The organism is Acidovorax sp. FG48 (assembly GCF_057809085.1).
Window position 1 is genome coordinate 282,256 of the sequence record NZ_JBMDJH010000003.1, and the last position, 55,814, is coordinate 338,069.

Annotated in this window: 51 protein-coding genes and 3 pseudogenes (2 of these 54 only partly in view); 11 read left to right on the forward strand and 43 right to left on the reverse strand. The window is 66.1% G+C overall.

What is annotated here, in order from left to right; translation table 11 throughout:
- On the reverse strand, positions 1-387 hold the start of the coding sequence (locus ACODSU_RS06210; protein ID WP_488840877.1) for a phosphatase PAP2 family protein. Its footprint begins 474 nt before the window's first position; the window shows 387 of its 861 coding nt (coding positions 1-387); its start codon is at positions 385-387; the stop codon falls past the left edge of the window.
- Between the two features lie 327 nt (positions 388-714).
- On the opposite strand from ACODSU_RS06210, the pseudogene ACODSU_RS06215 reads away from it, so the two are divergent.
- Positions 715-1,089: pseudogene (locus ACODSU_RS06215) on the forward strand (diacylglycerol/lipid kinase family protein); the annotation flags it as partial.
- Here ACODSU_RS06215 and ACODSU_RS06220 read toward each other — a convergent pair.
- Complete coding sequence (locus ACODSU_RS06220) at positions 1,035-1,652, reverse strand: hypothetical protein (protein WP_488841019.1); 618 nt, start codon at positions 1,650-1,652, stop codon at positions 1,035-1,037. The pseudogene ACODSU_RS06215 and the gene ACODSU_RS06220 sit on opposite strands and share 55 nt — an antisense overlap.
- A 194-nt stretch (positions 1,653-1,846) precedes the next feature.
- Between ACODSU_RS06220 and ACODSU_RS06225 the strand changes: the two genes are divergently transcribed.
- Both ACODSU_RS06225 and ACODSU_RS06230 read left to right on the forward strand, forming a co-directional pair.
- Positions 1,847-2,635 (forward strand): metallophosphoesterase family protein, encoded by a 789-nt coding sequence (locus tag ACODSU_RS06225; protein WP_488840879.1) that lies wholly within the window; start codon positions 1,847-1,849, stop codon positions 2,633-2,635.
- Positions 2,636-2,945: 310 nt separating this feature from the next.
- Positions 2,946-4,028 carry an adenylate/guanylate cyclase domain-containing protein gene (locus ACODSU_RS06230; protein ID WP_060984123.1) on the forward strand — a complete coding sequence of 361 codons (1,083 nt, stop codon included), beginning with the start codon at positions 2,946-2,948 and terminating at the stop codon, positions 4,026-4,028.
- Between the two features lie 48 nt (positions 4,029-4,076).
- Here ACODSU_RS06230 and ACODSU_RS06235 read toward each other — a convergent pair whose 3' ends face one another.
- The gene (locus ACODSU_RS06235; protein WP_488840881.1) at positions 4,077-4,823 is read right to left on the reverse strand and encodes a haloacid dehalogenase type II; all 747 of its coding nucleotides are present in this window, start codon (positions 4,821-4,823) and stop codon (positions 4,077-4,079) included.
- Between the two features lie 174 nt (positions 4,824-4,997).
- On the opposite strand from ACODSU_RS06235, the gene alaC reads away from it, so the two are divergent.
- Complete coding sequence (gene alaC / locus ACODSU_RS06240) at positions 4,998-6,224, forward strand: alanine transaminase (RefSeq protein WP_488840883.1); 1,227 nt, start codon at positions 4,998-5,000, stop codon at positions 6,222-6,224.
- A gap of 150 nt (positions 6,225-6,374) precedes the next feature.
- On the forward strand, positions 6,375-6,842 hold the full coding sequence (locus ACODSU_RS06245) for a GNAT family N-acetyltransferase (protein WP_488840885.1): 468 nt from the start codon (positions 6,375-6,377) through the stop codon (positions 6,840-6,842).
- 24 nt (positions 6,843-6,866) lie between these two features.
- Here the strand turns inward: ACODSU_RS06245 and ACODSU_RS06250 are convergent, their stop codons facing one another.
- From ACODSU_RS06250 to ACODSU_RS06305, 12 genes are all read right to left on the reverse strand, one after another.
- Positions 6,867-7,703: an urease accessory protein UreD gene (locus tag ACODSU_RS06250; RefSeq protein ID WP_488840886.1), complete on the reverse strand. Its 837-nt coding sequence runs from the start codon at positions 7,701-7,703 to the stop codon at positions 6,867-6,869.
- Positions 7,704-7,795: 92 nt separating this feature from the next.
- The gene (locus tag ACODSU_RS06255) at positions 7,796-9,181 is read right to left on the reverse strand and encodes an FAD-binding oxidoreductase (RefSeq protein WP_488840888.1); all 1,386 of its coding nucleotides are present in this window, start codon (positions 9,179-9,181) and stop codon (positions 7,796-7,798) included.
- Positions 9,182-9,448: 267 nt separating this feature from the next.
- Positions 9,449-10,369 carry an ABC transporter permease gene (locus tag ACODSU_RS06260; RefSeq protein ID WP_488806382.1) on the reverse strand — a complete coding sequence of 307 codons (921 nt, stop codon included), beginning with the start codon at positions 10,367-10,369 and terminating at the stop codon, positions 9,449-9,451.
- Positions 10,366-11,208 carry an ABC transporter ATP-binding protein gene (locus ACODSU_RS06265; protein ID WP_488806381.1) on the reverse strand — a complete coding sequence of 281 codons (843 nt, stop codon included), beginning with the start codon at positions 11,206-11,208 and terminating at the stop codon, positions 10,366-10,368. Before ACODSU_RS06265 ends, ACODSU_RS06260 begins: the two co-directional genes overlap by 4 nt.
- Positions 11,209-11,279: 71 nt before the next feature.
- Entirely contained in the window at positions 11,280-12,284 is a 1,005-nt protein-coding gene (locus tag ACODSU_RS06270) for an ABC transporter substrate-binding protein (RefSeq protein WP_298449972.1), read from the reverse strand.
- Between the two features lie 85 nt (positions 12,285-12,369).
- Complete coding sequence (locus ACODSU_RS06275) at positions 12,370-13,233, reverse strand: creatininase family protein (RefSeq protein WP_488806380.1); 864 nt, start codon at positions 13,231-13,233, stop codon at positions 12,370-12,372.
- Between the two features lie 31 nt (positions 13,234-13,264).
- On the reverse strand, positions 13,265-13,741 hold the full coding sequence (locus ACODSU_RS06280) for a RidA family protein (RefSeq protein WP_488806379.1): 477 nt from the start codon (positions 13,739-13,741) through the stop codon (positions 13,265-13,267).
- Positions 13,738-15,066, reverse strand: a complete 1,329-nt coding sequence (locus tag ACODSU_RS06285) for an amidohydrolase family protein (RefSeq protein WP_488840890.1) — start codon at positions 15,064-15,066, stop codon at positions 13,738-13,740. The genes ACODSU_RS06280 and ACODSU_RS06285 overlap by 4 nt, the downstream gene beginning before the upstream one ends.
- 23 nt (positions 15,067-15,089) lie before the next feature.
- A complete protein-coding gene (locus ACODSU_RS06290) occupies positions 15,090-15,677 on the reverse strand; it encodes an NAD(P)H-dependent oxidoreductase (RefSeq protein WP_488840892.1) in 588 nt (195 codons plus the stop codon).
- A 31-nt stretch (positions 15,678-15,708) separates the two neighbouring features.
- Positions 15,709-16,011 carry a 2Fe-2S iron-sulfur cluster-binding protein gene (locus tag ACODSU_RS06295; RefSeq protein ID WP_298449963.1) on the reverse strand — a complete coding sequence of 101 codons (303 nt, stop codon included), beginning with the start codon at positions 16,009-16,011 and terminating at the stop codon, positions 15,709-15,711.
- Positions 16,012-16,201: 190 nt separating this feature from the next.
- Positions 16,202-16,858, reverse strand: coding sequence for a TetR/AcrR family transcriptional regulator (locus tag ACODSU_RS06300; RefSeq protein WP_291445158.1), 657 nt, complete (start codon positions 16,856-16,858; stop codon positions 16,202-16,204).
- A gap of 73 nt (positions 16,859-16,931) precedes the next feature.
- Positions 16,932-17,447 carry a nucleoside deaminase gene (locus tag ACODSU_RS06305; RefSeq protein ID WP_369750496.1) on the reverse strand — a complete coding sequence of 172 codons (516 nt, stop codon included), beginning with the start codon at positions 17,445-17,447 and terminating at the stop codon, positions 16,932-16,934.
- A gap of 451 nt (positions 17,448-17,898) precedes the next feature.
- Between ACODSU_RS06305 and ACODSU_RS06310 the strand changes: the two genes are divergently transcribed.
- Positions 17,899-18,894, forward strand: a complete 996-nt coding sequence (locus ACODSU_RS06310) for an isopenicillin N synthase family dioxygenase (protein ID WP_488840895.1) — start codon at positions 17,899-17,901, stop codon at positions 18,892-18,894.
- Positions 18,895-18,986: 92 nt separating this feature from the next.
- Here ACODSU_RS06310 and ACODSU_RS06315 read toward each other — a convergent pair whose 3' ends face one another.
- From ACODSU_RS06315 to ACODSU_RS06435, 25 genes and pseudogenes are all read right to left on the reverse strand, one after another.
- Complete coding sequence (locus tag ACODSU_RS06315) at positions 18,987-19,403, reverse strand: VOC family protein (RefSeq protein ID WP_488840897.1); 417 nt, start codon at positions 19,401-19,403, stop codon at positions 18,987-18,989.
- A complete protein-coding gene (locus ACODSU_RS06320) occupies positions 19,400-20,407 on the reverse strand; it encodes an isopenicillin N synthase family dioxygenase (RefSeq protein WP_488840899.1) in 1,008 nt (335 codons plus the stop codon). Before ACODSU_RS06320 ends, ACODSU_RS06315 begins: the two co-directional genes overlap by 4 nt.
- A 13-nt stretch (positions 20,408-20,420) precedes the next feature.
- Complete coding sequence (locus tag ACODSU_RS06325) at positions 20,421-21,449, reverse strand: ABC transporter substrate-binding protein (protein ID WP_488840901.1); 1,029 nt, start codon at positions 21,447-21,449, stop codon at positions 20,421-20,423.
- Between the two features lie 364 nt (positions 21,450-21,813).
- A complete protein-coding gene (gene otnI / locus ACODSU_RS06330; protein WP_488840903.1) occupies positions 21,814-22,611 on the reverse strand; it encodes a 2-oxo-tetronate isomerase in 798 nt (265 codons plus the stop codon).
- Between the two features lie 23 nt (positions 22,612-22,634).
- Complete coding sequence (locus ACODSU_RS06335) at positions 22,635-23,702, reverse strand: alpha/beta fold hydrolase (protein WP_488840905.1); 1,068 nt, start codon at positions 23,700-23,702, stop codon at positions 22,635-22,637.
- A 63-nt stretch (positions 23,703-23,765) separates the two neighbouring features.
- Entirely contained in the window at positions 23,766-24,455 is a 690-nt protein-coding gene (locus tag ACODSU_RS06340; protein ID WP_488841022.1) for a class II aldolase/adducin family protein, read from the reverse strand.
- Between the two features lie 17 nt (positions 24,456-24,472).
- The gene (gene otnK / locus ACODSU_RS06345) at positions 24,473-25,744 is read right to left on the reverse strand and encodes a 3-oxo-tetronate kinase (RefSeq protein WP_488840907.1); all 1,272 of its coding nucleotides are present in this window, start codon (positions 25,742-25,744) and stop codon (positions 24,473-24,475) included.
- Positions 25,741-26,655 (reverse strand): L-threonate dehydrogenase, encoded by a 915-nt coding sequence (gene ltnD, locus ACODSU_RS06350; protein WP_488840909.1) that lies wholly within the window; start codon positions 26,653-26,655, stop codon positions 25,741-25,743. Before ltnD ends, otnK begins: the two co-directional genes overlap by 4 nt.
- A gap of 195 nt (positions 26,656-26,850) precedes the next feature.
- The gene (locus ACODSU_RS06355; RefSeq protein ID WP_488840911.1) at positions 26,851-28,218 is read right to left on the reverse strand and encodes a GntP family transporter; all 1,368 of its coding nucleotides are present in this window, start codon (positions 28,216-28,218) and stop codon (positions 26,851-26,853) included.
- Between the two features lie 373 nt (positions 28,219-28,591).
- Positions 28,592-29,371, reverse strand: coding sequence for a FadR/GntR family transcriptional regulator (locus tag ACODSU_RS06360; RefSeq protein WP_209817372.1), 780 nt, complete (start codon positions 29,369-29,371; stop codon positions 28,592-28,594).
- A gap of 109 nt (positions 29,372-29,480) precedes the next feature.
- Entirely contained in the window at positions 29,481-30,524 is a 1,044-nt protein-coding gene (locus ACODSU_RS06365) for a patatin-like phospholipase family protein (RefSeq protein WP_488840913.1), read from the reverse strand.
- Positions 30,525-30,654: 130 nt separating this feature from the next.
- Positions 30,655-30,891, reverse strand: a pseudogene (locus ACODSU_RS06370) (tRNA-specific adenosine deaminase); the annotation flags it as partial.
- 269 nt (positions 30,892-31,160) lie between these two features.
- Positions 31,161-31,394: pseudogene (locus ACODSU_RS06375) on the reverse strand (cytidine/deoxycytidylate deaminase family protein); the annotation flags it as partial.
- A gap of 10 nt (positions 31,395-31,404) precedes the next feature.
- Positions 31,405-32,172 carry an ABC transporter permease gene (locus ACODSU_RS06380; protein WP_060986854.1) on the reverse strand — a complete coding sequence of 256 codons (768 nt, stop codon included), beginning with the start codon at positions 32,170-32,172 and terminating at the stop codon, positions 31,405-31,407.
- 24 nt (positions 32,173-32,196) lie between these two features.
- Positions 32,197-33,021, reverse strand: a complete 825-nt coding sequence (locus tag ACODSU_RS06385) for an ABC transporter ATP-binding protein (protein WP_043566088.1) — start codon at positions 33,019-33,021, stop codon at positions 32,197-32,199.
- A 72-nt stretch (positions 33,022-33,093) separates the two neighbouring features.
- Positions 33,094-34,125, reverse strand: a complete 1,032-nt coding sequence (locus tag ACODSU_RS06390; RefSeq protein WP_488840916.1) for an ABC transporter substrate-binding protein — start codon at positions 34,123-34,125, stop codon at positions 33,094-33,096.
- Between the two features lie 282 nt (positions 34,126-34,407).
- Positions 34,408-36,714: an NADP-dependent malic enzyme gene (locus tag ACODSU_RS06395; RefSeq protein ID WP_488840918.1), complete on the reverse strand. Its 2,307-nt coding sequence runs from the start codon at positions 36,712-36,714 to the stop codon at positions 34,408-34,410.
- A gap of 177 nt (positions 36,715-36,891) precedes the next feature.
- A complete protein-coding gene (locus ACODSU_RS06400) occupies positions 36,892-38,379 on the reverse strand; it encodes a nucleobase:cation symporter-2 family protein (RefSeq protein ID WP_015012862.1) in 1,488 nt (495 codons plus the stop codon).
- Positions 38,380-38,575: 196 nt separating this feature from the next.
- Positions 38,576-39,280 carry a GntR family transcriptional regulator gene (locus ACODSU_RS06405; RefSeq protein WP_108626735.1) on the reverse strand — a complete coding sequence of 235 codons (705 nt, stop codon included), beginning with the start codon at positions 39,278-39,280 and terminating at the stop codon, positions 38,576-38,578.
- Positions 39,281-39,318: 38 nt separating this feature from the next.
- A complete protein-coding gene (locus tag ACODSU_RS06410) occupies positions 39,319-40,599 on the reverse strand; it encodes a C4-dicarboxylate transporter DctA (protein ID WP_488840920.1) in 1,281 nt (426 codons plus the stop codon).
- 195 nt (positions 40,600-40,794) lie between these two features.
- Complete coding sequence (gene ggt / locus ACODSU_RS06415) at positions 40,795-42,582, reverse strand: gamma-glutamyltransferase (protein ID WP_488840921.1); 1,788 nt, start codon at positions 42,580-42,582, stop codon at positions 40,795-40,797.
- A 173-nt stretch (positions 42,583-42,755) separates the two neighbouring features.
- Positions 42,756-43,991: a M20 family metallopeptidase gene (locus ACODSU_RS06420; protein ID WP_488840923.1), complete on the reverse strand. Its 1,236-nt coding sequence runs from the start codon at positions 43,989-43,991 to the stop codon at positions 42,756-42,758.
- Positions 43,988-45,766: a 2-oxo-4-hydroxy-4-carboxy-5-ureidoimidazoline decarboxylase gene (uraD, locus tag ACODSU_RS06425; protein WP_488840925.1), complete on the reverse strand. Its 1,779-nt coding sequence runs from the start codon at positions 45,764-45,766 to the stop codon at positions 43,988-43,990. The genes ACODSU_RS06420 and uraD overlap by 4 nt, the downstream gene beginning before the upstream one ends.
- Positions 45,767-45,771: 5 nt before the next feature.
- Complete coding sequence (puuE, locus tag ACODSU_RS06430) at positions 45,772-46,752, reverse strand: allantoinase PuuE (protein ID WP_488840927.1); 981 nt, start codon at positions 46,750-46,752, stop codon at positions 45,772-45,774.
- Positions 46,753-46,765: 13 nt separating this feature from the next.
- Positions 46,766-47,434 carry a GntR family transcriptional regulator gene (locus ACODSU_RS06435; RefSeq protein WP_488840929.1) on the reverse strand — a complete coding sequence of 223 codons (669 nt, stop codon included), beginning with the start codon at positions 47,432-47,434 and terminating at the stop codon, positions 46,766-46,768.
- A 108-nt stretch (positions 47,435-47,542) separates the two neighbouring features.
- Here ACODSU_RS06435 and uraH point away from each other — a divergent pair, with 108 nt between their 5' ends.
- Positions 47,543-47,893 (forward strand): hydroxyisourate hydrolase, encoded by a 351-nt coding sequence (uraH, locus tag ACODSU_RS06440; protein ID WP_015012870.1) that lies wholly within the window; start codon positions 47,543-47,545, stop codon positions 47,891-47,893.
- Positions 47,894-47,942: 49 nt separating this feature from the next.
- Here the strand turns inward: uraH and ACODSU_RS06445 are convergent, their stop codons facing one another.
- Positions 47,943-48,491 (reverse strand): hypothetical protein, encoded by a 549-nt coding sequence (locus ACODSU_RS06445; RefSeq protein WP_082522390.1) that lies wholly within the window; start codon positions 48,489-48,491, stop codon positions 47,943-47,945.
- A 158-nt stretch (positions 48,492-48,649) separates the two neighbouring features.
- Between ACODSU_RS06445 and xdhC the strand changes: the two genes are divergently transcribed.
- Both xdhC and ACODSU_RS06455 read left to right on the forward strand, forming a co-directional pair.
- Positions 48,650-49,477, forward strand: coding sequence for a xanthine dehydrogenase accessory protein XdhC (xdhC, locus tag ACODSU_RS06450; protein WP_488840931.1), 828 nt, complete (start codon positions 48,650-48,652; stop codon positions 49,475-49,477).
- 199 nt (positions 49,478-49,676) lie between these two features.
- Positions 49,677-50,921, forward strand: a complete 1,245-nt coding sequence (locus ACODSU_RS06455) for a urate hydroxylase PuuD (protein WP_488840933.1) — start codon at positions 49,677-49,679, stop codon at positions 50,919-50,921.
- Between the two features lie 131 nt (positions 50,922-51,052).
- Here the strand turns inward: ACODSU_RS06455 and ACODSU_RS06460 are convergent, their stop codons facing one another.
- Positions 51,053-52,930: an EAL domain-containing protein gene (locus ACODSU_RS06460; RefSeq protein WP_488840935.1), complete on the reverse strand. Its 1,878-nt coding sequence runs from the start codon at positions 52,928-52,930 to the stop codon at positions 51,053-51,055.
- A 101-nt stretch (positions 52,931-53,031) separates the two neighbouring features.
- Between ACODSU_RS06460 and ACODSU_RS06465 the strand changes: the two genes are divergently transcribed.
- A complete protein-coding gene (locus tag ACODSU_RS06465) occupies positions 53,032-54,387 on the forward strand; it encodes a glycerate kinase type-2 family protein (RefSeq protein ID WP_488840937.1) in 1,356 nt (451 codons plus the stop codon).
- A gap of 72 nt (positions 54,388-54,459) precedes the next feature.
- Here ACODSU_RS06465 and ACODSU_RS06470 read toward each other — a convergent pair whose 3' ends face one another.
- Complete coding sequence (locus tag ACODSU_RS06470; protein WP_488840939.1) at positions 54,460-55,500, reverse strand: porin; 1,041 nt, start codon at positions 55,498-55,500, stop codon at positions 54,460-54,462.
- Positions 55,501-55,793: 293 nt separating this feature from the next.
- On the opposite strand from ACODSU_RS06470, the gene ACODSU_RS06475 reads away from it, so the two are divergent.
- Positions 55,794-55,814, forward strand: the 5' portion of a protein-coding gene (locus ACODSU_RS06475; RefSeq protein WP_488840941.1) for a Crp/Fnr family transcriptional regulator. The gene runs 603 nt beyond the window's last position; 21 of the gene's 624 nt are visible here — the first part of the coding sequence; it begins with the start codon at positions 55,794-55,796; the stop codon falls past the right edge of the window.

Consider the following 55,814-nt stretch of genomic DNA (forward strand, 5'->3'; position numbering starts at 1 on the left):
GGTGTCGCCCAGGTGGGTGAGGGTGGCAAACCATTGCAGTACGGCGGCCGATGCCTGCGCTTGCAGGCTGGCGGCCAGTGCGTCGTCCAACGCGCCCCAGTACCCTTGGGCGCTACCGCTTTCGGCCAGCTCTGCCAGGGTGGCACCCGCCAGCACCAGCGTGCAGGCCGAGGCCGCCATGGCCGCCACCAATACCCAGCGGGCCTGGGGTGGAAACACGCGGCCCAGCGGCGCGCCCACATGCTGCCGCAGGCTGCGCAAGCCGGTCAACGCGGCGATGCCCAGCAGGGTAAACGCCACTGCGCCAGCCATCCACCAGCCCAGGGGGTGCTGCGCCAGCAGGGCACCCAGGTCGGTGGCAGCCAGGGCGCTGGAGGTCGTGGTCATGGAGATCGCAGGTCCTTTCTCTTTTGGGGCACCCGCAACGTGCAGGGGCTCAGTGACAGAAGCCGGGGTTGTACTGAAGTTCCCAGCATCCCGCCGTGCGGTGGGTGTATTGGGGCCTGCGAATCTGTCCACGGCGCGGTTGTCGGCGTTGGCTGACAGGCGCATGGCGTGGCTACCGGCTGCGCCGCGCGTGATGGTTTGTCACCATGGAGTGCCCTGCAGTCCGTAAGGGCTTGCCGGTAGTGGGGTGGGCATGTGGGCCTGCCCGGCCGCTGCGATTTGTTCTGCGCGCTGTGGGGTTGCTCTTGTTTGTTGCAGAGTTTTTGCATGACACCTTCGGAACACAACCTTCCCCCCCAGCCCCGTGGCACCATCCACCTGGTGGTGCCTCAGCGGCCCGGTGCCGACCTGGACCTGCTGCGCGCCAAGCTGGAGGGCGTGCCCGCCTTGCAGACGCACGATGTGGTCTGGCATGTGCCCGACCGCCGTGCAGACATCGTGCAGCTGGCCGAGCGTGCTGCCCAGGCCGCACAGGATGACGGCGGGCTGTTGGTAGCCGCCGGGGGCGACGGCACCATCAACGCCGTGGCGTCGGCCGCGCTGCGCGCCGGGGTACCGCTGGGGGTGGTGCCCATGGGCACCTTCAACTATTTCAGCCGCGAGCACGGTCTGGCGCTGGACCCGGAAACCGCCGTGCAGGACCTGCTGCAGGCCCTGCATGCGGGCGACCTGCGGCCGGTGCAGGTGGGGTTTGTGAACCGGCGCATGTTTGTGGTCAACGCCAGCGTGGGCCTGTACCCCAAGATGCTGGCCGACCGCGAGATGGCATCGCGCCGCTTTGGCCGCAAGCGCTGGGTGGCCGTGGCAGCGGCGGTGTGGAGCCTGTTCCGCCCCGCGTCGGGCCGCCGCTGGCGCGTGGTGATGAAGACGCACCAGGGCGCCGAGGCGCAGCAGGAAGAGCACCTGGTCACCACCCTGTTTGTGGGCAACAACCCCTTGCAGCTGGACCGCATGGGCTTGCCGCAGGCGCAGAAGGTGGCCGATGGTGGGCACCTGGCCGTGGTCATGCTCAAGCCGCAAGGGCGCTGGGCCATCGCCCGCACGGTGTGGAATGCCGCCACCGGCCAGCTCGACAAGGACAACGCGGTGGTCAGCATGGCTTGTTCGGAGCTGTCGGTGGCTCCCGCCAGCTGGCGCCCACCGCAGGTCAAGGTGGCATTTGACGGCGAGCGGGAATGGATGGCGCCTCCCCTGCATTTCCGCATCAGTGTGCGGCCACTGTGGCTGGTGGCGCCGAGTCAACTTGCGCGTGACGGTGCATCGCAGACCCCACCGCCTGAAGAAGCCACGGCTTTTGTCCCTGCCGACACGCCCGCGCCGGGCGCCACCCCCGCACCCGGCCTGCTGCCTGCTTGATGGAGTGACCCTTGCGCCCGCCCACCCCGCGCCGCCCCCTGCCATGACGGTTCTGATGCACCTGTCCGACCTGCACTTCGGTGCGCACGACCCGGTGGTGTGCGCAGCTGTGCAGCGGCTGGCACAACGCCTGGGCGTGGCGATGGTGGTGGTGTCGGGCGACCTCACGCAGCGCGCCACGGCCGAGCAGTTTGAACAGGCCGCGCGGTTTGTGCAGGGCCTGCATGCGCGCAGCAATCTGGTGCTGGCGGGCAACCACGACCTGCCCCTGTTCGCGTGGTGGATGCGCTGGGGCCGGTCGTACGAACGATTCTCGGAGCAGTTCGGCATGGACCAGGAGCCCGTGCGGCAGATGGGGGCGTTCTACGTGGTGGGCGTGAACACCACACGCGCCTGGCGGCACGAGCGCGGCAGCCTGTCGTCCGCCCAGATCGAGCATGTGGCGCTGCTGCTGGCGCGGGCGCCCCCTGGCGCATGGCGCATCGTGGCCAGCCACCATCCCCTGGTGGCCCGCGATGCCGAGGATCGCGACCACCGCCCCCACCGCGCAGACGAAGCCGTCGAGCGCTGGCGCATTGCCGGCGCGCAAATGCTGCTGTCCGGCCACGTGCACCAGCCGCGCCTGCTGCAGCCCTTGCCCGGGCTGTGGGCCAGCAGCGCAGGCACGGCGGTGTCGCACCGCCTGCGGCACGGCAGCCCCAACAGCCTGGTGGTGCTCAGCACCGAGGCATCGGGCGCCGCACTGCACGGTCAGGCAAGGGTGGCGGCCCGGTGGGACTATGACGGCGCGGTGGGCGAGTTTGTGTGTGTGGACCGGGTGAGCGCCGGGTGAAGGTGGGGAATCTGTCGATTGCTACATAAATAATAGCTATTGGCGCATGTGGTTCTAGCGCTTGAAGCCAAAAACACTCCAAATCACCCTCTGACAGCACTGGGACGCTGCTCGCGTTCTCCGCACATCAGTTTTTTGATGGTGAGTAGTTGCCATGGCGCTCGCTGTTGCTGCTTTGCCCGGAGTGTTTTCACCGGTTGACCAGCCGTGAGGCGGCGCCTATTCTGGGTGGCGAAGGGCAGGCATTGCCTCTTGAACAGGTTCTTACCCCCACCCACAAAAGCCCGGCCGCTCCACGCCCCAGACCTCCATGCACAAAGAATTCCACCACGACGCCGTGCGCCGCCTGCAGGCGCTGATCGAACGCGAAACCGGCAAGCCCCTGGGCGAGGCGGCGCAGGCAGAGATGGCAGACATCCTGCACGGCATGGAGAACCCCGAGGGCGCTGCCGCCAACGGCCTGGAGGTGGCGCCGCGCGAGGTGACCATCCTGCTGGCCGACCTGCGCGGGTTCACGGCGCTGTCGGGCTCGCAGCCTGCGTCCGTAGTTATTGCGGCGCTCAACCGCTGCCTGGCACGGCTGTCGGAGGTGGTGTTCAAGTACCAGGGCACCATCGACAAGTTCATGGGCGATTCGATCATGGTGCTGTTTGGCGCGCCGGTGGCCCGCGACGACGACGTGGACCGCGCGCTGCTGTGTGCGGTGGAGATGCAGATTGCCATGCGCGAGCTGAACCTTGCCCACCTGACCGAGCGCCTGCCCGAGGTGTTTCTGGGCATCGGCGTGAACACAGGCACCGTGATGGCCGGGCGCTTTGGGTCGGATGTGTATTCCGAATACACGGTGATTGGCGAGGCGGTGAACTTGGCCTCCCGCATCGAGGCGCTGAGCCTGCGCGGCCAGGTGCTCATCAGCGACTCCACCTACCAGCGCTGCTGGGGGCTGGTGTCGGCGTCTGCGCCCATGCAGGTGTTCGTCAAGGGGCGCACGCAGCCCGTCAGCCTGCGCGAGCTGATCGCCATCCCGTCGCACAAGCTCAAGGTGCCCCGCCAGGAGTTCCGCCGCAGCCACCGCGTGGACGCGCGCCTGCCCTGCCTGTGCCAGCGCATGCAGGACAAGATCGTGGTGCCCCACATCGTGCACGGCGCCATCCGCGACATCGGCTACCACGGCCTGCTGGTGGAGCTGATCGAGCCGCTGGAACCCCACAGCGAGATCAAGCTGGAGTTTGAGCTGCCGCTGGTGGACTACCGTGTGGCCGATGTGTACGCCCGCGTCGTCACCCTCAAGCAGGAGGGCGACGAATGGGTGGCGGGGCTGGAGTTCACCTCCATCAGCGCTGAGTGCCGCGCCAAGGTGCAGATGTTTGTGCAACTGCTGGTGGCGCACTGAGGGGCGCGTACACAGGCGCACGCCGGCGCATGCCGAACCGCAGGCCGTTCAGCACCCCAGCATGCTGGCGAGATCGTTCAGGTCTTGGGCGTGCAGGTTATTGCCTGGCTGCGGCGATACATCCTTGGGCTGAGCCACGCCAAACTCGTGCGGCCGTTCGATGTATGCCGTGCGCAGGCCGCAGCCCCGCGCAGCAGCCAGGTCGTCGTGGTGCGCGGCCACCAGCGCCACCTGCTGCGGCGGCAGGTCAAACACCCGCGCCACGCCCAGGTAGGTGTCGGGGTGGGGCTTGTAGGCCTTGAACACCTCGGCGCTCAGCACACAGTCCCAGGGCAGCCCGGCGCGCTTGGCCATGGCGGTCAACAGGCCGATGTTGCCGTTCGATAGCGTGGTGATGGTGTAGCGCTGCTTGAGCCGCGTCAGGCCCTGCACGCTGTCGGGCCAGGCATGGAGCCGGTGCCACACGCGGTTGAGGTGCTGGCGCTCGGCCTCGCCCAGGTGGCTCAGGCCAAAGCGCGGCAGGATCTCGTCCAGGATCTGCCGGTGCAAGGCATCGATCAGCGTCCAGCCCTGTTCGCCGCGCATCACCCGCGCCATCGCAGGCTGGTAGCCCGCGCGCCAGGCCAGCGCGAACGCATCGGCATCCACCTGGGGGTAGAGCGCACGCACCTCGCGCGAAATGCTGCCGTGCCAGTCCACCACGGTGCCAAAGATATCGAAGGCCAGCACCTGCACCTGGGCAAATGGGTGGTCGGCAGGCAGGGCGGTGGGGCTGGTGGGCGGGCTGGTGTTCATCCGCCCATCGTAGAGGGGGCAGCGATCCCTCGCCCTGACTGCGGCATTGCCGCCACACTGCGCACAAAGGGCTGGAGCGCTGCCCGCAGCTTGCGCTACATTGGCTGCGGGCTGGCCTTTTTGCCAGCCACGTCGCTCGGACGGTTCCGGGCGCTTACGTGAAAGTCACACCGCATGTCTGCATCGCAGGGCAAGCGCCGTTTTGCGCGCATCGATCGCCTTCCTCCCTACGTCTTCAACATCACCGCCGAGCTGAAACTCGCCGCCCGCCGCCGGGGCGAAGACATCATCGACATGAGCATGGGCAACCCCGACGGGGCCACACCACCGCACATCGTCGCCAAGCTCACCGAAGTGGCCCAGCGGCCCGACACCCACGGCTACAGCGCCAGCAAAGGCATCCCGCGCCTGCGCCGCGCCATCAGCCACTGGTACAAAGACCGCTACGCGGTGGACATCAACCCCGACACCGAGGCCATCGTCACCATCGGCTCCAAGGAGGGCCTGGCCCACCTGATGCTGGCCACGCTGGACCGGGGCGACACCGTGCTGGTGCCCGACCCCAGCTACCCCATCCACATCTACGGCGCGGTGATTGCCGGTGCCGACATCCGCAGCGTGCCCGTGGCGCCCGATGTGGACTTTTTTGCCGAGCTCGAAAAGGCCATCCGCGGCAGCTACCCCAAGCCCAAGATGATGATCTTCGGCTTTCCCAGCAACCCCACCGCGCAGTGTGTGGACCTGGGCTTCTTCGAGCGCGTGATCGCCCTGGCCAAGAAACACGACATCCTGGTGGTGCACGACCTGGCCTACGCCGACATCGTGTACGACGGCTACCGCGCCCCCAGCATCATGGAAGTGCCCGGCGCCAAAGACGTGGCGGTGGAGTTTTTTACCCTGAGCAAAAGCTACAACATGGCTGGCTGGCGCGTGGGCTTCATGGTGGGCAACCCCGACCTTGTGGCCGCGCTGGCGCGCATCAAGAGCTACCACGACTACGGCACCTTCACGCCCCTGCAGGTGGCTGCGATTGCCGCGCTGGAGGGCGACCAGCAGTGCGTGAAAGACATCGCCGCCCAGTACCAGCGCCGCCGCGACGTGCTTTACAAGGGCCTCACCGAGTCCGGCTGGGCGGTAGATTGCCCCAAGGCCAGCATGTACATCTGGGCGCGCATTCCCGAGCCCTACCGTGCGCTGGGCTCGCTGGAGTTTGCGCGGCAGCTGCTGGACAAGGCCAAGGTGTGCGTGTCGCCCGGCATTGGGTTTGGCGACCAGGGGGATGAGTACGTGCGCTTCGCGCTGATCGAGAACGAGGCGCGGATTCGGCAGGCGGTGCGGGGGATTCGGGGGATGTTCAAGGCGGATGGGTTGTTAAGGGTACCGGCAACAGCGACGGCTTAACACTCGAACATCCTGCCGCTTGGGGGCTACACTCGAACCGATTCTGAATGAGGGTTAGGGCTTGGCCGCCGCTCTTTGACGGCCCAGCGCGGTCCTCAAGTTCTCACGATTGTTGATTGGTTGTGCGGCGAACCCATGTGCCCTACCCCTGTGCTGCTCCGAGAATTCTTGCCAGGCGATCAGGAGGTGTTTTGTTCGCTGCAGCAAGATCAGGACGTAGGTCAGTTCATGGATTGGCTGCCACGAACGCGCGAGCAAGCGGAGGCTGCTTTCTTGGACGCGCTGGAGCAGCAACTTATGCCGATCAGACGCCGCTTCTTTTACGCTGTCGAAGTGGACTCCATCGTGGCCGGGAGCGTGGGGTTCACTTTGCTTAGCGACGATAGCGCTGACTGTGGGTGGTTCTTTCGTAAAAATTTTTGGGGCAAGGGCATCGGCACGATGGCCGTTGCCTTATTGGTCGAAGATGCTTTCGCAAAAGGTATCTCTAAGCTGAAAGCATCTGCTAGAAGCCAAAACATCGGGTCTATAAGGGTTGCAGAGAAATGCGGCTTTCAGCGCCTTTGTGAGAAAAATGGTCGCGTATTTTTCGAGGCAATTGATAGCCCAAAAATGTGACCTGCCACCAGACAGTCCACCACCTCACATCGCCCAAATCCTGGGCGCCTCCCCCGCCAACCCCCACAAGACTTCCCGCCAAGCCACCCGTACCGCCTTGAGCAGCTTCATCGCAGGCTCCACCTGCGGCGCCAGCACGCGTACCACCACCATGCGGTCGTTGGGGCTGGTGGCGCCTGCGGTGGCTTTGACCTGGGGGTGTTGATCCATCACCGCACGGGCCGCGTCCAGGGCCGCGTCGCGGCGGGTGCGGTCAAGGGGCGTGCCTGCGGCAAAGAACATGCTGGCCATGCAGCGGTGGCCCGCCAAACCCAAGGGGCTGCTCAGCAGCCGGTCGTCGGCGGCGTCGATGACGCCGCGTTCCAGCCACAGGCCGGGCACTTCCAGGTGCTGGGTGAAGCGGCCTTGTTCAAACGGCTGGCCCGCGTGCGGCAGGCCCAGTGCGGTCACGTCCCAGGCGATGCATTCGGCGCCGGAGGCGAGGTTCAGCGTGAGGTGGTTTTCAGCGTGGCAGGCGCTGTAGCACAGGGCCTCCAGCGGCAGCCATTCCAGGCGCGCGCCTTCGGCCAGGGTGAGGTGGCTGCGCTGCAGTGCCAGCGGGCCGGTGGAGCGGTAAAAGCGCGTGGCGCCGGGCGTGGTGACCAGGCCGTGGGCGCCTGGGCCCACGGTGGTGGTGATGTCCAGCGTGTCGCCGCCCACCAGACCGCCGGGCGGGTGCACCAGCACGTTGTGGCAGATGGCGTCGCCCTCGGGGTACAGGCTTTGCAGGATGCGCAGCGGCCCGTTGTGCTCGTAGCGGGCTACCGTGCGGGCGCTATGTTCTGCCGTGTAGTCGAGCTGAAGGCGGGCGTGCCAGGGCATGTTTCGATGGTTTGCTACTAAATGAGTAGCTGATTATGCCCTGCAGGTAAGCGGTAGAGGCCCGTGGGTGCGACACGCGCCACCCGTTTTCTCTACACTGTTTGGCGTACAGGTGTCTGCACGGGGGCTGTGGGTTCGCCCGTGTACCAGCTGCGCAGCTTGCCCGGGTTGAGCAGGCCCTGGGGGTCGAAGCGGCGCTTCATGCCCACCACGGCCGGGTCCAGGTTGTTCTGCTTGCCGTCTTCCACGATGTACACATGTGGGTTGTTGATCTGCACGCCGTGGTCGCGGTAGATCTGCATGATCTGGTTCAGGCGCTCTTCGGTGGTGTAGCGGATGATCTGCAGGCCGCTGCAGTTGAAGGCGCCCTCCTTGGTACGCAAGAACTCCAGGTGCATCATCACCTCGCCCTTCAGCGCGGCCTCCAGCGCCTTCACCTGCTTGAGGCGGTGCATGGGGTTGAAGCCGCTCTGGATGTAGGTCAGGCCCTTGTCCACCTTGAGGGCGTGTAGGGTGGTGTGGTTCCAGGTGTATTCGAGCAGCGTCTTGTGGCTGCTGGCCACTTCGTCGGCCGTCTTGCGGTAGGTGACCTGGCCGCCGTGCTGCGCCACCATGTCGCGCATGCCGGCTTCTGAGTGCGGGGCCACCAGCAGCAGCACCGCGTGCTGGTCGGCAGGCAGGTGCTCTGCCAGACTGGTGAAGTACTGCGGGATGGGCGCGGCCAGAAAACACACCTCTTTTTTCTCCAGCCCGGGGGCGCTGCCAAAGCGGTCGGCAAACTCCAGCGCGGCGTCAAACTGCGCGAAGGTGGCGATGCATTCGGTCCACTCCACGGCGGGGGTCAGGGCCACTTCCAGCTCCAGCACGATACCGTTGGTGCCGTAGGTGTGGTGCAGCAGCATGGCCTCGGGGCCGCGCAACTCGATGACTTGGGGCTCGGGCTCCACCGTCATGGCGCGCACTGCCAGCACATTGCCTGGCGCGGCCAGCGGGCCGTGGTTGATGGAGCCCGCACCGCCAAAGCCGCCGCCAAACAGCCCGCCCAGCGTGGCGCTGCGGTAGGTGCTGGGCAGCCAGCGCAGCTCCTGCCCGTGGGGTTTGGCCTGCGAATCAAATTCTGCCAGCCGGATGCCCGACTGCGCGCGGCCCACGCCGCCGCGCACCCAGCCAAAGGCGTTGTAGCCGGACAGGTCCAGGATCACGCCGCCGTGCAGCGGTGTGCTTTGGCCGTAGTTGCCAGTGCCGCTGCCGCGCACGGTGAGGGGGATGCTTGCACTGGCGCAGGCTGCCACCACCTGGCGGATTTCTGCTTCGGTGCGCGGGCGCACGGCGATGTCGCCACGCTTGCCCGCCAGGTCGCGTTTGAGCACAGGGCTGAACCAGGCAAAGTCCTGCGAGAGGCGGCCCACGCGCAGCGGGTCGGCGATCCAGTCGAGGTCGGGCAGCAGGTCGGGCAGTTGTTGGGCGGTGGTGGTCATGTCGGTATCTCCTTGGCCGCTGGCGGCCGTTTTGGGCAAAAGGAAGCCCGTACCGCGCGCCAGTGGCTGCGCGCGGTGTGTTGGCGATGGGGGTGAAAGGTCTAGGGCACCGCTCAACAAGCCTCTCGCGCCCGGCGCATCCCAGGCTCAGGACGGTCTGCAGCGTTGCAAATCCTCGCGATAGCTACGGCTATCGCTGTGGTTTGCGCCTTGCAGCCCATCCCGACCCAGGGCCCGCCGCATCGCGGAGGCTTGTTCAGCGTCGCCCTAGTCGTGCGACGTTTCGCTGGCGTGCCAGCCGCCCAGGGCGACGCGTGTCAGCCACGCCATCAGCACGAAGAGTGCGACACCAGTGAGCGAGATCAGCAGCAGTGCAGCAAACATGCGCGGGATGTTGAGCTGAAAGCCCGCCTGCAGGATCTGGTACGCCAGCCCTGCACCCTGGCCACCAGTGCCCGCCACAAACTCCGCCACCACGGCGCCGATGAGCGCGAGGCCGCTGGAGATGCGTAGCCCGCCAAAGAAGTAGGGCAGCGCGCTGGGGATGCGCAGGCGCAGCAGGGTCTGCAGCCGCGTGGCGCGGTTGAGCTGGAAGTAGCTTTGCAGATCCGGCTCCACACTGCGCAGGCCCAGTGTGGTGTTGCTGATGATGGGGAACAGGGCCACCAGTGCGGCGCAGATCACCATGGATGCCGTCGGGTCCTTCACCCAGATGATGATGAGCGGCGCCACGGCCACGATGGGCGTGACCTGCAGCAGCACGGCGTAGGGGAACAGCGCCGTCTCGATGCGTTTGCTCTGCACAAACAGGAACGAGATCAGCACCCCCGCGACGGTGGCCACCACAAAGGCCAGCACCGTGATCTTGACGGTGACCCACAACGAGCCGCCGAGGGCCGCCCAGTCGGTGAACAGCGTCTTCATCATCAGGATGGGCGAAGGCACCAGGTAAGGCGGTAGCTCCATGGCTGTGACCAGCCCCTGCCACAGTGCGATCAGCACCAGGCCGACGAGCACGGGGTACACCACGCGCTGCACGCGGGGCTGGGCCATGAGCGGCGGGCGTTTGGGCGTGGTCTTGGTGGCAGGTTTGGCAGCGGCTGGTGCAGGCGCTGAGCGCGGGGCGGCTGCAGGGTGCGCGGTGACCGCGGGCGACGCCATGCGTGCGGAAGGGAAGGGGGTGCTCATGCCACGGTCTCCTCGGTGTCCACGCTGGCGCGCAGCAGGCTGTCCTGCAGCAGCTTGGCGTAGCGGCTGAATTCGGGCGACACCATGAAGTCGGCCGTGCGGGGGTAGGGCGCGTCGATGCGGAACTCTTCGACCACGCGGCCGGGGCGCGCGGCCATCATGACCACACGGCTGGAGAGGAACACCGCTTCGTGGATCGAGTGCGTCACAAAGATCACGGTGAGCTTCTTCTTGCGCCACAAGTCGAGCAGGTCGGCGTCGAGCTTGTGGCGCGTGATCTCGTCGAGCGCACCAAAGGGCTCGTCCATCAGCAGCAGGTCGGGCTGGGTGACCAGGCCGCGCGCGATGGACACGCGCATCTGCATGCCGCCCGACAGCGCCCGGGGCAGGGCGTTGGCAAATTTGGACAAACCCACCAGCGCCAGCGCTTCGGTCACGCGCGCATCGGCCTCGGCACGCGGCACGCCTGCCAGGTCCAGCGGCAGGCGTACGTTGGTTTGCACACTGGCCCAGGGCATGAGCGTGGGTGACTGAAAGACAAACGCCATCTTCTTGCCGCTTTCGTCCAGCTGCGCCACGGGCTTGCGCCACAGGTGCAGGCGGCCGTCGGTAGGCTCCAGCAGGCCCGCCACCATTTTCAGCAGCGTGCTCTTGCCGCAGCCCGATGGGCCGAGCAGGGTGACGAATTCGCCTTCCTCAATGGTCAGGTCCACCGGCAGCAGGGCCTGCGTACCGTTGGGGTAGGTTTTTTCGGCGGAAAGCACCTCCACGGCGGGCGTGGAATGGGGCAGCGGTGCCTGGGCGTGTGCCGGCGGCGGAGATTCAGCGGGGGATGTCATGGTCGCCTTTCGATGGATGCGGCCGGGCGTGCGAGGGAGCGCACCGGCCGCTGTTTCAGGGCTGTCAGGGCTCAGGGCAGAACCTTGAGGTCTTTGACGAAGGCGGTGGTGTAGGTCTCGGTCAGCTTCACCTTGGCGGGGTCGATGAGCTTGGCGTCCACCAGGAAGTCGTAGCTGGCCTTGGCGCGCGCGTCGGTCATGATGCCGATGCCCATGGTGGCTGCGTCGCCCCCGGTGGCCATACCCATTTCCTTGAGCTTGGCCACGCTGTAGGCGAGCTGCTCGTCAGTCATGTTGGGGTTGTCTTTCTTGATGAGCGCGTTGGCGGGGGCGGGGTCGGCCAGGTAGCTCTTCCAGCCTTCCATCGACGCCTTCACAAACGAGGCCACGGCGGCGCTGCGGTCCTTCACCGTTTTTTCCATGCACGAGATGGTGGTGGCGTAGGCGGGGTAGCCCTGGTCGCTGAACATCAGCGTGTTGGCCTTGACGCCCGCTTTGGCAATCGCAAACGGCTCAGAGGTCAGGTAGCCCTGCTGGGCGCTGTTCTTGTCAGCCACAAAGGGCTGGATGTTGAAGGTGTAGGGGCGGGTCTGCGAATCGGTGAAGCCGTACTTGGCCTTGAGCCAGGGCCAGTAGCCGCGCTGGGCCGACGATGCGATCAGGATGGTCTTGCCCTTGAGGTCTTCGAACTTCTTCACGTCCTCGTGGGCGATGAGCACTTGCGGGTCCTTCTGGAACACAGCGGCCACGTTGACCACGGGCACGCCGCCCTCACGCATCTGGATCATTTGCAGGTCGCTCGATCCCATCACGCATTCGGCCTGGCCGGCGGCCATCATCTGCACGATGTTGACCTGTGGGCCGCCCATCTTGATGGTCACGTCCAGCCCGTACTTTTTGTACAGGCCTGTGGCCACCGCCTGGTAGAAGCCGCCATGCTCGGCCTGCGCGTACCAGTTGGTCATGTAGGTGAACTTCTCTTGCGCGTGGGCAGTGCTCGACATGGTGCCGACGGCACCAACAGCGAGCAGCGCGGCTGCACCAAGTTTGGAAAGTCGGGAGGCGGTCTTCATCATGGTGGTACTCCGGTAGGGGGTGGAGGTGGAACGAAGGGACAACGAAGGGAAAGGCGCAAAGGATTGGCGGTAGCGTTCGCAGGTTTCAGGCCAGTGCGGACGGGTGCTCGATGTGGCCGGTGTGATGGGCGCGGCCCCAGGTGGGCTTAGCGCGCGGCGCCCACTGCAGTTTGTGCAGTTCGGTGATGGCGGCGGCCCAGCTCACGGCCAGCGATTCGAGGATGGCGTGGCCCTGCTCGGCCGTGGCGGGCAGCGGGTCGCCAATGATTCCGCTGGGGCCGAAGTCGCGCGCACTCCAGGCGCAGGCAGGGCGGCCGTCGGGCGAGAGCAGGGGCGAATCAAAAACGGGCGGGTAGTTGACTATTGCACGCTCCATGTGCACGGTGTCGGGGGCCAGGGCCAGCATCAGTGCGGTTTCGCCATGACCGGCGTGCATGGCCAGGCGTTTTTCCTTGTCGGAGAGGAACTTGCCCGCCACATGTGGCACCCGCCAGGTGAAGCTGGGCACCACGATGAAGTCGCCATGGCGCAGCCGCAGCTCGCGGGCACACATCTCCATCACCTGCGGCTGGCCGCCATGGCCATTGACGAACAGCAGCTTGCGAAAGCCCGCGCGGTATACCGACTCGCCCACCTCGTTCATGGTGGCCAGCAGGGTCTCGCCGCTCAGCGTGACGGTACCCGGGAAGTGCAGGTGCTCTTCGGACTTGCCGTAGGTGATGGGGGCCATCGCAAACGCGGGCACATCATCCGGCAGGCGCGCGAGTGCATGGCCCACCACGCCCGCGCTGATGACGGTGTCCACCGCACACGGCAGGTGTGGGCCGTGCTGCTCGGTCGCGCCGGTGGGCAGCACGATGACGGTGTTTTCCTTGTCGGGCAGGTCTGCGATCTCGGTCCAGCTCAGGTAGGGCAGGTAGCGGTGGGGCGGGTTGTAGCCGTGCAGCATGAAAGACTTTCGTGTAGGTGTTGGCGGTGGATCAGCGCTGTGGCAGATAGGCCGTGGCTTCGACCTCAATCAGGATGTCGGGCGTGGGCAACATGCCGCTCACTTCCACCACGGTGGATGCGGGGGGCTCGCCGGGGAAGAACAGCTTGCGCACGCGGCTGTACTGCGGGAAGTGGTCCAGGTTCTTGAAGTACTGCACCAGCTTGAACACGTCGGACATCTGGCCGCCTGTGGCCTCGATGGTCTGGCGGATGCGGTCGAGCACGTACCAGCTCTGCGCGAGGATGGGGCCCTCTTTGATGTCGCTGCTGAACTCGCCCGTACGGCCAATCAGCGTGGCCGCTTCGTCGGGGATGTCGGCATAGCCGCGCACGATGCGGCTGGCGGCGGGGTCCACGGCGATGATCCCGCTGAGGTAGATGAAGTCGCCTGCGCGGCGCCATGCGGCATAGCGGGCCAGGGGCTGGGCGATGCCGGGCGCAGGCAAGGTTGCGGATGCGGGGCTCATGCGAGGCTCCTTGCGGTTTGGGTGGTGGGCACATGCCAGGCGGCTGGTGCGTGGCCGCTGGCGACGCGGCCCTGGCGCAGCACCACGCGGCCCTGCGCGCCTTGTGTGCGCGATGGAAAGCCCCAGTGGTCGGCCTGGGTGAAGACCAGCAGGTCAGCCACCGCACCGGGCTGCAGCGGCAGCGCGGTGGGGCCAGTGCTGCCGGAGCGCAGCCAGTCGGTGCGGCACAGGGATTCGCTCCATTGGTCAAAGGGTGCCTCCAGCTGCGCCGCCAGCACGCCCGTGGCCAAGGCCTCCAGCGGGTCGAAGCTGCCCACAGGGCAGAACGGGTCTTGCACGTTGTCGCTGGCCACCAGCACCGGGATGCTGCGTGCACGGGCCTCCTTCACCAGCGTCAGGCCACGCTGGCGCGGCGTGCGGCCGGTGGTGGCGTCCTGCAGCAGCAGGTTGGTGATGGGCAGCGTGACCAGTGTGATGGGGCTTTGCGCGACGGCGTCGAGCGTGGCGAGGGCGGTGGCCTCGTCCTGTGCCGCCAGCGCGCAGGTGTGCCCGCAGACCACATGGCCTTCAAAGCGCAGATCCTTGAGCAGTGCAGCGGTGGTCGCCAAGCCCTGGGCGCCGGGGTGCAGCTCTTCGTCCACATGCAGGTCCACGTTCAGGCCGTGGTGTTGTGCGGCTTCGAACAGGTGGCGCAGCGCCTGCGGGTCCCAGTTGGTGGAATGCACAAAGCCGCCCAGCAAGGCACCAGGGCCGCTGGCGGCCACGGTGGCCGCAAGCTGCATGGCGGCGCTGCGGTCCGTATACAGGTGCAAGGGGATCAGGCTCACGCGCTCCAGCGTGATGCGGTCTGCCCAGTCATGGGCCAGTGCGCGCAACACATTCCAGGCCAGTGGCTGTGCGTCGGGCTCCCACCAGTCGCAGTGGGTGCGCAGATGCACGGTGCCGGCGTCGTAGGCCCATTGCAGCGCTCGGCTGGCGCGGGCGTGGATGTCGGCTTCGGTCCAGCCTTGGCGGTCCACCATCATGGCCTCGATGGCGCCCAGCAGGCCGGGTTTGACCACGCCCATGCGGGGCAGGGTGAAGGCCTTGTCCAGGTGGGTGTGCGCATCCACCAGGCCGGGCAGCGCCAGTGCGCCTGCTACGTCCCACACCGTACCGTGGGGCGCTGGCTGGGTGCCATGGGGCAGCACCTGCACGATGCGACCCTGGGCCAGGTGCAGGTCGGCCAGTGCGGGCTGGTGGCCCTGCTGCGGCCATGTGGCGGGCAGCAGCCAGCGCGGCAACCTTGCGCGCAGGATGTGGTCGGGAGTACTGGATGCGTGCATGCCGTGGCCCTTGGAAATTGGTCTTATGCAAAGCGCGCCATGGCTTGGCCCACACGGGCCTTGAAGGCTGCCAGCCGGGGTGGGGTGGCCACGTTCATGTGGTAGTAGGCGTGGTAGTCCACCCGCGCCTTGCCGCCGGTGAGCAGGCGCATGTAGCGGGTGATGGCCTTGCGCGGCGGGTCGCCCATGAACAGGGCCGTCCAGCGAGGGCGGCCATAGGTGACCACGGCAGAGATGCGCTTGATGTGCGTGAGCGAGGGCTTGACGTTGTGCGGGTCGCTGATGTCAAAGGCCACGCCGGGCATGAGCACGCGGTCAAAAAAACCTTTGAGCATCGCCGGCATGCCAAAGCACCAGGTGGGAAAGCAGAACACCACCGCCTCGGCCCAGAGCAAGCGGTCCACATAGCCCTGTACGGGCAACTGGTTGCTGGGCACCTCGTGGTAGCCCAGGCGCTCCTCGCGGGTCATCACGGGGTTGAAGCCCTCGGCGTACAGGTCGCAGTCGTCCACCTCATGGCCCGCGCCGCGCAGCTGCTGTACCACCTCGGTGTGCAGTGCGGCGTTGTAGCTGGTCTCTACCGGGTGGCAATAGATCACGAGGATGCGCATGGCGGGTGTCCTTCGGGTGGGTGGGATGGACCTAGATGTCCAGGGTGAGCGTGGTGCTGTGGCTGCGTGCGCAGCACACGGCGACGTGGGTGGCTTGCTCTGCGGCGCTCAGGCAGCTGTCGCGGTGGTCGGGTTCGCCGTCCAGCCAGCGGGTCACGCAGGTGCCGCACACGCCCTGCTCGCACAGGGTTTCCAGCGGCACGCCTGCGAGCTGCAGCACGTCGGCCATGCTCTCGCCGGGGCCAACAGGCAAGCGCATCTGGCTGCGCTGCAGGATCAGCTCGAACGTGTGTTCTGTGCGGGTGGCGCTGGCGGTGTCAGGGGCTGTCTGCATTGTTTGACCATGTGATTTGATCGATTGGTCAAACTATTGCAAAGGCTGTGCCAGCCGCAAGAACCCGTCAAACGTCTTTGTGGTGGATCAACGTGGCCTTGTTGCGACCGATTTGCGCCGCGTGCTGGTGCGCAGCGCGCCCCGATGGCCCTCTGGCGCGTAGACCATGCCCAGAAATGGGCATGGGGCTTTAGTCTGGTGCGAGGCCGCAGCCCAGCAGCACAAAGCTGGTGAGTTCGCGCACGATGGGCTCGCGGTCGATGGGCTCGTCGGGCGCCAGGCCCAGCATGATGTGCACCTGCACGCCGTAGTCGGCATAGTGCTGCGTCATGCCCCAGATCTGCATGAGCAGCAGTGTGGGGTTGACGGCGCGCATGCGGCCTTCGGCAATCCAGCGGTTGATGAGGTCCACCTTCTGCTGGGTGGACTTGACGGCCACGGGCCAGTATTTGCCCAGGTTGCGCCCACCGCCCAGCACCTCGGTGGTGAAGATGCGCGACAGGCCCGGGTTGTCCAGCGCGTAGTCGAGCTTCTTGCGCACGTAGCTGCTCAACACCTTTTTGGGATCGTCGCTGTTGCTGTCAAAAATGAAGGCCCCCGACCAGCCGTTGAGCACCGAGTACAGCAGCTCTTCATACAGCTCTTCCTTGCTGCTGATGTAGTAGTGCAGCTGGGGCTTGGTGAGGCCCGCGCGCTCGGCAATGGCCTTGGTGGATGCCCCTTTGAACCCATGGCGGCTGAACTCGGCAATGGCCGCTTCGCGGATGGCGCCCAGGATGCGTTCACGGCCCTGTTTGGCGCGGCTGAGCAGCGCGCCGGAGGCGGCTTCGGCTTCGGATTCGGTCATGGCTTTGGTGCGAGGCATGGGGGACGGGCGATGGCAGAGTGTGCGCTGCAGATTCTGCCCGCGCAGCAACGGGTCAGACTTTCCAGAACCCGATATGGGGTGCGCTGGCTTCTTCGACCAGCGCCGGGCCGATGCATTCGATGGCGTGGGGCGAGGCGGCAAACACATCGCGGCACGACAGCTCGGCGTCGCGCTGCTCGGCCCGCTCGCCCCGAAATACGCGCAGGCGCTCGGCGTCAATGCCAAACACCACGCGCCCAATGCCCGACCAGAAGATGGCGCCCGCACACATCACGCAGGGCTCGGCCGATGAATACAGCGTGGCCTTGGCCAGGGCATCGCGCCCCACACGCGGGCTGAGCTGGCGCACGGCATTGGTCTCGGCGTGGCCGGTGCAGTCGCCGGTCTCGGTGGTGTTGCAGTAAGCCTCGGCCAGCAGGCGCCCTTCGGCACTGATGACCACCGCACCAAACGGGCGGTTGCCGCGCGCGCGGGCCGTGCACGACCACGCGATGGCCTGGCGCAGGTAGGTGCCGTCGGTGTCGTTGATGGGGGTGGGGTCGTCAAAGCTGGCTGGGGGTGCAGACATGAGCGCGTGCATGGTGTGGGTGTCTCCGTCGATGGTGGGTGGGTGACTGTCGTTGTGCAACGCCGGACTGTCTGCACGCCCGCCGTTGTGGTGCAGGGCGCTATGCATTTGGCATGCCAATCACAATCAGTGACATGTATGCATGGCTTTTGATGTGCTGTACACAAGTGCTCGCAGCCTGCGTGGATACACAAGCAAGGCGCCGTGGGCATTCTTCTTGCATCGCTTTTGGCAAGAGTAGAAGCGTTCACTGCGTTGCCCCCTGTGCCATCCTGCACGGGGCGATGCCAGTCGGAAATTGCTCTTGAAGCCCGCTGTGCGCACAGCGGTGTGCGTTGGCACACCGTGGCTTCAAGGGCTGAAAGGTCGGCCGCCGCAGGCGGTGTCACCCACTCTTGAAGCACCCAGCGGGAGGGCCTTTCTTCCTTCCACTTGTCTTCAGGAGAACTTCATGACCACCACCGCCACCTACGACCTCGCCGAGCTGCAAAAAGAAACGCGCATGGGCGCAATGGGCTCGGAAACCGCGAGCCGCGAAATCCGCCGTATCGACCTCAGCGACTTTGCGCGGCGCAAGACCGAGGTTGCCGACCAGCTGTGGGACGCCGCCGTCGATGTTGGCTTTTTCCAGATCGTGAACCACGGCATTGACCTGGCCGAGGTGCACAACGCCTTTGCAATGACCGAGCGCTTCTTTGCGCTGCCCGACGCCGTGAAGGCGCAGTACCCGCTCAAGAAAGCGCTGAATGTGGGCTGGGAGAGCCGCGCGCAGGTGCGCCCCTCCACCGGCACACCGGACCAGAAGGAGTCGTATCAGATCACCCGCCCGCACATGGCGGGCCTGTGGCCCACTGACGAGGAGCTGGCAGGCTTTCAGGCCACCATGCTTGCGTTTGAGGGCCGGTGCTGGCAGGTGGCCATGCAGGTGCTGTCGTGCTTTGCGTGGAAGCTGGGGTTTGACGAGGCCTTCTTTGCCCGCGCGCACGACCCTGCGCAGGCCAGTTACCAAAGCACCTTGCGCCTGCTGCACTACTTTGCGACCCCGCCCGAGCAGCAAGCCCGCCTGAGCCTGTGGCGCGCCGGGGCGCATACCGACTTTGATTGCCTGACCCTGCTCTTTCAGCGCCAGGGCCAGGGCGGCTTGCAGGTGTGCCCGGGCAAGGAGATGGACACCCAGGCCTGGACCTCGGTGGAGCCCGACGAGCAGGCCATCACCTGCAACATCGGCGACATGCTGATGCGCTGGAGCGACGACCAGTTGCCCAGTAACTTCCACCGTGTGAAGAACCCGCTGCCCGGCGAGTACATGGGGCCACGCTACAGCATCGCCTTCTTTGCGCAGGCCAACCGCGACGCCATCATCGAAGGGCCGGGCAAGAAGTACCCCGCGATTGCCGCGGGCGACTACCTGAACCAGCGGGTGGCGGCCAACTTCAAGGCCTATTGAGGCGCGATGGATGGCGCAGGGGTGGGCGTTGGTTCACCCCGCTCATGCTTTGGCGGGCACTGCCGTTGTTGGCCTTACCGGGTAGGGGCGGCTCAAGCAACGTTGCGGGGCACGCCCATAGCGCTCACCCGGAACACGTTGTCCTCCGGGTCCGCCAGCACCGCCTGCCATTGACCGTAGTAGGTGGCGTAGGGTGGCTTGATGATTTGCCCGCCCAGAGCTTTTGCCTTCTCGCTGGCAGCGTCCACGGCATCTGGCATGTCCAGCATGAAGGTGGCGTAGCCTGTCCCGCTGCGTGGTGACGGCAAGGTGGCACCGGGCTGCCGGTCGGCCAGGCCCAGCAGGGCATAGGCCTCGGGGGCGTTGAAGCCGAGCTGGAAGTGCTCGGTCTCCACCGCCCGGTAGATGGCCGAGCGCGTCCCCGGCGCCTCGGGCAACTGCAGCAGGGCTTGATAGAACTGCAGTTGTGCCTCGATGTCCTGGCACAGCAGGTTGAACCAGAGCCTCATGCCATCACCGCCGCGCTGGCCTGGGTAGTGGATGTAGCGGTCTGACCCAGGCCATAGGTCTTGCGGTACATGGCCTGCAGGTGCTCGCCCACGGTGCAGGGTGCAAAGCGCGGCGACTCACCCGCAGGCACACAGGTGGGGACGGGGACCACCTGGGCCTCGTAGTCGGGCGTGTAGAAGAACGGAATGGAGTGGCGCGGTGCGCCCCCGCTGTGCACGTTGCGCACGCGGTGGGGGTTGGATCGGTACAGCCCATTCGTCCAGCGCGGAATCATGTCGCCCAGGTTCACGACCAGCGCGCCCTCGATGGGTGTAGCGGCCACCCATTCGCCGGTGGGCAGTTTCACCTCCAGCCCGCCATGGTGGTCCTGGGCCAGCAGGGTGATGGCACCCCAGTCCGTGTGCTCGCCCGCGCCAAAGGTGAGCGCATCGGCGCTCTCAGGATGGGGTGGGTAGCGCAGCAGCCGCAGCGTGAGCATGGGGCTCTGGTGCGTGTGGTCGAAGTAGTCCTCGGGCAGGTCGAGCGAGAGTGCCAGCAGCTGCATCAGCCGCAGGGCCAGTTGCCGCATGGCGGCGATGTAGGTGCGGCTCTGGGTGGCCAGCTCGGGCAGCCCCTCCGGCCACTGGTTGCTGCCGTAGGAGTGGTAGCCGCGCTGCACGTACGGATGGTCGGCAGCGTAGTCCAGCCCGCAGTAGAAGCTCTCCTTGAGGTCCGGGCGCGCATTCGCGTCCAGGGTCTGTCCGCCCAGGTTTTCGTAGCCCCGCATCGCGGGTGAATGGTGCAGCGAAATCGCTTGCTTGGATGCCAGCGGCAGGTCGAAGAACTGCTGCGCCAAGGCAAACTGGCGCGCAATGATGTCCTGCGGTACACCGTGGTGGCGCACGTAGAAGAACCCCGGGCCCGTGCAGGCCTGGCGCAGTTGGGCGGCCACGGCCATCACGGCGGGGCTGCGCGGCGCGCCCGGCTGCAGGGCGCCGCTGAGGTCGAGGAGGGGGATGCCCATGGCTTTCCCCTGGTCAGGCCTTGAGTTTGCGGTCTACGGCCGGGGGCAGAAAGCGGTCAGTCCAGATGTCGGCCACCGCCAGGCTGCTCTTGAGGCCAAAGGCGGCCACGGTCTCATCGATGGTGGCCTGCAGGCGCGCAGGCGTGGCAGCGCCCCAGCCGTTGGCGCGTGTCTCGGCGGTCTTCATGGTGCCGTCCACGATGAGCTGCAGGCGCTCGAACTCGATCTCTTCATGGGCCAGTGGCTCTCGGGCCTTGATGGCGGCAGCGCCGGCGCGCGGGTCGGCAATCGCGTCGACCCAGCCGCGTGTGGTGGCTTTGACGAAGGCCTTCATGGCGTCCGGGTTGTCCTGCATGCTCTTGGCGTTGGCAATGAGCCCGTTGCCATACGACTTGAGGCCATAGTCCGAAAAGCGGAACACCGTGATCTGATCAGGTGTCAGGCCCCGCGCCTTCAGGTTGAGCAAACCGGTGAAGAAGAAGTACGCCGCTGCGTCGAAATCGCCTTTGACGAAGCGTGTGTCGCCGATGTCGGGTGCGACGTTCTCCCATTTCACGCCGCTGCCATCAAAGCCCTGTGCCTTGGCAAAGGCGGGAAAGAGCTTGCGCGAAGCGTTGAAGGGCTGGCCCAGGATGGTCTTGCCCGCCAGGTCGGCGGGCTTCTTGATGGCGCCGTCCTTGCGCACCATGACCGAGTTGGGGTTCAGGTCGTACTGGATGGCGACCGCCGCCAGTTTGGACTGCGGGTTGGCGGTGTTGAACTCGATCATGGTCGAGAGGTCGGCCGATGCCACGTCATAGGCACCACCCGCCACCAGGCTGATGGCCGAGGCAGACCCGTTGCCGGTGTCGATGGTGACATCGAGGCCCGCATCCTTGTAATAGCCCCGCTGCTGCGCCAGCAAAAAGCCCGCGCCCGAGGCCTCGATCTTCCAGCCCAGGTTGAACTTGAACTTCTGCAGATTGCCCTGGGCGCGCACAAACGGTGTGGCAGACAGAAGGGCGGCGGCGCCGGTGGCGCGGATGAGGGAACGGCGTTGCATGGTGGAGCACTCCTGGTCGTTGGCGGGTAACCACGGGGGAGTGAAAAGCCAGGCTTCACACCCCTCCGAACGGGGTGCATGCAATCAACCGACAGGGCGCTGGGGCTGCGAGGTGGGGGCACCGGCCTCCTGAAGACGCACAGTCCTGCGCGCCCGTGGTGGCGTCAGTCCATTGCATGCTTCAAGAGCAATTTCCGGGCGGTGGCCGCTGAACGCTTCTACTCTTGGCGTCTGCGTATTTGCAGGATCTGTGCCATGCGATCCCATCGTGCGGGCCATGCCCTAACACCCCCGCGCGCCACACCATGGTGCGCGCTGCACCAGTGTCTGGCGTGCAACGGCAACTGTGGTGCGAGGTAGGTCTTTACAGCCAGGGCTTTAGCCAGCCCAGCCCGTCGCTGGTGGCGTGGGCGGCGGCCCCGCGCGCGGGGCGGTATTCGCAGCCAATCCAGCCGTCGTAGCCCAGGCTGTCCAGCAGTTGGAACAGGTAGGTGTAGTTGATCTCGCCCACATCGGGTTCGTGGCGCTCGGGCACACCGGCAATCTGGAAGTGGCCGACGTTGCCTGTGGGCAGGTACTGGCGCACCTTCATCGCCAGGTCGCCTTCCACGATCTGGCAGTGGTACAGGTCCATCTGCACCTTCACGTTGGCGGCGCCGATCTCGGCGATCAGCGCATGGGCCTGGTCCTGGCGGCTCAGGAAGAAGCCGGGCATGTCGCGGCCATTGATGGGCTCCAGCAGGATCTGGATGCCATGGGGCGCAGCTTGTTCGGCGGCGTAGCGCACGTTGGCGATGTAGGTGGCGCGCACGGCGGCGGCGTCTGCCCCTTGGGGCACCAGCCCGGCCATCACGTGGATGCGGGGGCATTGCAGCGCCTGGGCGTATTCAACCGCCTTGGCAATGCCTTCGCGGAATTCGGCCTCACGCCCCGGCAGGCAGGCCAGCCCGCGCTCGCCAGCGTCCCAGTTGCCGGGCGGGGCGTTGAACAGCACTTGCTGCAGGCCGTTGGCTTGCAGGCGTGTGGCCAGTTCTTGCGCCGGGTAGGCGTAGGGAAAGAGGTACTCCACCGCCTTAAACCCATCGCGGGCAGCGGCGGCAAAGCGGTCGAGAAAGTCCACGTCGTTGTAGAGCATGGACAGGTTGGCGGCAAAGCGGGGCATGAAATGTTCCTGAAAAGAGAAGATCAGCGGCGCGGTGCTCTGGTGAGCACCTGCGCCAGCCGGTCTTGGTAAAAGCGCGCCAGGCCCACCGTGCTGTGGCCGAGGGTGTCGGCGCTGGCAGGGATCACGTAGGCCTGGGCGTGAGGGATGCGGGCGATGGCTTTGTCCAGCACGCCCAGCTCGGGAGGGTTGCGCTCATCGTCTGCCGAGTTGATGGCCAGCACGCGCGCGGTGATGCGTTCCAGCCCGGGCTCGGGGTCGTAGTCGCGCGATGCTTCCCACTGGTAGATGTGGTCGTTGGCATCGCCACGGAAAGGGGCTTTGAGGCGTTGCTCCACCAGCGCATCCGCCGCAGCGCGGGTAGGGGCCAGCTTTTGCAGGCCCTGGTTGCCGCCGTTGGTGCCGGCGCCAAAGAACACCGACGCAAACTGCAGGCTGCGGGGCTGGCGGGTGTAGTTGCCACCTTGCCATTCGGGGTCGTTGCGGATGGCATCGACCAGCAGGCGGCGCATCATCCAGTTGCGGCCCGACATGGCAGCGGGCAGCGAGGCCATGGGCACGGCGATGTCCATGAAGTCGGGGTAGCGCTGGGCCCACACCCAGGTGTGCATGCCGCCCATGGAGTTGCCGATGATGGCGCGCACGTGGCGGACGCCCAGGTGTTCGGTTAGCAGGCGGTACTGGGCCTGCACCATGTCGTCATAGTTGTAGGCCGGAAAGGCGGCGCGCAGGCCGTCCGACGGCTTGCTGGAGCGGCCGGTGCCGATGGCGTCCGGCAGGATGATGAAGTGCTTGCGCGCATCCAGCGGCTGGCCGGGGCCAAACAGCGTGCCCGCAAAGCCGGGCGTGAGCATGCTCTCTGCCAAGCCATTGGTGCCATGCAGCACCAGCACGGGCTCTCCGGTGGGCTCACCCACGGTGGAGTAGGCCAGCTTGAGTTCGGGCAAGGTCTGACCGGTGTGGAAGCGGAAGTCCTTGACGACCCATTCCCCATGCTTGGGGGCGGGGTAGTCCGCAGCCGATGCGCCGCCTGTGGCCAGCACGCCCAGCAGCATGGGGGCGAAGGCTTTGCGCCAGAAAGAAAGGGTCATGGTGTGTCTCCTTGTATGTGTTCTTTCGTCCCCGCGCCTTGTGCGCAGCCAGCCCGTTACCCGTTACCAGTGGGATCCAAAGCTTTGCCGCAGCTCTTCAATCTGGGGCTCAGTCAGTGGCGCAGGGCGGGGCTGGCACAGCAGCCACAGGCGCGCGGTTTCTTCCAGCTCTTCTAGCACGGCCATGGCGGCGGCGGGCGTGTCGTGCCACACGTTGGGGCCCAGGCGCGCCAGCATCACCGCGCGCACAGGGCTGCGCTGCGCCGCATAGCGGGTGATGGTCTGCGCCACCAGCGCGGCCGCTGCGGCATCACCGGGGCGGTGGTAGGGGATGTGCGGCACGCGGCCCACCTTCATGACGAAGTAGGGCGTGATGGGAGGCAGCAATTGCGCGTCAGGCCCCAGCGGACCGTTGGCCGTCATGTCGGCCTGCAATGAGCAGGCCACCAGATGCGTGCTGTGCGTATGGATCACGCAGCGTGCCGGGGCTGCAGTCGAAGCCGAGGCCTCGTAGATCTGCCGGTGCAGCGCAATGGTCTTGCTGGCCCGGTCGCCTGCCACCTGCTGGCCTTGGGCGTCCAGGCGCGCCAGCCGCTCGGGCTGCAGCGTGCCCAGGCAGGCATCGGTGGGGGTGATGAGGTAGCCATCGGCCAGGCGCACGCTGATGTTACCTGCGGTGGCGTGTACATAGCCCCGCTCAAACAGGCTGCGGCCCACGCGACAGATCTCGTCGCGGGCCTGGCGCTCATCCATGAAGGCGGGGGTGGAGGTCATGCCAGCAATTGTGCAAAAGCCTTGGTGAAAAAGTCGGTGCTGCCGAAATTGCCCGACTTCAGCGTGATGTGCAGCCCGTCCTTGGCATCGGGGGCCACCGCGTGGCACCACGGCACGCCGGGGTCAATTTGCGCGCCAATGCGCATTTGCGTGATGCCCAGGGCCTGCACGCAGGCGCCGGATGTTTCACCGCCCGCCACGATGAGCTGGCGCACACCGCGCTGTACCAGGCCGCGTGCAATGGCAGCAATGGTCTCTTCCACCATGGCACCGGCTTTCTCGGAGCCCAGCTTGCCTTGAATGGCGCGCACAGCCGAGGGTTCGGCGGTGGAATACACCAGCACCGGGCCTTGGCCGATGTGGCCCTCAGCCCATGCCAACGCTTCGGCGGTCACGTCCACGCCTGCAGCAATGCGCAGCGGGTCGATGGCCAGAGCGGGCTTACCCGCCTTGATGAAATCCATCACTTGCTGGTTGGTGGCTACCGAGCAGCTGCCGGACACGATGGCCTGCAGCCCTTGTGCAGAGGGCAGGCGGGCGGCCTCGTTGCTGGGGGCCACGCCAAAGTTGCCCGGCAGGCCAATGGCCACGCCCGAGCCTGCTGTGACCAGCGGCATGCCCTTGAGGGCAGGGCCCAGGCGCAGCAGGTCGGCGTTCGACACCGCATCCACCACGGCCATGCGCACGCCTTCGGCCTTCAGTTGGTCGATGCGCGCGCGGATGGCGGCCTCGCCCTGTGCGACCACGCTGTGGTCGATCAGGCCCACGCGGCTGGGCGTTTGCGCCTGCAGCACGCGCACCAGGTTGGGGTCGGTCATGGGCGTGAGGGGGTGGTTCTGCATGCCGCTCTCGTTCAGCAGCACATCGCCCACAAACAGGTAGCCCTTGAACACGGTGCGCTTGTTGTCGGGAAATGCGGGCGTGGCGATGGTGAAGTCGGTGCCCAGGGCCTGCATCAGTGCATCGGTCACGGGGCCGATGTTGCCTTCGGCGGTGCTGTCAAAGGTGGAGCAGTATTTGAAGTAGATCTGCTCGGCACCTTGCGCCTGCAGCCACTTCAGCGCCTCAAGCGACTGGGCGATGGCATCGTCCTTGGGAATGGTGCGCGACTTGAGTGCGACCACGATGGCATCGGCCTCGGTATCCAACGGCGCCGTGGGAACGCCCATGGCTTGCACCACGCGCATGCCTGCGCGCACCAGGTTGTTGGCCAGGTCGGTCGCGCCGGTGAAGTCGTCGGCAATGCAGCCCAGCAGTGCGCGTGTCATGCCTTTTTCTCCTTGCCTTCGGGCAACGTGATGCCGGGGAAGATCTTGATCACGGCACTGTCATCTTCCTTGGCAAAGCCTGCGGTGGAGGCCTGCATGAACATCTGGTGCGCGGTGGCGGCCAGCGGCAGGGGGAATTTGGTGGCGCGTGCGGTGTCCAGCACCAGGCCCAGGTCCTTCACGAAGATATCGACGGCCGAGAGCGGTGTGTAGTCGCCCGCCAGCACATGGGCCATGCGGTTTTCAAACATCCAGCTGTTGCCCGCGCTGTTCGTGATCACCTCATACAAGGCGCTGGCTTCCACGCCTTCGCGCAGGCCCAGGGCCATGGCTTCGGCGGCCACGGCAATGTGCACACCGGCAAGCAGCTGGTTGATGATCTTGACCTTGCTGCCCGCGCCCGCCTTGTCGCCCAGGCGGTACACCTTGCCGGCCATGCCGTCGAGTACGGCGCCCGCAGCGGCATAGGCCTCGGGCTTGGCCGAGGTCATCATGGTCATCTGGCCCGATGCAGCTTTGGCTGCGCCGCCGGAGATGGGTGCGTCCACATAGTGCAGGCCCAGGGCGTTCAGGCGCGCTTCCAGCGCTACCGACCAGTTGGGGTCCACCGTGGAGCACATCACAAAGGTGCTGCCGGGGCGCATGGTGCTGGCTGCGCCGCCTTTGCCGTCGTCGCCAAACAGCACGCTTTCGGTCTGCGCGGCGTTGACCACCACGGACACCAACACATCACTCATCGCCGCCAATGCAGCCGTGGTGGCGTGTGCCGTGCCACCGTCTGCCACAAAGGCATCGGCCACGCCGGGGCGCACGTCGCACACGTGGATGGTGAAACCGTTGTTGCGCAGGGTCTTGGCAATGCCAGCGCCCATGGCGCCCAGGCCGATGATGCCGACGGTGGGTTTTGTCATGTTGTCAGTCCTTCAAAGAAATTCAATAAGAGGGCAGAAGGTGTGAAGGAATCCAGCGTGCCAGAGCAGGCCGCCAAAACGTTTCCGATCGAGGCGCAAAGCGCAGTCATAGCTCGGGCTATGGCGAGCATTTGCAACGAGGAGCGGGAGCGTTTTGGGGGGATGAGCGGGCATGTTGGGTTCGTTTGCACCTTCTTAGGCCACCAGCACCCACAGCAAGGCGGTGAGGGCAAAGCCCGCAATGCCCAGCACGGTGGTCAGCACGGTCCAGGTGCGCAGGCCATCGCCCACGCTCAGGCCCAGGTAGCGGGTCACGATCCAGAAGCCCGAATCGTTGACGTGGGACAGACCCAGGCTGCCAAAGCCAATGGCAACCGTGAGCAGCGCCACTTGCAAGGGGGAATACCCGCCACCCGCCATCGCGTCGGCCAGCAGGCCGCAGGTGGTGATGATGGCCACGGTGGCCGAGCCCTGGGCGGCGCGCAGCGCCAGAGAGATGATGAACGCCAGCAGGATGAGCGGCAGATGGGTAGCGGTGAGGCTTTGCGACAGCGCAGCGCCAATGCCGCTGGCCGTGAGCACCTTGGCAAACACGCCACCCGCGCCCGTCACCAGGATCACGGTGGCAGCAGGGGGCAGGGCGGATTCCATGATGGCGTTGGTGCGCTCGCGGTTCCAGCCCTGGTTGCGGCCCAGCAGAAACATCGCCAGGCCCACGGCCACCATCAGCGCAAAGATGGGCGAGCCGATGAAGCCCAGCACGTTGCGCAGGTTGTCGCCCTTGGGCAGCAGCGTGGCGCCGGTGGTGCCCGCCATGATGAGGGCCAGGGGGATGAGGATCAGCGCCATGATGGTGCCGACGCTTGGAGCAGCGCTTGCTTTGCTGGTCTTGCTGTCTTCGCTGTTGCCAAAGGCCGCAAACTGCTCGGCCGTGGTGGGCAGCATGGGGTAGCCCTTGCGGTTGAGCCAGCCCGCCACGACCTGCGACAGCGCCGCCAGCGGTATGCAGATGGCCAGGCCAATGATGGTGATCCAGCCAATGTCGCCCTTGACGATGGCCGCACCGCCCACGATGCCGGGGTGCGGTGGCACCACCACGTGTGCGGCCAGCATGATGCCCGCTACGGGCAGGCCGAACTTGATGGGGTTGACGCCCGCCGCCTTGCAAAAGCCGTAGACGATGGGCACCAGGATGATGAAGCCCACGTCAAAAAACACCGGGATGGCCAGCACCAGCGCGGCGGCCGTGAGCGCCATGGGCACCCGTGTGGGCCCCAGCAGTTGCGTGAAGCGGTTGGCCAGGCTGGCCGCGCCGCCCGAGACCTCGATCATCCGCCCCAGCATGGAGCCCAGCGCCACCAGGATGGCCACCGACCCTAGTGTGCCGCCCATGCCCGCAATCAGCGTGCTGATGATGTCGCCGATGGGCATGCCCGTGGCAAACGCCACCAGAAAGCTCACCAGCATCATCGCCACGAAAGCGTGGACCTGCCAGCGGATGATGAGCAACAGGAGCAGGCCAATGCTGCCGGCGCCGATGCCGAGAAGTGCGAGGGTGGACATGAACGAGGTATCTCCGGGATGGAAGGGGGCAGGCCCAGATGGAGGCCGCTGAAGACGGCCGGGTGAGGGAGGCTGGGCACAACCAGTTTGGTGTGTTTATATGGTTATCATACAAATTATTGCAATATGTACTCCTACGGGTTAACCCGCGCGTGCCAGTGCGTGGAGAGGGCGGGTGACGCGCTTTTGAGGCGTTTTGGCGCTCAAGCGCCAGTGCAATATGCCTGAGTAGCTACCAGATATGTAGCAAATCAACAATGTGGCCGGGGCGCAAGCCCCGCCGCCGCCATGCCACAGGCCTCACACGGATGCGTGCTGTGCCGCTGACGCAGACGCGCTCAAGCCCGTCGCGCAGGCATCTCAGCGATGCAGCTCAGAACACCAGCGGCGCGGATGCCGCCACCAGCGGCTGGGCCAGCCGCGCGCCGTCCTGGGCCCAGAACGAAAGGTCGGCCTGCTCGATGCGGGCCAGTGCGTTCTTCATGTGCTGCGCCGCAGCGGCCCGTGCGGCCACGGGGTCGCCCGCCTCGATGGCGCGCACGATGTGGGTGTGCTCGTGGGTCACCGCATCGGCAAAGTCGGTGCGCCGCGCCTCGTTGGCGCGGGTCACACGCGTGGCGCCTTTGAGAAACTGGGCCAGGTAGTCCAGCGTGCTGATCATGAACGGGTTGCCCGCCGCCTGGGCAATGGCGCGGTGGAACAGCACGTCTTCCTCCACCCCGTCACGGCCGGCACGCACGGCGTCGGCGATGTGCTGCATGGCGGCGCGGATGGCGGCAATGTCTTCATCGGTGCGGCGCAGGGCTGCCAGCTCGGCCACCTCGGCCTCCAGCGCACGGCGCACCTCCACGATCTGCATCACCGCCTCGCGCGATGCGGCAAGGGGCACATCAAACTGCAGCGGCTCGATGCCGGGCGCCAGCACATACACCCCGCTGCCCTGCCGTGAGTCCACCAGCCCCAACGACTTGAGGCGCGAGATGGCCTCACGCACCACCGTGCGGCTGACCTGGAACTGCTGCGCCAGCACGGCCTCGGTAGGCAGCTTCTGCGCAGCCTGGATGCGGCCCGCGCGAATCTCGGCCTCCAGCGCACTGGCCACCTGGTCGGAGAGCTTGGCGCTGGGTTTGACGGCGGAGAAGGGCGAAGACATGGTAGGGCGGGCAGTGGGGGCGTGAAGTCGGTGCCGGGTTGTGCTGGCATGCCGGAGCTCAGCTGACTTTACCCGAAGGGCACTACGCCGGAATCGTTGGTTTGCCGCGCTACTTGGGCGCCGGGCAGGAGTCGTCCAGCTTGGCCAGGCCCGCAAGCTTCTGCAGCCGGCTGCGGTTGTCCAGGCAGGCCTGGTACTGCGCCTCGGCCGCTTTCTGCTGGGCCTGCGTCGCCGCCTTGGCGCGTTCGGCCTGCAGCTGGGCCACACGCTCGCGGATTTGCGGCATCACGGCCAGCGCCGCCTTTTCGCCTTCCACGATGGCATTCGCGCGCTGGCTGAAGTCGGCGGCGCCGATGTCCAGCACCTGTGGGCGGACGATCACATCAGCCCGCGCCAGCTCGGCCTGGCCCAGCTTCTGGCCCATGATGGCAATCGACTGGTTGAGCGCGCCCAGCATGTTGCCGGGCGTCTGGCCCCGGGCCTTGTTGGAGATGTCCACGGCAATCACGATGTCCGCGCCCAGCTGGCGTGCGGCATCCACCGGCACGGGGCTCACGATGCCGCCATCCACAAAGTGGTATTTGCCGATGGTGACGGGCTGGAACACGCCCGGCACGCTGCTCGATGCGCGCACGGCCTGGCCGGTGTTGCCGCGCGCAAACACGGTGCGCTCGCCGTCTTCCAGCCGGGTGGCCACGACAACGAAGGGCTTGGCCATCTGCTCCAGCGGCTTGCGGCGCACCTGCTCGTTCACATAGTCTTCGAGCTTCTGCCCCAGCACCAGCCCGCCAGATGACAACTGCAGGTCGCGGATCTTGGCTTCATCCAGCGCCACGGCCTTTTCCTGCATTTCAAACGCGTTCATGCCGCTGGCATACAACGCGCCGACCACGCTGCCTGCGCTGGTGCCCGAGACCACGGCGGGCGCCAGGCCGTTGGCCTCCAGCATCTTGATCACGCCAATGTGCGCAAAGCCCTTGGCCGCACCCCCGCCCAGGGCGATGCCGATGCGGATGGGGGGCGTGGTGGATGGGGTCGCTGCGACCGGGGTGGCATCGCCCGCCGCTGGCTGGGTCGGCGCGGTGCCGCCGCATGCAGACAGACCTGCTGCGGCCCCAAGGGCCAGAAGGCACAAAAGATGGGTCAAGCGCATGCGGTGTGATCCTGCTGTCGTCCAAACGGGGCGGGCAGTATAGCGGCAGGGTGCCGCGGCACCCGTTGATGGTGTCTTTTGCTACTGAAAGAGGAGCTGCTTGCGCTTGATGTACAAGCGCCAGAGCCCGCTACCGCCAGAAGTCGCGGTGCAGGGCCGTGATCTCGTCCTGCAGTGCGGGCACCGGACCCAGTACCTCGGTGGGGCGCTGGCCGCTAGCAAATACCGTGCGGCAGGGCAGGGCCAGGGTGGGGTTCTCGGGGTGGTCGCCCGTCAGGGCGAGCAGGGCGGTTTCCTCAGCGCCATACAACACGCGGCCGATGCCCGCCCAGTAGATGGTGCCAGCGCACATGGCGCAGGGGTCCAAGAACGTGTTCACCATCTCCCAGGGGTCGCGCAGCGGTCTTTGCGGGATGGGATGCAAGGCGCGGTGCGCTGCCAATAGCTCGGCTATTTGCAAGCGCCGCAACGCCGCAGGCCACCCGCAAAGACCACTGCCCGAAGGGTTGGAGCGAAATCGGGCGATTGAACGCCCCGGTTGCTTACATGGGCACGAGCCCATGCAAGCAACCAGGGCATCCACTCATCCCGATTGCGCTCCAACGCGACCCCTGGGAGATGGCGAACACGTTCTCAGGTGGTGACCAGCGTGCACTGGGCCAAGTAGGCGCCGGGGTAGTTGGCAGCCGCCGTGCGCGCCAGCGTGCTCTCGGCGTGGTTCACGGTGTCGATGTTGCCCTGCTCGGCCAGCACCGTCTCGCCGTCGGGCGCGACGAGCAGCGCGCCGAAGGGGTGGCGGCCCATGTCCTTGGCGCGTTGGGCCACAGCGTTGGCGCGGCGCAGCAGCGTGGCTGCCTGGGCTTCGCTCAACGCCGCCGGGTTATTCACCTTGAGAACCCCGGTGCGCCCAGCCCGTGGTGCGTTTTTCGATCCAGCTGAACAGCTCGTACATCACCATGGCCATGGCGCCCACCACCATCAGGCCCGCAAACGCCAGGCCCATCTGCATGGACGAGCCTGCGCTGATCAGCAGGTAGCCGATGCCTTCGTTGGCCGCGGTCATTTCCGACACGGTGGTGCCCACAAAAGCCAGCGTGATGGCGACCTTGAGCGAGCCGTAGAAGTACGGCATGGAGCGGGGCAGGCCCACCTTGGTCAGCACGTCCCAGCGCTTGGCACCCAGCACGCGCAGCACGTCTTCCAGCTCGGGCTCCAGTGTGGCCAGGCCCGTGGCGATGTTGACCATGATGGGAAAGAAGCTGATGAGGAACGCCGTGAGGATGGCCGGGCCCACGCCAATGCCGAACCACACCACCAGGATGGGCACAAAGGCGGCCTTGGGCAGCGCGTTGAAGGCGGTCATCAGCGGGTAGACGGCGGCATAGGCGATGCGCGAACTGCCGATCACAAAGCCCAGCAGCACACCCACGACGATGGCGATGCCGAAACCCGCCATGGTGACCCAGAAGGTGCGCCAGGCATGGCCTGCGATGACGCCGCTGAACTCCACCAGCTGCACGCCGATGGCCCAGGGGCTGGGGAACAGGTATTCAGGGATGCTGAAGGCCGAGCAGATGATTTGCCACAGCAGGATGGTGGCAACGAGCAGGATCCAGGGGGACCAGCGCTCCACGGTTTTCTTGTGCATGGGAATGAGGCGCTTTCTTTGTTCTTATTGCTGGATGGGCGCGCCTGCTTTTCGCAGGGCACCGATGTGGCCGCGCAGCTCGTGCACGATGTCGGTGAACTCCTTGGTGTAGGTCACTTCCAAGTCGCGCGGGCGGGGCAGCTCGATCTCCTTGCGCACCACAAACCGGCCGGGGCTCTTGCTCATCACATACACCGTGTCGGCCAGGAAGACCGACTCGCGCAGGTCGTGCGTGACCAGGATCACGTTGAACTGCTGCTCGGTCCACAGGTCGCGCAGGATGCACCACAGCTCCTCGCGGGTGAAGGCGTCGAGCGCGCCGAAGGGCTCGTCCAGCAGCAGCATCTTGGGCTCGTGGATCAGCGCGCGGCAGATGCTGGCGCGCTGCTGCATGCCGCCCGAGAGCTGCCAGGGGAACTTGTCTTCGTAGCCCGCGAGGCCCACCTTTTGCAGCAGCTTGCGGGCACGCTCTTCGTATTCCTTGCGCTTTTGCTTGAAGTGGCTGCGGTAGGGCTCAACGATTTCGAGCGGCAGCAGCACGTTGTCCACCGTGGTGCGCCAGGGCAGCAGCGAGGGCGCCTGGAAGGCCATGCCCGACACCTTGAGCGGCCCCGTCACCGGCTGCCCGTCGATGAGGATCTTGCCCATCGACGGCATCTTCAGCCCCGTGGCCAGCTTCATGAAGGTGGACTTGCCACAGCCCGAGGGGCCGACGATGGCGATGAACTCGCCGCGCCGCACCTGCAGGTCGATGGCTTCGACCGCAAACTGGTTCTTGGCGCGCAGCTCGTCGTTGTAGGCGAGCCAGACGTCCCGGAAGTCCACAAAATAGTTGTCAGCAGCCTGCATGGAAGTTTTTGTGCTCAGAATGGCCACAAGCGCTAGTGAATCATGCGCTTGCAGCTATCAAATTAATAGTAATTACTTCTTGGGCAGGATGTTCAGCTCGGCAGCGCTGGGCAAGAAGCTGGCGTTCCACACATCGTCGGCGTTCACGCGGGTCTTGGTGTTGAACGCATCGGACACCTGCGACGCCATCAGCGAGAGGCGGCCGGGCTTGAGCTGGCCAAAGCCCTCGGCGCGCGCGTCGGGGCTGTTGATCACGGTGTCGATGGCCAGCTGCAGGCGGCGGGTTTCGAGCGGCACGTTCACGATGCCGTCGCGCGCCTTCACGTATTCGATGGACGCAGCGGGGTTGGCAATGACTTCCTTGGCGCCCTTGGTGAAGGCCGACAGGAACGCCTTGATGGCGCCCGGGTTCTCCTTGATGAGCTTGGGACTGGCGATGATCACGTTGCCGTACAGCTTCACGCCAAAGTCGGCATAGGGCAGCACCACCACGTCGGCAGCCTTGGCGCCACGGGCTTCCAGGTTGAGCAGCGAGGTGAAGGTGAAGCCGGTGATGGCGTCCACGTCACCGCGCACCAGCATGGTTTCGCGCAGTGGCGGGTCCATGGCGGTCCAGGTCACGGCGCCGATGCCGTTGGCCTTCTGGAAGATGGGGAACGCGCGGCGGCCCGCGTCAAACACGGGGGCACCCAGCTTCTTGCCCGCCAGGTCGGCGGGCTTGGTGATGCCGCTCTTTTTCAGCGCCATGACCGATGCGGGCGTGTTGTTGTAGACCACCATCACCGCCACGGGCTTGTTCTGCGCGTCGGGGTTGTTGGCGTGGAACTCCATCACCGCGGCCAGGTCGGCAAAACCCATGTCGTACGTGCCCGATGCCACGCGCTGCACAGCACCGCCGGAGCCGTTGCCCGCGTCCACCGCCACGTCCAGGCCTGCGGCCTTGAAGTAGCCCTTGGCCACGGGTTGCAGGAACAGCGCCGCAGGGCCTTCAAAACGCCAGTCCAGCTGGAACTTGATGGGCGTGGTGGCCTGCGCCTGGGCCAGCGATGCGCTGCCGATCAGAGCCAGGGCGGCGGCGGTTTGCATGAACAGTCTTTTTTTCATTTGGGGCTCCTGTCGGGCAAGGGGAAATGCGGTGAGGGAAGGTGTTGGCCCCATCCAGGGGCCATGCACCTGCAGTCAGCAAAAACGATGCCCGGTTTGCGGATGCGGGTGTTTTGCCGTGCCCCATTGTTCACCGAAGTGGTGCATGCCAGCATGCTGGGTTTCCCGAAATGGTGCGAGTGCGGTGCAAAGGGTTGTCGCACGCATAAAAAAACGGGGCCCAGGGGCCCCGTTGAATCGGTGGGTGAGCTGGCCGCTCAGGGCCAGCGAGGCATAGTGCGCTCAGCGTGGCCGAGTTGCAGCGCTGGCCACGGCCAGTGCCGTCATGTTGAGCACGCGGCGCACCGTGGCGGCCGGGGTCAGGATGTAGGCCGTGGCAGCGGCGCCCATCAGGATGGGGCCCACGGTGACGCCACCGCTGGTGGTGGTCTTGAGCACGTTGTAGAGGATGTTGGCGGCATCCAGGTTGGGGCAGATTAGCAGGTTGGCCGAGTCCGTCAGCGTCGAGTCCGCCATGTAGGCGTTGCGGATGTTTGGCTCCAGCGCGGCATCGCCGTGCAGTTCGCCATCGCACTCGATCTCGGGGTGGGCAGCCACGAACAGGTCGCGCGCCTCGCGCATCTTGCGGGCCGATGCGCGCTTGGACGATCCGTAGCTGGAGTGAGACAGGAAGGCGACCTTGGGCGGGATGCCAAAGCGCTGCACCTCCTGCACCGACATCCAGGCAATGTCGGCCAGCTGCTGGGCCGTGGGGTCTTCGTTCACGTAGGTGTCGGCAATGAACAGCGTGCCCCGGTTGGTCATCAGCGCGTTCAGCGCGGCGTAGTTGTTGGCGCCTTCCCGGCGGCCGATGATGCTGTGGATGCGCTCCAGGTGCGTCTCGTACGTGCCCACCAGGCCGCAGATCATGGCGTCGGCATCACCCAGCGTGACCATCAGCGAGGCGATGATGGTGTTGGACCGGCGCACGGCGGCCTTGGCCACTTCTGGCGAGGCACCGTTGCGCTTCATGAGCTGGTGGTAGTGCTCCCAGTACTGGCGAAAGCGCGGGTCGTCCTCGGGGTTGCACACCTCGACGTCCTTGCCCAGCTGCATGCGCAGGCCGGCCTTGGCGATGCGCGCGGCAATCACGGCGGGGCGGCCGATGAGGATGGGCGTGGCGATCTTGTCGTCGATGGCCATCTGCGCTGCGCGCAGAGCGCGTTCGTCTTCACCGTCTGCGTAGGCCACGCGCTTTTGTGCATCGGGCAGGGCCTTGGCCGCGTTGATCACGGGGCGCATCAGCATGCCGGTCTGGTAGACAAAGCGCGACAGCGTTTCCTTGTAGGCCTCCATGTCTTCGATGGGGCGCGTGGCCACGCCGGACTCGGCGGCGGCCTTGGCCACGGCGGGCGCGATCTTGAGGATCAGGCGCGAGTCGAACGGCGTGGGGATCAGGTAGTCAGGGCCGAAGGTCAGCTCTTTGCCCGCATAGGCGCTGGCCACTTCTTCGCTGATGTCGGCCTTGGCCAGGTCGGCAATCTGGCGCACGCAGGCCAGCTTCATGGCCTCGGTGATCTTGGTGGCACCGCAGTCCAGCGCGCCGCGGAAGATGTACGGGAAGCACAGCACGTTGTTGACCTGGTTCGGGTAGTCCGAGCGGCCGGTGGCGATGATGCAGTCGGGGCGGATGGCCTTGGCCAGTTCGGGGCGGATTTCGGGCTCGGGGTTGGCCAGCGCCAGGATGATGGGCTTCGGCGCCATGGTCTTGACCATCTCGGCCGTGAGCACGCCGGGGGCTGAGCAGCCCAGGAACACGTCGGCGCCGTTGACCGCATCGGCTAGCGTGCGGGCGTCGGTCTTTTGCGCGTAGGCCGCTTTCGATTCGTCGTAGCCACCAGGGCGGCCTTCATAGATCACGCCCTTGGAGTCGCACACAAAGATGTTCTCGCGCTTGACGCCCAGGCCCACCATCACGTTCAGGCAGGCAATGGCGGCCGCGCCCGCGCCCGACACGGCAATCTTGACTTGGTCGATCTGTTTGCCCACCAGCTCCAGGCCATTGAGCAGCGCGGCGCTGCTGATGATGGCCGTGCCGTGCTGGTCGTCATGGAACACCGGAATGTTCATGCGCTTGCTGAGTTCGCGCTCGATGTAGAAGCACTCGGGCGCCTTGATGTCTTCGAGGTTGATGCCGCCCAGCGTGGGCTCCAGCGCCGCGATGATCTCGATGAGCTTGTCGGGGTCGCGCTCGGCCAGTTCGATGTCGAACACATCGACACCAGCAAACTTCTTGAACAGGCAGCCCTTGCCTTCCATCACCGGCTTGCTGGCCAGTGGGCCGATGTCGCCCAGGCCCAGCACCGCCGTGCCGTTGGTGATCACCGCAACCAGGTTGCCGCGCGAGGTGAAGTCAAACGCCTTGGAGGGGTCGGCAGCGATGTCGAGGCACGGGTAAGCCACACCCGGCGAGTAGGCCAGCGACAGGTCGCGCTGGTTGGACAAAGGCTTGGTGGGGGTGACCGAAATCTTGCCCCGGGTGGGGTTGCGGTGGTATTCGCGCGCAGCGTCGCGCAGGGCCTGTTCGGCGGCGGAAATGTTCTGTGTCATGCGGAAATCCTGGAAGTCCTGGGCGGAAAGCAAAAACAAGGGTACCCGATGGCGTGGGCGGCGGACATGCAGGTTTATGCGTATGCAGCATGAAGCCAAAACCCCCTGGCAGCCGTGGCGGACAGGGGGCGGGCCACGCGGGCGGTGGCGGGTTTTCGGCAGCGGGCAGGCGGGATGCTAGTGGGCGTCGGCCTGGCGTGCGGCGTTGACAGCGGCGGAGGTGTCGCGGCTGGCGCCATTGAAGAAAACGTTCAGGGCCACCGCCGTGATCGAGGCCAGGAGGATACCGGATTCGATCAGGGGGTGGATGGCATGCGGCATCCACTGGCGGAAGTTGGGTGCGATCAGCGGCACCATGCCCACGCCGATGGAGACGGCCACGATCATGGCGTTGAAGCGGTTGGTCTTGAAGTCCACCCCGCCCAGGATGCGGATGCCCGTGGCCGCCACCATGCCGAACATCACCAGCCCCGCGCCGCCCAGCACCATGGTGGGCAGCGACTCGACCAGGGCGGCCATCTTGGGCAGCACGCCCAGCACGATCAGGATCACACCACCGGCCACGCACACAAAGCGGCTCTTGACGCCGGTGACGGCCACCAGGCCCACGTTCTGCGAGAAGCTGGTGTACGGAAAGGTGTTGAAGATGCCCCCCAGCAGCGTGCCCAGGCCGTCGGTGCGCAGGCCGCGCGTGAGGGCCGCCTGGTCGACCTTGCGGTCGGTCATCTCGCCCAGGGCGAGGAACATGCCGGTGGATTCGATCATGACCACGATCATCACCAGGGTCATGGTCAGGATCAGGATGGGGTCGAACACGGGCCCGGCAATTTCGAACGGCAGCACCAGGTCAAACCACTGCGCCTTGGCCACCTTGTCGAAGTTCATCAGCCCCATGCCCACGGCAACCACCGCGCCGATCACGATGCCCAGCAGCACCGAAATGTTGGCGATGAAGCCCTTGGCAAACTTGGCAATCAGCAGGATGGACAGCAGCACCAGGCCCGAGATGCCCACACCGGTCAGGTCCGCGTACTTGGGGTTGGGCACCGTAGGCACCACGGCAAAGCCCTTGGGGACCGGCGGCAGCGATGAGCCGGGTGCACCCGCCGCTGCCTGCGCCTCTGCCAGCCATTTGAGGTGCTCGGGGTTGGGCACGCTGGGCGCTGTGGGGCCCACGGGGTTGCCAAAGATCCAGTTGATGCCCACGCGCATCAGGCTGATGCCGATGACTGCGATGATGGTGCCGGTGACCACGGGCGGGAAGAAGCGGAGCATGCGGCTGACCAGCGGTGCGATCAGGATGGAGATCACACCCGCGCCGATCACCGAGCCAAAGATCAGCCCGGCCCCGGCCGTGCCACCCGTGCTCTGCGCCATCGAAATCATGGGCGCCACCGAGGCAAAGGTCACCCCCATCATCACCGGCAGCTGAATGCCAAACCAGCGCGAGGCGCCCAGCGCCTGGATCAGCGTGACCAGCCCGCACACAAACAGGTCGGCCGAGATCAGTTTGGCCACTTGGTCGGGCGTGAGGTTGAGCGCGCGGCCCACGATGAGCGGCACCGCCACGGCGCCCGCATACATCACCAGCACATGCTGCAGGCCCAGCGCCGTCAGTCGCCCCAGGGGCAGGTGTTCGTCCACGGGGTGTACGGGCGGGTTCATGGGTGTCCTTCGGCGGGTTGGGGGTGTGAATACGAAAGGAACACGGGCACCGGATGGTGCACAAATGTCCATACAAAAATCGTATACAAAATGACCGGACGCGCTTATCCCGGTTAACCCTTAGGGACGCAGCAATTTCCCGCCTGCCGTGGTGGAGGCGGTTGGACGGTGGGTGGCCTGGGTGCCTTCGGTGTGGCTAGCCCGGGTCCGTAGCTGCCGCCTTGGTGCGTGGGCTGGTCAGCGGTGCCAGGGACTCCCGCAGCCGGTCGCGCACCAGGGGCTGGCCGGGGTTGAGAGCGCCTTCCACATGGCCGATGTGGGCCAGCATGCGCTCACGGGCCAGGGTGGTGTTGCCGGCCTCCAGTGCCTCGACGATGGCAGCATGCTCGGCGCAGGACTGGCTGGCCGCGTGCTGCGATTGGTAGAGTGATGCGGCCAGCGTGGTGCGCGCCGTGAGGTCGCGCAGGATGTCGCTCAGGCTGCGGTGGCCCATCGCCTCGGCCAGGCAGACGTGGAAGTCTGCGAGCAGAAAGGCGCGGGTGGCAGCGTCCGCCCCTTCGATGGCCTGCTGCTCGTCGGCGATGTGCGCGCGCAGGCGGCGGGTCACGCTTTGCAGCGGTCGGCCCGCATCGGCCAGGATGCCCGATTCGATGATGCGCCGGGCGGAGAACGCGTCGCGCGCATCCTCCACCGAAGGCTCCACCACGTACCAGCCCCGGCGCGAGCGCACTTCCACAAAGCCCCGTGCCTGCAGCTGCATCAGGGCCTCGCGCACCAGCGTGCGGCTCACGCCGAACAGATCGGCCAGCTCCTGCTCGCCCAGGCGCTCGCCGGGCGAGAGTTTTTGCGCGAGGATGGATTCCACCACCTGCTGGGCGATCTGGGTCTGGTTGATGCTCATGGCCGGATTGTCGCGTGCTGCAAAAGTGCTGTGCCTGATCAGGCGCGTGGCATGGGTGGCTCGCGGCCGTCGAGCACGGCATGGGCGCGTTCGCGGTCGATGTCGCCCTCCCACGCCGCCACGGCCACGGTGGCGACGCAGTTGCCAATGAGGTTGCCCAGCGCGCGGGCGATGCCCATGAACCAGTCCACCGACAGCACCAGCACCAGGCCAATCGCCGGAATGGCAGGGATGGCCTGCAAGGTGGCGGCCAGCACGACGATGGCCGAGCCGGGTACGCCGTGTGCGCCCTTGGAGGTGACCAGCGAGATCGCCAGGATGGTCAGCAGGTCGGCCATGGAAATCGGCGTGTTGGTGGCCTGGGCGATGAACACGGCCGCCAGCGTGATGTAGATCGAGAACGCGTCCAGGTTGAACGAGTAGCCGGTGGGGATCACCAGGCCCACGGTGGAGTCGCGGATGCCCATGTGCTTGAGCTTGGCCATGACTTGCGGCAGCACGCTGTCAGACGACGTGGTGGCAAACACCACGGCCAGCTCCTCGCGCAGATAGCGCAGCAGCTTGAACAGGCTGAAGCCCGACACCCGCATGATGAGGCCCAGCACCACCACCACAAAGATGGCCACCGCAGCGTAGAACAGCGCCACCAGCATGCCCAGCTGCTTGAGGGAGCCCAGGCCGTACTTGCCCACGGTGAAGGCGATGGCCCCCAGCACACCCAACGGAGCCAGCTTGATGATCAGCCCCATGGTCTTGAACAGCACATGCGACAGGTCGTCGATCAGGCTGGTGACGCGCGCGCCGCGCTCGCCGATCAATGCCAGGGCGCAGCCAAAAACGATGGAGAACAGCAGGACCTGCAGCACATCGCCGTTGGCAAACGCGCTCACGGCGGTAGTGGGGATGAGCTTGAGCAAGAAGTCGGTGAAGCCGCCCCCGGTGAGCTTGCTGGCGTTCTCGGCGTAGGCGCCCATGGCTTTAGGGTCGAGCGCCTTGGGGTCCACGTTCATGCCCACGCCGGGCTCGAACCAGAACGCCAGCGCCAGGCCCAGCACCAGGGCGATGGAAGTGACGACCTCGAAGTAGATCAGCGATTTGACGCCCACCCGGCCCACCCGCTTCAGGTCGCCCGTGCCTGCGATGCCATGCACCACCACGCAGAACACGATGAGCGGGATCAGCATCTTGATGAGTTTGATGAAGCCGTCACCCAGGGGCTTGAGCGCGATGGCGGTGTCGGGCCACGCAAGGCCCACCACCACACCGGCTATCAAGGCCAGCACCACCTGGCCAAAAAGGGATTTGAAAAACCGGGGCATGCCAACTCCTTCAGTAGCTTTTTTTGAACGCAAATCTTGCATACAAGAAATGTAGGCAAGTCTGAAGAATGACGGTATGAGGGTATGCCCGCATGGGGTTGCCAGAGCCGGCAATAAAAAGGCCACGCCCTTGTGGGGCGTGGCCTCGCAAATGTTGACAAGTACAGACCGCCCGCATGAAGCGGGCGCTGGCAATCAGTAGCCGAGGGTCTTGCCGTCGGGGTTGCGGGGGTCCGAGTAGCCGTACAGCGCGCCGCCACGGATCTGGATGGTCTGCGTGCGGCCCATCGAAGGCTTGACCGCGATGTTGTGGCCGCGTTGCTTGAGCAGGGCAATGGTGTCGGGCGAGAGGCCCTTTTCCACGCGCAGCTCGTCGGGCGTCCACTGGTGGTGTACGCGGGGTGCGGCAGCGGCCTCGGCGGGGTTCATGCCAAAGTCGATGGTGTTGACCACTGTCTGCAGCACCGTGGTGATGATGCGCGCGCCGCCGGGGCTGCCGGTCACCAGCGTGGGCTTGCCGTCCTTCAGCACCAAGGTGGGCGTCATGGACGACAGGGGGCGCTTCTTGGCGGCCACGGCGTTGGCGTCACCGCCGACCAGCCCGTAGGCATTGGCCACGCCGGGCTTGGCCGAGAAGTCGTCCATCTCGTTGTTGAGCAAAATGCCCGTGCCCTTGGCCACGATGCCGCTGCCGAAGTTGGTGTTGAGCGTGTAGGTCACGGCCACGGCGTTGCCCGCCTTGTCCACCACGCTGTAGTGGGTGGTCTGGTCGCTCTCATACGGCTGGGGCTGGCCGGGCTTGATCTCCTTGGCCGGGCGCGCGCGGTTGGGGTCGATGCCCTTGGCCAGCGATTCGGCATAGCGCTTGGAGGTCAGGCCCTTGAGCGGGATCTTCACGAAATCCGGGTCGCCAAGGTATTCGGAGCGGTCGGCATACGCCAGCTTGCTGCTCTCGGCCATGTGGTGGATGGTCTGAGCGCTGTTGGGACCCCACTGGGCCAGGGGCAGTGGCTCCAGCATGTTGAGGATCTGCACCAGGTGCGGGCCGCCCGAGGAGGGTGGGGGCATGGTCACGATCTCATACCCACGGTAGGTACCACGCGTGGGTGCGCGCTCCACCACCTTGTACTCGCGCAAATCCTGCAGCGTGATGGCGCCCGCGTGGGGTGCCATTTCGGCCGCGATCTTCTGGGCGATCTCGCCTTCGTAGAACGCCTTGGCACCCTGCTGGGCAATCAGGCGCATGGACTGCGCCAGGTCTTTTTGCACCAGCGGGTCGCCCACCTTCAGCGGTTCGCCGTTCTTCCAGAAGATGGCCTGGGTGGCGGGCCATTTGCCCATGTTCTTCTTCTCTTGCTGCAGGATCTTGGCGAGCGTTTCGCTCACCGGGAAGCCCCTGTCTGCCAGCTCGATGGCCGGAGCGATCACACGCGACAGGGGCAGGGTGCCCCAGCTCTTGAGCGCGTGCTCCATGCCGGCCACGGTGCCGGGCACGCCCACGGCGTAGTGGGTGTACAGCGACTTGCCGTCCACCACATTGCCCTTGGCATCCAGGTACATGTCCCGCGTGGCCTTGATAGGCGCCACTTCGCGGAAGTCGAGGGCCACGCTTTTGCCGGTCTTGGCATCGTGCACCATCATGAAGCCGCCGCCGCCCAGGTTGCCTGCGTTGGGCAGGGCCACGGCCAGCGCGAAGCCAATGCCGACAGCGGCATCCACCGCATTGCCACCGGCCTTGAGGATGTCCAGGCCGATCTGCGAGGCCAGTTCCTGCTCGGTGGCCACCATGCCGTTGCGTGCCACCACGGGGTGGAACACATCCATGTCGAAGTCGTAGGCTGCGCTGGCGGCTTGGGCCGAGGCGGTCTGCTGTACTGCGGCTACCGGCTGAGCCTTGGCCACCGGGGGCGTGCTGCCGCAGGCGGTGAGGCTGGCCAGGGCCAGCACAACGCTGCCAGCCAGCAGCGTATGGCGAATGTTCATGGGATATCTCCTGGTGTGTGGAATCTGGAAATGACAACGGGCGCACCCAGTCGATGGATGCGCCCGCGCCAGTGTAGGTTGGTCAAGGGGCTGTCAGAGGCAATCTAGTCATGACATTGCAGCGCAGCACTGATGTGCTGCATGCATGACTCTATCTCAAGCCCTGCGGGCCTTCAGGCGAGCAAGTCGCTCAATGTCCGCGCGATCACCTTGGTGGCGCGGCGCAGGTCTTCGAGTTGCAGGCGCTCGTCGGCGCGCTTGGCGTGCGATTCGAGCACGGTGCGGGGGCCGGCGCCGTAGATCACGCCGGGAATGCCGCGCTCCACATACAGGCGCACATCGGTGTAGAGCGGCGTGCCCACAGCCGGGACCGGTTCGCCGATCACGGCTTGGGCATGTTGTTGGATGGCGTCGACCAGAGGCTTGTTGCCCGCCAGCGGCGTCATCGCGTTGGCCAGCAGCAGGCGTTTGATCTCCACGCTGATACCTGCGCGCTCACCTGCGGCCTGTTCGATCACGCGGCGGATGGTGGCTTCGACCTCCACCGGGTTTTCCTCGGGGATCATGCGGCGGTCGAACTTGAACATCACCTTGCCGGGCACGACATTGGTGTTGGTCCCGCCCTCGATGCGGCCCACGTTCAGGTAGGGGTGCTTGATCCCCTCGACCTTGGACGTGACCTTCTTGTACTCATCGTTCTGCGCGTACAGCGCGTTCAGGATGTGCACGGCGCCCTGCAGAGCGTCCACGCCGGTGTGGGGCACGGCGGCGTGGGCCATCTTGCCGTGCACCGTCACTTCCATCTGCAGGCAGCCGTTGTGGGCGGTGACCACTTCATAGCTGAAGCCCGCGGCAATCATCAGGTCCGGCTTGGTCAGCCCCTTTTGCAGCAGCCAGCCGGGGCCCAGTTCACCGCCAAACTCTTCGTCGTAGGTGAAGTGCAGCTCTACCGCGCCCTGGGCGGGCCTGGCCACGGCTTCGAGAGCACGCACCGCAAAGGTGAAGCTTGCAAAGTCGCTCTTGCTCACGGCGGTGGCGCGGCCATACATGGCGCCATCGACGATCTCGGCGCCGTAAGGGTCGTGCGTCCAGCCTTCGCCGGGCGGCACCACGTCGCCGTGGGCGTTCAGGGCGATGGTCTTGCCGCCGCTGCCGTATGGTCTGCGCACGATGAGGTTGGTGATGGACTCCATGCCGTAGGCCTGCACGTCGACGGTGGGCACGGCATGCTTTTCGGCCTCGTAGCCAAAGTCCTTCAGCAGCTCGGCGGTGCGCTCGGCATGGGGTGCGTTGTTGCCCGGGGGCGTGTCGGTGGGCACGCGCACCAGGGCCTGCAAAAAGCGCACTTCTTCGTCAAAGTGCTGGTCGATCCAGGCGTCCAGCGCGGCGTGGTGGTTCGGGGTGGTCATGGTTGTTGTTCCTCGGCAAGCTGGTGCAGCACCTGGGTGAAGGCGTCCACAGCCACTTGCATGTCGTTGTTGGTGGTGGATTCGAGCGGGTTGTGGCTGATGCCGGAGTTTTCTCCGCGCACAAACAGCATGGCCTGCGGCATGATTTCGTGCAGCTTCATCGCGTCGTGGCCTGCGCCACTGGGCATGCGGAACACGGGCACGCCCAGGTGGTCCACCGCGCGCTCCCAATGGTGCTGCAGCGCCGGGGCGCTGGGGGCTGCGGCGGCGCGCATGGATTCCTCCAGCGTATAGCGCAGGCCGCGCCGGGCGGCGATCTGGCCCAGGTGGTCCAGCACATCGCGCACCAGTGCGTCCCGTTGCGGATCGGTGGGCGCACGCAGGTCCAGGCTGAACTGGCAGCGGCCCGGCACCACATTGATGGAGCCGCCGGGCACGTTGAGCAAGCCGATCGTGCCCACCGAGTCCCCGTCCTGGGCGGCGCGCTGCTCGATGTACAGCGCCAGCTCTGCCACGGCCACGGCCGCATCGCGGCGGCGGTCCATGGGGGTGGTACCTGCGTGGCTGGCGGTGCCGATCATTTCGCCCACAAAGCGCACACCCCCGTTGATGGAGGTGACCACGCCCAGCGGCAGGTCCAGCTCGTTGAGCACCGGGCCCTGTTCGATGTGGACTTCAATAAAGCCCAAGTACTGGGCCGGGTCGCGTTGCAGCTTGGCGATGTCGTCAATGCACAGCCCCGCGTGCTGCATGGCCGCGCGCATGGTCACGCCGTCGGCATCCTTCTGGTCCAGCCAAGCGGGGTTGAAGTGCCCGATGAGCGCGCCCGAACCCAGGAAGGTGGCCTTGTAGCGCTGGCCTTCTTCTTCGGCAAAGGCAATCACCTCGATGCCGAACGGCAGACGCTTGCCCGCGCGGTGCAGTTCGCGCACGCAGGCCATGGGCACAAAAATGCCCAGGCGCCCGTCGTACTTGCCGCCGTTGCGCACGGTGTCGTAGTGCGAGCCGGTCATGAGGTACTTGGCACCGGGTGTGGCGGCGCGATACCGTCCCACCACGTTGCCCACGGCGTCCACCTCGACCTCGTCGAAGCCGCAGTCGCGCATCCAGTGGCTGATGCGCTGGGCGCAGGCGCGGTGGGCGTCGGTGAGGTAGGTGACGGTGAGCTGGCCCTTTTCGGCAAAGCCGGGGTCGGAGTGTTCGGCCAGCTTTTCATGCCAGTCCCACACGTCATTGCCCAGCACAGGTTCGGCGGCGAACTTGTCGTTCAGGCGGATCTCGGCGATGCGGTGGATGTTGCGCAAGGCCTCTGCCACCTCGAACTCCGGGTGGTTGTCGAGCCGCCGCGCAAAGGTATCGATGATCTGCTGCTTGTTCAGCCCCGCGCCGCGCGGACCGCGCACGGCCAGAATGAAGGGGAAGCCAAAGCGGGCGTTGTAGTCCGCATTGAGCTGCTGGATGCGCGCAAATTCTTCGGGCGTGCACTGCGTCAGGCCCGCCTTGGACTGCTCGTTGGTCGATTCGGCCGTCAGGCTTTTCGCCACCATTGCCTTGCCCGCCAGTTCGGGGTGGGCGCGGATCAGGCCCAGCTGCGCCTCGGTGCTGGCGGTGCGCACCGCGTGAGCCAGGGCGTGCTTGAGGTGTGCCAGCGAGCGAAACGGCCGCTGGGCAAGCGCCTGTTCGGCAATCCAGGGGGAATGCTCGTACACGCCGTCCAGCGCCTCCAGGGCCTGTGCGGGCGTGGCAGCGTTCAGTTGGTCAAGGGTCCATGCCATGGTCATCAGGCCTTTGTGGTGGGGTAGGGGTGCACGGCCTTCCAGTGGCGCGCGATGTCGATACGGCGGGCCACCCACACCTTGTCGTGCTGCGCAATGTGGTCCAGAAAGCGCTGCAGCGCCGTGATGCGGCCCGGGCGGCCCAGCAGGCGGCAGTGCATGCCAATGTTCATCATCTTGGGCGCGTTGTCGCCATTTGGGTCGCCCTCGGCATACAGCGCGTCGAACGTGTCCTTCATGTACTGGAAGAACGGATCGGCGTGCGAGTAGCCCTGGGGCAGCGCAAAGCGCATGTCGTTGCAGTCCAGCGTGTAGGGCACGATGAGCTGGGGCACCACGCTGCCGTCGGTCTTTTGCACCTTCATCCAGAAGGGCAGGTCGTCGCCGTAGTAGTCGCTGTCGTATTCAAAGCCGCCGTAGTCGGCCACCAGGCGGTGCGTGTTGGGGCTGTCGCGGCCGGTGTACCAGCCCAGACCATGTACATGGTCTTTCGAACTTCCTCTTGCGCCCGTCATGCGTTGGATGATGTCCATCGCCTCTTGCATGTGGGCGCGTTCCACCTCTTCGGGAATGTGTTGGTAATGGATCCATTTGAGGCCATGGCACGCAATCTCGTGGCCCAGCTCCACAAAAGCCGTCGTGAGGTCGGGGTGGCGCTGCAGGGCCGTGGACACGCCGAACACCGTGAGGGGCAGCTGGCGCTTTTCAAACTCGCGCAGGATGCGCCACACGCCAGCACGCGAGCCGTATTCATAAATGCCCTCCATGCTCATGTGCCGCTCGGGGTAGCTGGCCGGGTTGAACATTTCGGACAGGAACTGCTCGCTGCCTGCATCGCCATGCAGCACGGCGTTTTCGCCGCCCTCTTCGTAGTTCAGGACGAATTGCACGGCAATGCGCGCGCCACCGGGCCACTGCGCATGGGGCGGGGTCTTGCCGTAGCCAATAAGGTCGCGGGGGTAGGCCTGGGTGGTGTCGTAGATCATGGTGGGGTGGTTTTCAAGAGGCCAGTGCGGCGGCCAAGTCACTGGCCGGGCGCTTGCGGTCAAAGGTCAGGCTGGCTTCGACATGTTCGAGGTGGCTTTGCATCAGGGCCACCGCGCGCTCCTCGTCGCGCGCGGCCAGGGCCGCCACGATGTCGGCATGCTCCTCGTGCGAGTGCTCGGCCGCGCTGGCCGACTGGTACATCAGCGTGATGAGGGCGCAGCGCGAGATCAGGTCGCCCAGCATCTGCGCCAGCACCTCGTTGCCCATCAGTTCGGCCATGCGCACATGGAAGTCGCCGAGCAACTCGGTACGGGTGCTGGCGTCGTGGGTGCCCATGGCGGCCTTCTCGCTGGCCACGTGGGCGCGCAGGGCCTTGAGCTTGGCGGGCGTCACGCTGCGCACAAAGGCGCGGGTCATCTCGGTCTCCAGCATGCGGCGCACGGCAAACACCTGGCGCGCCTCCTCGACCGAGGGTGTCGCCACAAATGCGCCCCGTGCGGGCTCCAGCGTGACCAGCCGGTTTTGCGCCAGCTGAAACAGTGCCTGGCGCACCAGCGTGCGTGATACGCCAAAGTGGTCGGCCAGCTTTTGCTCGGCCAGCTTGGTGCCGGGTTGCAGGCGGTGTTCTACGATGGCGCGGGTCAGCGCTTCGACGATGGCGTTGGTGGAGGAAGATTCCATGGCTGCATGATACGGTGGATGGTGAAAAGTGTATACACTTTTGGTCTACACACTGCGATCTGGCAATCGTCGCCGATTGGACAGACTCTTACTTCAGGAGATTCCCCCATGGGATTGAGCACCCACGTTCTGGACACCATGAACGGCTGCCCTGCGGCCGGCATGGAAGTGGCCCTGTATTCCACCGACGGCGACAACGCCACCCTCATCAAGCGCCTCGTGCTGAACCACGACGGCCGCACCGACGCACCGCTGTTCGACAACGCCAGCCTGCGCACGGGCACCTACCGGTTGCGCTTTGATGTGGCGGGCTACTTCAAGGCCCGGGGCGTGCAGCTGCCCGAACCCAATTTTCTGAACCAGGTGAGCCTGGACTTCGGCATTGCGCATGCCGACCAGCACTACCACGTGCCGCTGCTGGTCAGCCCCTGGAGCTATTCGACCTACCGGGGCTCGTAGCAAGCGCTGCCTGACGGCCGAAGTGGCCTGGCCGCTCAGGGAGATATTGCTACAGCTGCCCTTCGGTCAGCGTATCGAGCTGAAAGTGCCCGCTCTTGTCCCACAGCCAAGTCTCGGTGTAGGTGACCTTGCCCATGCGGGCGGGGACTGGGAAGGGAGCCGCAGCGCGCACCGTGCGCTCGATCTCGGTGACCACCTCGGGGGCATGGCGCGGGGCGCGCATCCAGTGCAGGCGGGTGATCTTGCCCGCGCGGTCGATGTCGAGCTGCAGCACGCCGATGGCATACAGCTGCGGCGGCAGCTTGCCTTTGAAGATGCGCTCGCGGTTCAGGCCATACAGGTGCGTGGCGGCATCCTGGCGGTAGGCCAGCGGCGTGGCAGCGGCCGAGGGGCGCGCTGACCCGGCGGTGGCGGGCACGGGGCCCTTGACGCCACTGGCATCCGGCCCGGTGGACGGGACGCTGTCGGGCGCGGGGGCTGGCGTGGGCTCTGGCGGGGACTTGCAGGCCGAAACCAGCGCTGCGCCCACGGCCATGATGCCTGCCAGCAACCAGTGGCTGCGCTTTCCGGTGGAGCGAGGAGAGGGCGTGTCGGGCATGGTGTGAAAGGTTCCTGAGACTGCGGGCACGATAACCCAGCGGCGAAGGTGGTACGTTACAAAATGACGACGGTCGCAATGGGGGCTGTAAGAGCCGCCTCACCGGAGGGTGAGCCGCTGGCAAGGCCCGTTTTGCGTCCGTCACGAAAAGGATCGCGGTGACAAATTTGCAAATGCTGCTGGAGGGCCTGGGGGCCGCGCCAGCCTGTCTGGTGACCGTGGAGTCTACCCAAGGGTCCGTGCCCCGGGAGCCCGGCGCCTGGATGGCCGTGTTCGCCGACCAGCTGGTGGGTACCATCGGCGGCGGGCATCTGGAGCTGCAGGCGATTGCCGAAGCACGCCGCCGCCTGGCGGGTGGGCCGGTCACCGCGCCGGGGCCGATGCGGTTTGCGCTGGGCCCGGCGCTGGGCCAGTGCTGTGGCGGGGTGGTGCACCTCGGGTTTGAGTTGCTCGCAGCGCAAGACGCACCAGGCCTGGCCCAGCGATTGGCGCCCCGCCTGCATCCAGTGGCCTTGTTTGGCGGCGGGCATGTGGGCCACGCGCTGGCCCGCGTGCTGGCGCCACTGCCTTTTGCGCTGACCTGGATCGACAGCCGGGACGGCATTTTCCCTTCCGACCCGCCCGAAGGTGTGGTCTGCGAACACTCCGAGCCGGTGCAACTCGCCGTGCCCCGCCTGGCACCCGGCAGCCGCGTGCTGATCATGAGCTTCAGCCATGCCGAGGACCTGGACGTGGTGGCCGCCTGCCTGCGCCGCCAGCGCGAGCAGGGCGACCTGCCTTTCATCGGGCTGATCGGCAGTCAGACCAAGTGGGCCACCTTCAGCAACCGCCTGCATGGGCGCGGGTTCGCGCCCGAGGAGCTGGCGCAGGTGACCTGCCCCATCGGCATCCCCGGCATTGGGGGCAAGGAGCCCGAGGTGATTGCCGTGGCCGTGGCAGCGCAGTTGTTGCAGACGCTGCAGCCCGCACCAAAGGCCGGGGAATGAGGGTAATTCCGGCCCCGAATGCCCCAGGTTGGGGCTGGAATCGGGAACAATTCCTGCATACACTTTGACGTACCGGTCGCAGCGGTGCCCCGGCCAGCAACCCACTGGCCAAGGTGCGCGACCTCAATGTCTGCTCAGAGCGCCCGCAGTGGTGAGCAGGTTTGCTGTTGCAGCGCGTGCGCGCTGCCAAGGTTGAGATATGGAAAGCTATTTTCTCGACTGGGCCAACCTGCTTTTGCGCTGGGTCCATGTCATTACGGCCATCGCCTGGATCGGCTCGTCGTTCTACTTCGTTTTTCTGGACAGCAGCCTCACGCCGCCTGAGGACGAAGACCTCAAGAAACAAGGCGTGAGCGGCGAGCTTTGGGCCGTGCACGGCGGCGGGTTCTACCACCCGGTCAAGTTTGCAGTGTCGCCGCCGCAGTTGCCCAAACACCTGCACTGGTTCTTCTGGGAGAGCTACAGCACCTGGATCAGCGGGTTTGCGCTGTTCACCGTGTCCTACCTCTACAGCGCCAGCACCTACCTCATCGACAAGTCGCGCATGGACTGGGCGCCTGCCACCGCTATCGTGGTGGCGCTGGGCTTCTTTGTAGTGTTCTGGCTGCTGTACGACGCCATCTGCCGCATCTTCGGCCAGCGCAAGAACGGCGACGCGATTGTGGGCGCGCTGGTCCTGGTGCTGGTGTGCGTGGCCTCGTGGCTGGCCTGTCACTGGTTTGCGGGCCGCGCAGCCTTCCTGCTGGTGGGGGCGATGATCGCCACATCCATGAGCGCCAACGTGTTCTTCTGGATCATCCCCGGCCAGCGCACCGTCATCAGCCAGATCAAGGCCGGCCAGCCCGTGGACCCGATCCACGGCAAACGCGGCAAGCAGCGCAGCGTGCACAACACCTATTTCACGCTGCCCGTGCTGTTTGCCATGCTGAGCAACCACTACAGCTTTACGTGGAGCCACCCGCAAAACTGGCTGGTGCTGATCCTGATGATGTTCGCGGGCGCGGCCATCCGCCAGTTCTTTGTGATGCGCCATGGCTACAAGCTAGGCCGTAATGGCAACCCGCTGCCCTACGCCCTGGTCGGCGTGGTCGTGATCGTGGGCGCCATCGTGTGGATGCGCCCCGCGCCGGTGGCCGCTCCTGTGGCGAATGCTCCTGTTTCAGGAGCTGCTAGCACAGATAAAACGGGCGCTAGCGGCCAAAACGACTTCAAGGCCGTGCAAGCGGTGCTGGAACAGCGCTGCTACATGTGCCACGGCGCTGCGGTGCAGATGAAGAACCTGCGGCTTGATTCGCCCGGCAGCGTCAAGCAACACGCCCAGGCCATCTACCAGCAGGCCGTGGTGCAAAAGCTCATGCCTATGAACAACGCGACGGGCATCACCGATGCGGAGCGGGCGCTGATTGGGAAGTGGTTTGAGGCAGGGGCGCCTACGGGGCCTTGAGGGCGTTGAATCCGCCGCCCGAAGCGGACTTGTTTGCCACAAGCCCTGCCGCGTCAATGGCCTACTGTCGCTGAGCTAGAACCTCGGTTTTGCATTGGCGTCGCGTCCTCGGGACGCGGTCCAAACAGTCCCTACGCCGCCAACACATCCTGCAGCGCCCGGGTCGCAGCCAGGGCCCCCAGGCTCGACTCGGTAAACCCGCCATGCAGCACTACCCCGGTGGCTGCCTGCTTCGCCTCATGCTTGGCCACGGCGGCCAGGTTGGCCACTTCTTCGGCGTGCCGAAAGCGCTCGGGCGTGATGCGCACGGCGCCAATGGCCAGCGTGGTGCACGGGAAGAACCGCTGCACGCCATGCCGGTCCTCGGCCTGGATGCCGCCTGCCAGCCGGGCGCTGTCGTCAAACAGTGTGATGGCCTCGCGTGCGAATTCGTCCACGATGTTCTTGCAGCGCTGCAGCCAGTTGCTGCTCTGGAAGATCAGCATGAAGTCGTCTCCGCCCACATGGCCCACAAAGTCGCTGCGCGCGTCGCAGTGGGCCGTGGCCAGGCGCGCCACCAGGCGGATCATCTGGTCGCCGCGCCAGTAGCCGTAGTGGTCGTTGAAGGGCTTGAAGTTGTTCAGGTCCGCATAGCAGGCCACGAACTCGGTGCCGCTTTCCAGCAAGCGCTGGATGTGCAGGCTGATGGGAATGTTGCCCGGCAGGAAAGTCAGTGGGTTGGCATGGCGCGCGGCCTCGATGCGGGTCTCGGTCACGGCGCGCACCAGCTGGTCGCCCGTGCCCAGGCCCAGGTAGCGGCCGTTGTCGGTGACGATGTAGCCGTCGCTCAGGTAGCGCTGGTCCTGCGAGGTGAGGATGCCCACGAGCTGGTCCACATCGCAGTCCAGCTCGACCACGCGCGGCGCAAGGTTGGCAAACGCCAGGCAGGACTTGCGGCCGTGCACCTCGCGGAAGTACGGCGTGGCGTAGTGGTTCATGAACTGCTGGCGGTTGATGAGGGCCACGGGGCGCGACCCGTCCACCACCGCCAGCGCGTGCAGGTCCGTATGCTGGCGGAACAGGGCGGCCACGGCGTCGTTGTTGGTGGCGGGCGCCGCGGTGGGCGCTTGCACCACCAGCAGGCTGCGCAGAATGCCCGGGCGCGCGGTCTGCCCCAGGTGCGGCAGCACGGCCACGCGGCGGTCGTGCATGACCTCCAGCGCCGCGTCGTCCACGGCCTCGCGCGGCGCCATGGCCGGGCGGCCCAGCAGCCAGCCCTGGCCCAGGGGGATGTCCAGGTCGCGAAGCGCGCGCAGGTCGTCGCGGGTTTCTATGCCTTCGGCAATGAGCTGGGTGCCGAACACGTCGGCAATGCCCTTGATGGCCTGCAGCATCTGCAGGTTTTCGGGGTGGTCGCTGATGTCGCGGATGAAGTACTTGTCGATCTTCACGAAGTCGGGCTTCACCTCGGACCACAGCCGCAGGCTGGAGCGGCCGTCGCCAAAGTCGTCCAGCGCCAGCCGCGCGCCGCAGGCGTGTACGGCCTTGATGGCCTGGCGCAGCTGGGGCATGTCGGTCACGCGTTCGTGTTCGGTGATCTCCAGCACCAGCATGCGGGCGCTCAGGCCCAGGCTGCGTACGGTGTTGCCCAGCTCGGTAGCGCCGATCAGCTGGACGCCATGCACCAGCGCATCGGCGCTGATGTTCACAAACAGCCGGCCCGGTGCGTCGTGGCGCCCCCATTGCTCCATGGCGGTGTAGACGCACAGCAGCTCGAAGTCCTGCAGAATGCCCTCGTGCCGGGCCAGCTCCAGCAGTTTGTCGGGGGTGTGCAAGGGGGTGTTCTGGGGCCCCCGGATCAGCGCTTCGTGCGCGTACACCTGGCCCTCGCGCAGGTCGGCCAGGGGCTGGAACACGCAGTACAGCCCGCCCTCGCGCATCAGCCGCGCCAGGGGGCCGGTGCCCTGGCGGGCGGCGGGTGACAGCAGTGCCATCATCGCCTCCAGTCGGCTCCATGGGGTGTTGTGCATGGCTGTTGTGGGTCCCTGAGCAAGGGTGCCGACGATACCGGCGGCGTGTGACAAGCTGGTTACAGCCGAGTGACCGACCCCGCCGCTGCACAATGCGCGGCATGCACCCAGAAACCCAGCCAGCCAGCCCCTCCCTGCCGGACTACCGTACCCACCCCCGCGCCTTTTTGAAGGCGTTGTTTGATGCCGCCGTGCACAGCGCGCAGCCTCTGCAGGGCATGCGCCGGTGGCTGCCCCAGCCGCCCAGCCGCGAGAGCGGGGGCCGCACCCTGGTGCTGGGCGCGGGCAAGGCGGGCGGCGCCATGGCGCAGGCGCTGGAGGCCCTGTGGCCGCAGGACGCGCCCCTGTCGGGCCTGGTGGTCACGCGCTACGGGCATGTGCCGCCCCGGCCTGCGGGCGTGCCCCAGCGCATCGAGGTGGTGGAGGCCGCGCACCCTGTGCCCGATGCGGCCGGGCTGGCGGCAGCGCAGCGCATTCTGGATCTGACCCAGGGGCTGACGGAGCACGACCTGGTGCTGTGCCTGATCTCGGGCGGGGGCTCGTCCCTGCTGACCTTGCCCTGCGACGGGGTGACGCTGGAAGACAAGCAGCGCATCAACCGCGCCCTGCTCGACAGCGGCGCGCACATTGGCGAGATGAACTGCGTGCGCAAGCACCTCTCGCGCATCAAGGGCGGGCGCCTGGCGGCGGCCTGTGCGCCGGCGCGCGTGGTCACGCTCACCATCAGCGATGTGCCGGGCGACGACCCGTCGGTGATCGCCAGTGGCCCCACCGTGCCGGATGCGACCACCTGCGCCGATGCGCTGGCTATTCTGGCGCGCTATGGCATAGAGGTGCCCCCGGCCATTCGCACCGCGCTGGAGGCCGGCAGCCTGGAGACGCCCAAACCCGGCGACGCGCGTTTTGCCGGCCATACCGTGCACATGATTGCCACTCCCCAGCAGGCGCTGGAGGCCGCCGCTGCGCTGGCCCGTTCGGCGGGGCTGCCTGCGCATGTGCTGTCAGACGAGATGGAGGGCGAGTCGCGCGAGGTGGGCAAGGTGCATGCAGCACTGGCCCGTGCGGTGGCGCGGCGCGGCCAGCCGTTTGCGGCGCCGTGTGTGATCCTGTCGGGGGGCGAGACCACCGTCACCGTGCGCACGCGTGCACCCGGTGTGCCCCGGGGTCGGGGCGGGCGCGCGGGCGAGTTTTGCCTGGGCCTGGCGCAGGCGCTGCAGGGCGAGCCTGCGGTGTGGGCGCTGGCAGCCGACACCGACGGCATCGACGGCAGCGAAGACAACGCGGGGGCCTTTGTGTGTCCCGACACGCTGGCGCGTGCAGGCGCAGCGGGCCTGCGCATCGACGACCGCCTGGCACGCAATGACGCCTGGGGTTTCTTTGCGGGGCTGGACGACCTGCTGGTCACCGGCCCCACGCACACCAACGTGAACGATTTCCGGGTGCTACTGATTTTGTAGCTGCTCAGGCATATTGCACTAGCGCCTGGAGCTGCTGGGGCTTGAAAATGGCCCAGGCGCTGCGTGCAGCCGTCAGAACCGGTGGCGGATGCCCACGCCGAAGCTGTTGCCCTTGGTCTGGTTGGTGATGCGGTCGTTCATGGCCATCACGTACACGTCGGTGCGCTTGGACAGGAAGTAGTCATACCCCACGGTGAAGGTTTTGCGCGAGATGTCGGTGGCCGTCATCTTGGTCTGCGCCCACGATGCCAGCACCTTGCCGGTGGCGCCTGCGGGCACCGACACGCCCAGCTGCGTGGTCTTGGCCTTGTTGGTGGTGTTGTCGGCCTTGGCCTGGCCGTAGCTGGCAAAGGCCTTCACGATGGCAAAGTCATACGCGCCGCCCAGCATCCAGTCGGTCTTGGTGGTGCCCAGGTAGGTGCTGGGCACGGCGGGGTTGCTCATCTGGTCACGCTCGTAAAAGCCGGTGAGGGTGATGGGGCCGTTGAAGTACAGCGCGTTGATGCCCACGTTCTTCTTGCTGCTGTCGCCCGCGACCTCGCCAAACTGGTAGTGCAGGTTGGCGGTCAGGCCGCCCAGGTTGGGCGTGCTGTAGATGATTTCGTTGGACCAGCCGGTGTCGGACGGCGTGGTGGAACCCCAGCCCGTGCCGTTGAACAGGGGCACGTTCATGTGCAGGATCAGCGGCGCAAAGGTGAACGAGTCGCCCAGCGGGTTCGACAGGATCGACGGCAGGAAGTTGGGCGCCAGGCCGCGCCCCACGGTCACGGTGCCCCAGCTGTCGCTCAGGCCCACGTTGGCATCGCGCGAGAAGAAGGTGTCGTTGGCAAAGCGGCCCTGGATGCCGCTGTCCACCTTGATGAACGAGGTGAGCGCAAAGTTGGCCCGGAGCCCGCCGCCCAGGTCTTCGGTGCCCTTGACGCCGAACCACGACGTGGTCATGCCGCCGCTGTTGACCACCTTGCTGCTGCCGGCGTCGCCAGCGTTTTTCATGGAGCCGACGAATACATCGGTCAGCCCCATCAGCTGAACCGAGCTTTGGGCCTGGGCCCCGGTGGCACACAGCAGGGCGCCACCAAGCGATAGAGACAGTGCAATCAGGTTTTTCTTCATGGAGTGATTCCTGGGGAAAAAAAAGCGCCGGAGGGCCGGCGGGGCAAAGGAGACGCGACCCCTGTTGCACCGTGGTGCAGGGCGGGGCCCGCCGGTAGGGCTTCGCAAGTTCCATGCCCTGGTGCAACACCTGTTTACATCCCTGCCAGGCGCTCTCAGCGCGCAACCATGCACGTTGCTGGCGCAGTTTTCGTGTGTTTTGGCGCAAACCTGGGGCGCACGGGGCGGGCGACATGGTGCGGTTTTGATGTGGCTCAATGCCGCAGGCGCAGCCGCACGGCACAGTGGCTTCCATGCTGCCACCTAACCTTTTT

What these genes read in the sequence shown, in the direction of transcription:
- ACODSU_RS06250 (WP_488840886.1), bottom strand. Translation starts at nt 7,703, where the DNA reads ATGCCCTGGCACGCCCGCCTTCAGCTCGACTACACGGCAGAACATAGC.
- ACODSU_RS06280 (WP_488806379.1), bottom strand. Translation starts at nt 13,741, where the DNA reads ATGAGCCCCGCATCCGCAACCTTGCCTGCGCCCGGCATCGCCCAGCCC.
- alaC (WP_488840883.1), top strand. Translation starts at nt 4,998, where the DNA reads ATGTCTGCATCGCAGGGCAAGCGCCGTTTTGCGCGCATCGATCGCCTT.
- ACODSU_RS06420 (WP_488840923.1), bottom strand. Translation starts at nt 43,991, where the DNA reads ATGACCACCCCGAACCACCACGCCGCGCTGGACGCCTGGATCGACCAG.
- ACODSU_RS06235 (WP_488840881.1), bottom strand. Translation starts at nt 4,823, where the DNA reads ATGAACACCAGCCCGCCCACCAGCCCCACCGCCCTGCCTGCCGACCAC.
- ACODSU_RS06310 (WP_488840895.1), top strand. Translation starts at nt 17,899, where the DNA reads ATGACCACCACCGCCACCTACGACCTCGCCGAGCTGCAAAAAGAAACG.
- ACODSU_RS06380 (WP_060986854.1), bottom strand. Translation starts at nt 32,172, where the DNA reads ATGCACAAGAAAACCGTGGAGCGCTGGTCCCCCTGGATCCTGCTCGTT.
- ACODSU_RS06355 (WP_488840911.1), bottom strand. Translation starts at nt 28,218, where the DNA reads ATGTCCACCCTCGCACTTCTCGGCATCGGCGCCGGCAGCATTGGCCTG.
- ACODSU_RS06285 (WP_488840890.1), bottom strand. Translation starts at nt 15,066, where the DNA reads ATGCACGCATCCAGTACTCCCGACCACATCCTGCGCGCAAGGTTGCCG.
- ACODSU_RS06385 (WP_043566088.1), bottom strand. Translation starts at nt 33,021, where the DNA reads ATGCAGGCTGCTGACAACTATTTTGTGGACTTCCGGGACGTCTGGCTC.
- ACODSU_RS06400 (WP_015012862.1), bottom strand. Translation starts at nt 38,379, where the DNA reads ATGAACCCGCCCGTACACCCCGTGGACGAACACCTGCCCCTGGGGCGA.
- ACODSU_RS06395 (WP_488840918.1), bottom strand. Translation starts at nt 36,714, where the DNA reads ATGACACAGAACATTTCCGCCGCCGAACAGGCCCTGCGCGACGCTGCG.
- puuE (WP_488840927.1), bottom strand. Translation starts at nt 46,752, where the DNA reads ATGATCTACGACACCACCCAGGCCTACCCCCGCGACCTTATTGGCTAC.
- ACODSU_RS06225 (WP_488840879.1), top strand. Translation starts at nt 1,847, where the DNA reads ATGACGGTTCTGATGCACCTGTCCGACCTGCACTTCGGTGCGCACGAC.
- ACODSU_RS06295 (WP_298449963.1), bottom strand. Translation starts at nt 16,011, where the DNA reads ATGCAGACAGCCCCTGACACCGCCAGCGCCACCCGCACAGAACACACG.
- ACODSU_RS06390 (WP_488840916.1), bottom strand. Translation starts at nt 34,125, where the DNA reads ATGAAAAAAAGACTGTTCATGCAAACCGCCGCCGCCCTGGCTCTGATC.
- uraH (WP_015012870.1), top strand. Translation starts at nt 47,543, where the DNA reads ATGGGATTGAGCACCCACGTTCTGGACACCATGAACGGCTGCCCTGCG.
- ACODSU_RS06320 (WP_488840899.1), bottom strand. Translation starts at nt 20,407, where the DNA reads ATGGGCATCCCCCTCCTCGACCTCAGCGGCGCCCTGCAGCCGGGCGCG.
- ACODSU_RS06340 (WP_488841022.1), bottom strand. Translation starts at nt 24,455, where the DNA reads ATGGATGAGCGCCAGGCCCGCGACGAGATCTGTCGCGTGGGCCGCAGC.
- ACODSU_RS06275 (WP_488806380.1), bottom strand. Translation starts at nt 13,233, where the DNA reads ATGCTGCACGGCTACAACCCGCCCCACCGCTACCTGCCCTACCTGAGC.
- ACODSU_RS06290 (WP_488840892.1), bottom strand. Translation starts at nt 15,677, where the DNA reads ATGCGCATCCTCGTGATCTATTGCCACCCGGTAGAGACCAGCTACAAC.
- ACODSU_RS06325 (WP_488840901.1), bottom strand. Translation starts at nt 21,449, where the DNA reads ATGCAACGCCGTTCCCTCATCCGCGCCACCGGCGCCGCCGCCCTTCTG.
- uraD (WP_488840925.1), bottom strand. Translation starts at nt 45,766, where the DNA reads ATGGCATGGACCCTTGACCAACTGAACGCTGCCACGCCCGCACAGGCC.
- ACODSU_RS06260 (WP_488806382.1), bottom strand. Translation starts at nt 10,369, where the DNA reads ATGAGCACCCCCTTCCCTTCCGCACGCATGGCGTCGCCCGCGGTCACC.
- ACODSU_RS06405 (WP_108626735.1), bottom strand. Translation starts at nt 39,280, where the DNA reads ATGAGCATCAACCAGACCCAGATCGCCCAGCAGGTGGTGGAATCCATC.
- ACODSU_RS06465 (WP_488840937.1), top strand. Translation starts at nt 53,032, where the DNA reads ATGCACCCAGAAACCCAGCCAGCCAGCCCCTCCCTGCCGGACTACCGT.
- ACODSU_RS06255 (WP_488840888.1), bottom strand. Translation starts at nt 9,181, where the DNA reads ATGACCACCACCGCCCAACAACTGCCCGACCTGCTGCCCGACCTCGAC.
- ACODSU_RS06445 (WP_082522390.1), bottom strand. Translation starts at nt 48,491, where the DNA reads ATGCCCGACACGCCCTCTCCTCGCTCCACCGGAAAGCGCAGCCACTGG.
- ACODSU_RS06265 (WP_488806381.1), bottom strand. Translation starts at nt 11,208, where the DNA reads ATGACATCCCCCGCTGAATCTCCGCCGCCGGCACACGCCCAGGCACCG.
- ACODSU_RS06315 (WP_488840897.1), bottom strand. Translation starts at nt 19,403, where the DNA reads ATGAGGCTCTGGTTCAACCTGCTGTGCCAGGACATCGAGGCACAACTG.
- ACODSU_RS06460 (WP_488840935.1), bottom strand. Translation starts at nt 52,930, where the DNA reads ATGCACAACACCCCATGGAGCCGACTGGAGGCGATGATGGCACTGCTG.
- ACODSU_RS06220 (WP_488841019.1), bottom strand. Translation starts at nt 1,652, where the DNA reads ATGCGGAAATGCAGGGGAGGCGCCATCCATTCCCGCTCGCCGTCAAAT.
- otnI (WP_488840903.1), bottom strand. Translation starts at nt 22,611, where the DNA reads ATGCCCCGCTTTGCCGCCAACCTGTCCATGCTCTACAACGACGTGGAC.
- ggt (WP_488840921.1), bottom strand. Translation starts at nt 42,582, where the DNA reads ATGAACATTCGCCATACGCTGCTGGCTGGCAGCGTTGTGCTGGCCCTG.
- ACODSU_RS06270 (WP_298449972.1), bottom strand. Translation starts at nt 12,284, where the DNA reads ATGATGAAGACCGCCTCCCGACTTTCCAAACTTGGTGCAGCCGCGCTG.
- ACODSU_RS06305 (WP_369750496.1), bottom strand. Translation starts at nt 17,447, where the DNA reads ATGTCTGCACCCCCAGCCAGCTTTGACGACCCCACCCCCATCAACGAC.
- ltnD (WP_488840909.1), bottom strand. Translation starts at nt 26,655, where the DNA reads ATGACAAAACCCACCGTCGGCATCATCGGCCTGGGCGCCATGGGCGCT.
- ACODSU_RS06365 (WP_488840913.1), bottom strand. Translation starts at nt 30,524, where the DNA reads ATGCGCTTGACCCATCTTTTGTGCCTTCTGGCCCTTGGGGCCGCAGCA.
- ACODSU_RS06360 (WP_209817372.1), bottom strand. Translation starts at nt 29,371, where the DNA reads ATGTCTTCGCCCTTCTCCGCCGTCAAACCCAGCGCCAAGCTCTCCGAC.
- ACODSU_RS06435 (WP_488840929.1), bottom strand. Translation starts at nt 47,434, where the DNA reads ATGGAATCTTCCTCCACCAACGCCATCGTCGAAGCGCTGACCCGCGCC.
- ACODSU_RS06300 (WP_291445158.1), bottom strand. Translation starts at nt 16,858, where the DNA reads ATGACCGAATCCGAAGCCGAAGCCGCCTCCGGCGCGCTGCTCAGCCGC.
- otnK (WP_488840907.1), bottom strand. Translation starts at nt 25,744, where the DNA reads ATGACACGCGCACTGCTGGGCTGCATTGCCGACGACTTCACCGGCGCG.
- ACODSU_RS06455 (WP_488840933.1), top strand. Translation starts at nt 49,677, where the DNA reads ATGGAAAGCTATTTTCTCGACTGGGCCAACCTGCTTTTGCGCTGGGTC.
- ACODSU_RS06230 (WP_060984123.1), top strand. Translation starts at nt 2,946, where the DNA reads ATGCACAAAGAATTCCACCACGACGCCGTGCGCCGCCTGCAGGCGCTG.
- ACODSU_RS06410 (WP_488840920.1), bottom strand. Translation starts at nt 40,599, where the DNA reads ATGCCCCGGTTTTTCAAATCCCTTTTTGGCCAGGTGGTGCTGGCCTTG.
- ACODSU_RS06335 (WP_488840905.1), bottom strand. Translation starts at nt 23,702, where the DNA reads ATGACCCTTTCTTTCTGGCGCAAAGCCTTCGCCCCCATGCTGCTGGGC.
- ACODSU_RS06470 (WP_488840939.1), bottom strand. Translation starts at nt 55,500, where the DNA reads ATGAAGAAAAACCTGATTGCACTGTCTCTATCGCTTGGTGGCGCCCTG.